The 57,671-nt window shown below is 63.3% G+C and carries 46 protein-coding genes, 1 tRNA gene and 2 pseudogenes (1 of these 49 running past the window's edge); 24 read left to right on the top strand and 25 right to left on the bottom strand.

From position 1 onward, the window contains the following. Together BFP99_RS06975 and BFP99_RS06970 are read right to left on the bottom strand one after the other, a co-directional pair. Nucleotides 1-874: the 5' portion of an aldehyde dehydrogenase family protein gene (locus BFP99_RS06975; protein ID WP_065946939.1), read on the bottom strand. 557 nt of this gene lie to the left of the window's left edge; only the first 874 of its 1,431 coding nucleotides appear in the window; it begins with the start codon at nucleotides 872-874; its stop codon lies off the left edge, out of view. A gap of 91 nt (nucleotides 875-965) precedes the next feature. Further along, nucleotides 966-2,414, bottom strand: a complete 1,449-nt coding sequence (locus BFP99_RS06970) for an APC family permease (protein WP_027606685.1) — start codon at nucleotides 2,412-2,414, stop codon at nucleotides 966-968. A gap of 328 nt (nucleotides 2,415-2,742) precedes the next feature. Here BFP99_RS06970 and BFP99_RS33965 point away from each other — a divergent pair. Together BFP99_RS33965 and BFP99_RS33960 are read left to right on the top strand one after the other, a co-directional pair. Next, nucleotides 2,743-3,936 (top strand): annotated as a pseudogene (locus BFP99_RS33965) (HAMP domain-containing protein); the annotation flags it as partial. A 102-nt stretch (nucleotides 3,937-4,038) separates the two neighbouring features. After that, entirely contained in the window at nucleotides 4,039-4,794 is a 756-nt protein-coding gene (locus BFP99_RS33960; protein WP_370671276.1) for a methyl-accepting chemotaxis protein, read from the top strand. Nucleotides 4,795-5,006: 212 nt separating this feature from the next. Here BFP99_RS33960 and BFP99_RS06960 read toward each other — a convergent pair whose 3' ends face one another. Then, entirely contained in the window at nucleotides 5,007-6,455 is a 1,449-nt protein-coding gene (locus BFP99_RS06960; protein ID WP_065946937.1) for an APC family permease, read from the bottom strand. A 223-nt stretch (nucleotides 6,456-6,678) separates the two neighbouring features. Next, nucleotides 6,679-7,647 (bottom strand): helix-turn-helix domain-containing protein, encoded by a 969-nt coding sequence (locus tag BFP99_RS06955; RefSeq protein WP_065946936.1) that lies wholly within the window; start codon nucleotides 7,645-7,647, stop codon nucleotides 6,679-6,681. A gap of 192 nt (nucleotides 7,648-7,839) precedes the next feature. Between BFP99_RS06955 and BFP99_RS06950 the strand changes: the two genes are divergently transcribed. The 3 genes from BFP99_RS06950 to BFP99_RS06940 all read left to right on the top strand — a co-directional run bounded on the left by BFP99_RS06950 (nucleotide 7,840) and on the right by BFP99_RS06940 (nucleotide 11,344). After that, nucleotides 7,840-9,216 (top strand): aspartate aminotransferase family protein, encoded by a 1,377-nt coding sequence (locus tag BFP99_RS06950; protein ID WP_065946935.1) that lies wholly within the window; start codon nucleotides 7,840-7,842, stop codon nucleotides 9,214-9,216. 27 nt (nucleotides 9,217-9,243) lie between these two features. Continuing rightward, entirely contained in the window at nucleotides 9,244-10,698 is a 1,455-nt protein-coding gene (locus BFP99_RS06945) for an aldehyde dehydrogenase family protein (protein WP_065946934.1), read from the top strand. A gap of 82 nt (nucleotides 10,699-10,780) precedes the next feature. Beyond that, nucleotides 10,781-11,344: a cytochrome b gene (locus BFP99_RS06940; protein WP_027606691.1), complete on the top strand. Its 564-nt coding sequence runs from the start codon at nucleotides 10,781-10,783 to the stop codon at nucleotides 11,342-11,344. A gap of 90 nt (nucleotides 11,345-11,434) precedes the next feature. On the opposite strand, the gene BFP99_RS06935 is transcribed toward BFP99_RS06940, so the two are convergent. From BFP99_RS06935 to BFP99_RS06910, 6 genes are all read right to left on the bottom strand, one after another. Next, entirely contained in the window at nucleotides 11,435-12,370 is a 936-nt protein-coding gene (locus tag BFP99_RS06935) for a FecR family protein (protein ID WP_065927405.1), read from the bottom strand. Further along, entirely contained in the window at nucleotides 12,367-12,876 is a 510-nt protein-coding gene (locus BFP99_RS06930; RefSeq protein WP_065927404.1) for a sigma-70 family RNA polymerase sigma factor, read from the bottom strand. Before BFP99_RS06930 ends, BFP99_RS06935 begins: the two co-directional genes overlap by 4 nt. A gap of 228 nt (nucleotides 12,877-13,104) precedes the next feature. Further along, a complete protein-coding gene (locus tag BFP99_RS06925) occupies nucleotides 13,105-14,652 on the bottom strand; it encodes an MFS transporter (protein WP_065946933.1) in 1,548 nt (515 codons plus the stop codon). A gap of 14 nt (nucleotides 14,653-14,666) precedes the next feature. Next, nucleotides 14,667-15,884, bottom strand: coding sequence for a cytochrome P450 (locus tag BFP99_RS06920; protein WP_137212270.1), 1,218 nt, complete (start codon nucleotides 15,882-15,884; stop codon nucleotides 14,667-14,669). Next, complete coding sequence (locus BFP99_RS06915) at nucleotides 15,884-16,561, bottom strand: HAD family hydrolase (RefSeq protein ID WP_065946932.1); 678 nt, start codon at nucleotides 16,559-16,561, stop codon at nucleotides 15,884-15,886. Before BFP99_RS06915 ends, BFP99_RS06920 begins: the two co-directional genes overlap by 1 nt. Then, complete coding sequence (locus BFP99_RS06910) at nucleotides 16,558-17,568, bottom strand: ScbA/BarX family gamma-butyrolactone biosynthesis protein (protein ID WP_027606696.1); 1,011 nt, start codon at nucleotides 17,566-17,568, stop codon at nucleotides 16,558-16,560. Before BFP99_RS06910 ends, BFP99_RS06915 begins: the two co-directional genes overlap by 4 nt. Before the next feature lie 400 nt (nucleotides 17,569-17,968). Here BFP99_RS06910 and BFP99_RS06905 point away from each other — a divergent pair, with 400 nt between their 5' ends. The 11 genes and pseudogenes from BFP99_RS06905 (at nucleotide 17,969) to BFP99_RS06860 (ending at nucleotide 32,851) form a co-directional block, all read left to right on the top strand. After that, complete coding sequence (locus BFP99_RS06905; protein WP_083221149.1) at nucleotides 17,969-20,653, top strand: TonB-dependent receptor; 2,685 nt, start codon at nucleotides 17,969-17,971, stop codon at nucleotides 20,651-20,653. Nucleotides 20,654-20,671: 18 nt separating this feature from the next. Next, nucleotides 20,672-21,331, top strand: a complete 660-nt coding sequence (locus tag BFP99_RS06900) for a class II aldolase/adducin family protein (protein ID WP_065927401.1) — start codon at nucleotides 20,672-20,674, stop codon at nucleotides 21,329-21,331. Then, the gene (locus BFP99_RS06895; protein ID WP_083221148.1) at nucleotides 21,328-22,227 is read left to right on the top strand and encodes a transporter substrate-binding domain-containing protein; all 900 of its coding nucleotides are present in this window, start codon (nucleotides 21,328-21,330) and stop codon (nucleotides 22,225-22,227) included. The genes BFP99_RS06900 and BFP99_RS06895 overlap by 4 nt, the downstream gene beginning before the upstream one ends. Continuing rightward, on the top strand, nucleotides 22,220-22,963 hold the full coding sequence (locus BFP99_RS06890; protein WP_065946930.1) for an amino acid ABC transporter permease: 744 nt from the start codon (nucleotides 22,220-22,222) through the stop codon (nucleotides 22,961-22,963). The genes BFP99_RS06895 and BFP99_RS06890 overlap by 8 nt, the downstream gene beginning before the upstream one ends. Beyond that, on the top strand, nucleotides 22,953-23,630 hold the full coding sequence (locus tag BFP99_RS06885) for an amino acid ABC transporter permease (RefSeq protein WP_065946929.1): 678 nt from the start codon (nucleotides 22,953-22,955) through the stop codon (nucleotides 23,628-23,630). Before BFP99_RS06890 ends, BFP99_RS06885 begins: the two co-directional genes overlap by 11 nt. Next, nucleotides 23,627-24,829, top strand: coding sequence for a cystathionine beta-lyase (gene metC / locus BFP99_RS06880; protein WP_218064733.1), 1,203 nt, complete (start codon nucleotides 23,627-23,629; stop codon nucleotides 24,827-24,829). Before BFP99_RS06885 ends, metC begins: the two co-directional genes overlap by 4 nt. Beyond that, nucleotides 24,826-25,860, top strand: a complete 1,035-nt coding sequence (locus tag BFP99_RS06875) for an ABC transporter substrate-binding protein (RefSeq protein WP_065927397.1) — start codon at nucleotides 24,826-24,828, stop codon at nucleotides 25,858-25,860. Before metC ends, BFP99_RS06875 begins: the two co-directional genes overlap by 4 nt. A 26-nt stretch (nucleotides 25,861-25,886) precedes the next feature. Further along, complete coding sequence (locus tag BFP99_RS06870) at nucleotides 25,887-28,175, top strand: TonB-dependent receptor (RefSeq protein WP_065927396.1); 2,289 nt, start codon at nucleotides 25,887-25,889, stop codon at nucleotides 28,173-28,175. A gap of 2 nt (nucleotides 28,176-28,177) precedes the next feature. Continuing rightward, nucleotides 28,178-28,933, top strand: a pseudogene (locus BFP99_RS33550) (dipeptidase); the annotation flags it as partial. A 208-nt stretch (nucleotides 28,934-29,141) separates the two neighbouring features. Next, nucleotides 29,142-29,369 (top strand): membrane dipeptidase, encoded by a 228-nt coding sequence (locus BFP99_RS33545; RefSeq protein WP_256098089.1) that lies wholly within the window; start codon nucleotides 29,142-29,144, stop codon nucleotides 29,367-29,369. 158 nt (nucleotides 29,370-29,527) lie between these two features. Then, nucleotides 29,528-32,851, top strand: a complete 3,324-nt coding sequence (locus BFP99_RS06860) for an SMEK domain-containing protein (protein ID WP_065946928.1) — start codon at nucleotides 29,528-29,530, stop codon at nucleotides 32,849-32,851. Nucleotides 32,852-32,872: 21 nt separating this feature from the next. Here BFP99_RS06860 and BFP99_RS06855 read toward each other — a convergent pair whose 3' ends face one another. Genes BFP99_RS06855 through BFP99_RS06845 form a run of 3 tightly spaced genes read right to left on the bottom strand, consistent with a single transcriptional unit; the run spans nucleotide 32,873 to nucleotide 38,540 of the window. Further along, nucleotides 32,873-34,258 carry an efflux transporter outer membrane subunit gene (locus BFP99_RS06855; RefSeq protein ID WP_065946927.1) on the bottom strand — a complete coding sequence of 462 codons (1,386 nt, stop codon included), beginning with the start codon at nucleotides 34,256-34,258 and terminating at the stop codon, nucleotides 32,873-32,875. Continuing rightward, a complete protein-coding gene (locus BFP99_RS06850; protein ID WP_065946926.1) occupies nucleotides 34,255-37,368 on the bottom strand; it encodes an efflux RND transporter permease subunit in 3,114 nt (1,037 codons plus the stop codon). Before BFP99_RS06850 ends, BFP99_RS06855 begins: the two co-directional genes overlap by 4 nt. 2 nt (nucleotides 37,369-37,370) lie before the next feature. Continuing rightward, nucleotides 37,371-38,540 (bottom strand): efflux RND transporter periplasmic adaptor subunit, encoded by a 1,170-nt coding sequence (locus tag BFP99_RS06845; protein ID WP_065927391.1) that lies wholly within the window; start codon nucleotides 38,538-38,540, stop codon nucleotides 37,371-37,373. A gap of 114 nt (nucleotides 38,541-38,654) precedes the next feature. On the opposite strand from BFP99_RS06845, the gene BFP99_RS06840 reads away from it, so the two are divergent. Together BFP99_RS06840 and BFP99_RS06835 are read left to right on the top strand one after the other, a co-directional pair. After that, the gene (locus BFP99_RS06840) at nucleotides 38,655-40,073 is read left to right on the top strand and encodes an ATP-binding protein (RefSeq protein WP_065927390.1); all 1,419 of its coding nucleotides are present in this window, start codon (nucleotides 38,655-38,657) and stop codon (nucleotides 40,071-40,073) included. Between the two features lie 3 nt (nucleotides 40,074-40,076). Further along, a complete protein-coding gene (locus BFP99_RS06835) occupies nucleotides 40,077-40,772 on the top strand; it encodes a response regulator (protein WP_065946925.1) in 696 nt (231 codons plus the stop codon). Between the two features lie 47 nt (nucleotides 40,773-40,819). Here BFP99_RS06835 and treS read toward each other — a convergent pair whose 3' ends face one another. Continuing rightward, the gene (treS, locus tag BFP99_RS06830; protein WP_065946924.1) at nucleotides 40,820-42,883 is read right to left on the bottom strand and encodes a maltose alpha-D-glucosyltransferase; all 2,064 of its coding nucleotides are present in this window, start codon (nucleotides 42,881-42,883) and stop codon (nucleotides 40,820-40,822) included. 105 nt (nucleotides 42,884-42,988) lie between these two features. Beyond that, nucleotides 42,989-43,750, bottom strand: a complete 762-nt coding sequence (locus tag BFP99_RS06825) for an AraC family transcriptional regulator (RefSeq protein ID WP_027606712.1) — start codon at nucleotides 43,748-43,750, stop codon at nucleotides 42,989-42,991. A gap of 211 nt (nucleotides 43,751-43,961) precedes the next feature. Between BFP99_RS06825 and BFP99_RS06820 the strand changes: the two genes are divergently transcribed. From BFP99_RS06820 to BFP99_RS06810, 3 genes are read left to right on the top strand one after another with little or no spacing between them, the layout of a single operon-like run. Continuing rightward, nucleotides 43,962-44,888, top strand: a complete 927-nt coding sequence (locus BFP99_RS06820; RefSeq protein WP_065927387.1) for a 4-hydroxyproline epimerase — start codon at nucleotides 43,962-43,964, stop codon at nucleotides 44,886-44,888. Nucleotides 44,889-44,928: 40 nt separating this feature from the next. Beyond that, nucleotides 44,929-45,867, top strand: coding sequence for a dihydrodipicolinate synthase family protein (locus BFP99_RS06815; RefSeq protein WP_065946923.1), 939 nt, complete (start codon nucleotides 44,929-44,931; stop codon nucleotides 45,865-45,867). A gap of 3 nt (nucleotides 45,868-45,870) precedes the next feature. Beyond that, entirely contained in the window at nucleotides 45,871-47,130 is a 1,260-nt protein-coding gene (locus BFP99_RS06810) for an FAD-dependent oxidoreductase (RefSeq protein ID WP_065946922.1), read from the top strand. Between the two features lie 236 nt (nucleotides 47,131-47,366). On the opposite strand, the gene BFP99_RS06805 is transcribed toward BFP99_RS06810, so the two are convergent. Beyond that, entirely contained in the window at nucleotides 47,367-48,287 is a 921-nt protein-coding gene (locus tag BFP99_RS06805; RefSeq protein ID WP_065946921.1) for an ADP-ribosylglycohydrolase family protein, read from the bottom strand. Between the two features lie 48 nt (nucleotides 48,288-48,335). Next, the gene (locus tag BFP99_RS06800; RefSeq protein WP_074846863.1) at nucleotides 48,336-49,343 is read right to left on the bottom strand and encodes a GlxA family transcriptional regulator; all 1,008 of its coding nucleotides are present in this window, start codon (nucleotides 49,341-49,343) and stop codon (nucleotides 48,336-48,338) included. A gap of 80 nt (nucleotides 49,344-49,423) precedes the next feature. Here BFP99_RS06800 and BFP99_RS32700 point away from each other — a divergent pair, with 80 nt between their 5' ends. Then, nucleotides 49,424-49,654, top strand: a complete 231-nt coding sequence (locus tag BFP99_RS32700; protein ID WP_141690759.1) for a hypothetical protein — start codon at nucleotides 49,424-49,426, stop codon at nucleotides 49,652-49,654. A gap of 3 nt (nucleotides 49,655-49,657) precedes the next feature. Here the strand turns inward: BFP99_RS32700 and BFP99_RS06795 are convergent, their stop codons facing one another. Both BFP99_RS06795 and BFP99_RS33225 read right to left on the bottom strand, forming a co-directional pair. After that, nucleotides 49,658-50,266, bottom strand: a complete 609-nt coding sequence (locus BFP99_RS06795) for a LysE family translocator (protein WP_065946920.1) — start codon at nucleotides 50,264-50,266, stop codon at nucleotides 49,658-49,660. A 281-nt stretch (nucleotides 50,267-50,547) separates the two neighbouring features. Then, a complete protein-coding gene (locus BFP99_RS33225) occupies nucleotides 50,548-50,706 on the bottom strand; it encodes a hypothetical protein (RefSeq protein WP_162844265.1) in 159 nt (52 codons plus the stop codon). A gap of 177 nt (nucleotides 50,707-50,883) precedes the next feature. Between BFP99_RS33225 and BFP99_RS06790 the strand changes: the two genes are divergently transcribed. Continuing rightward, a complete protein-coding gene (locus BFP99_RS06790) occupies nucleotides 50,884-51,168 on the top strand; it encodes a hypothetical protein (RefSeq protein ID WP_065927382.1) in 285 nt (94 codons plus the stop codon). A 588-nt stretch (nucleotides 51,169-51,756) separates the two neighbouring features. On the opposite strand, the gene BFP99_RS06785 is transcribed toward BFP99_RS06790, so the two are convergent. Beyond that, nucleotides 51,757-51,830: transfer RNA gene (locus BFP99_RS06785), tRNA-Cys, on the bottom strand. 212 nt (nucleotides 51,831-52,042) lie between these two features. Next, a complete protein-coding gene (locus BFP99_RS06780; RefSeq protein ID WP_065946919.1) occupies nucleotides 52,043-54,331 on the bottom strand; it encodes a bifunctional acylase PvdQ in 2,289 nt (762 codons plus the stop codon). Nucleotides 54,332-54,567: 236 nt separating this feature from the next. On the opposite strand from BFP99_RS06780, the gene BFP99_RS06775 reads away from it, so the two are divergent. Then, the gene (locus BFP99_RS06775; RefSeq protein WP_065927339.1) at nucleotides 54,568-54,948 is read left to right on the top strand and encodes a fe2+ zn2+ uptake regulation protein; all 381 of its coding nucleotides are present in this window, start codon (nucleotides 54,568-54,570) and stop codon (nucleotides 54,946-54,948) included. An 8-nt stretch (nucleotides 54,949-54,956) separates the two neighbouring features. On the opposite strand, the gene BFP99_RS06770 is transcribed toward BFP99_RS06775, so the two are convergent. The 4 genes from BFP99_RS06770 to BFP99_RS06755 all read right to left on the bottom strand — a co-directional run. Beyond that, nucleotides 54,957-55,145 carry a hypothetical protein gene (locus BFP99_RS06770; RefSeq protein WP_027606724.1) on the bottom strand — a complete coding sequence of 63 codons (189 nt, stop codon included), beginning with the start codon at nucleotides 55,143-55,145 and terminating at the stop codon, nucleotides 54,957-54,959. Between the two features lie 180 nt (nucleotides 55,146-55,325). Next, on the bottom strand, nucleotides 55,326-56,093 hold the full coding sequence (locus BFP99_RS06765) for an ABC transporter permease (RefSeq protein WP_065927338.1): 768 nt from the start codon (nucleotides 56,091-56,093) through the stop codon (nucleotides 55,326-55,328). Beyond that, nucleotides 56,090-57,289, bottom strand: a complete 1,200-nt coding sequence (locus BFP99_RS06760) for an ABC transporter substrate-binding protein (protein WP_065941680.1) — start codon at nucleotides 57,287-57,289, stop codon at nucleotides 56,090-56,092. The genes BFP99_RS06765 and BFP99_RS06760 overlap by 4 nt, the downstream gene beginning before the upstream one ends. After that, nucleotides 57,276-57,671: ATP-binding cassette domain-containing protein (locus BFP99_RS06755; protein WP_141690758.1), on the bottom strand; the 396-nt coding region annotated here is incomplete at its 5' end. The genes BFP99_RS06760 and BFP99_RS06755, both read right to left, overlap by 14 nt.

The following is a 57,671-nucleotide window of genomic DNA, read 5'->3' as shown; positions in this document are numbered from 1 at the left end:
AGGCCTGGTACTGCGACTCATGGATATACAGGCGCTTGAGCGCAGCACAGGTCTGGCCCATGTTGAGAAAGGCCGCCTGGAAGATCGCCTCGGCCACCGCCTCCACCGGCGTGCCGGGCAACACGATGGCGGCGTCGTTACCGCCCAGTTCCAGGGTCAGGCGCTTGAGGTTGCTGGCGGCACCGCGCATCACGCTTTGCCCGGTGGCGGTGGAACCGGTGAACACGATCTTCTGGATCCCCGGGTGCGAGGTGATCGCACTGCCGAAGCCCTGCTCGCCGGTCACGCAGTTGATCACGCCACGGGGCACATGCCGGGCAATGATGTCGGCCAGGCCCAGGGTGCTCAGCGGCGTCAGGCTCGACGGTTTGCTGATCACGCAGTTGCCGGCACGCAGCGCCGGCATGATGTGCCAGACGGCGATCATGAACGGCCAGTTCCAGGGGGTGATCGACGCCACCACGCCCAAGGGTTTGCGGTGCAGCTCAATGCGCTGGGTGGGCGTTTCTTCCACCCGTTCCACCGCAATTTCCTGCCCGGCCGCGTAGCGGGTCCAGGCGGCGGCGCCCATGACCTCGGAAAAGGCCAGCTCCAGCGGCTTGCCCTGTTCCAGCACAATCAGCCGGGCCAGTGATGGGGCCTCCTGCTCGATATCGGCGGCAATCGCCAACAAACGTTCACAGCGATCAGGGTGGCTGCTGTGGCGCCAGCTCTTGAAGGCCAACTGCGCGGCGTTCACCGCCTGGTCGAGTTGCCCCAGGGAACCGGCCGGGCACTGGGCGAACACGGCCCCGGTGGCCGGGTTGATCACATCGAACCGGCCTTCTTCACCGGCCACCTGGATCCCATCGATGAGCATTTTATAGTTGTGCATTTGAAACCTTCCTTTCACACGCTGGCGCGCCATGCCGAGCAACGGCAGGCTGCGATTGTCTGGTTAGTCGAGCGATAAAAACGCGAGGGCCTTAAAGCTTGTGGCTGCCCAAGGCCAGGAAGCGTTGCGGCGAGCTGTTGCGCAGTCGCGCGGCGAGCACGATGCCGATGATCAAGGCCGCCGGAATAATCGCGCAGAGGCTGTAGGACAGCAGTTGGCTGGCACCGGTCAGCACATCGAAATGCACCACCGCCAACACCAGCACCATCACCAGCGCCAGGCACGAAATACCGGGCAGGATCCGTCCACGCAACAGCCCGACCTTCAGCTCGGGATGCCGATGGAAGTAGACGCACACCGACACCGAGGTCAGCGCCATCAACAGGATCACGCACAACGTGGCCAGGTTGGACAGCCAGGCAAACAGTTGCAGGATCGGATCGGCATCCATCGCGGCAAATATCAGCACCACGACCGCAGCGATCAAACTCTGCAACGCCGAGCCCATATGCGGGCTCTGGTGCACGCGATGGGTGGTGCCCAGCAGGCTGTGCAACAGACCGTCGCGGCCGATGGCGTAGAAGTAACGCGCGGCGGCGTTGTGAAAGGCCAACAGCCCGGCATAAATACTGACCATGAACAGCACGCGGATGATCTGGGTCAGCTGCGGGCCGACAAAGTGGTCGGACATGCCATAGATAAAGGTGGTCGGGTCCTGCAGGGACTGCAGCAGCGGCACGATTTTGTCCGCCCCCACGCCCACCACCATCGACCACACCGACAACGCGTAGAAACCACCGATCAGCAACACCGAACAGTAGGTGGCAATCGGGATACTGCGCTTGGGGTTCCTGGCCTCTTCGCCGTAGATAGTGGTGGCCTCGAAGCCGATAAAGGCGGCGAAACAGAACAGCAAGCCGATTGACGGCGTACCACTGAACACATGACGACTGCTGAACGAGTCCAGGTTGATGCCGCTGTCGCCGCCGGACTTGAGGATGGCAAAGTCCAGGACCAGGATCGCCAGGTACTCGGCGATCACCACCACCGACAGCACCCGCGCCGACAGGTCAATCTTGCGATAGCCCAGGATCGCGATGCTCACCATCGCCATCAGCGAGTAGGCCCACCAGGGCAGCACCAGGCCGAAGGCGGTTTCCATGGTGCCACTGACCACACCACCGAACATCCCGTACAACCCGACCTGCAGGATGTTATAGGCAAACATCGCCAGCACCCCAGCGGCACCGCCCGCCAGGCCACCCAGGCCACGGGACGTGAACGCGTAAAAGCCACCGGCATTGGTCACGTGGCGCGACATGGTGGTGTAACCCACCGAGAACGCCAGCAGCACCAGCAAGGCCAGGATCAGCAAAGCCGGGGTACCGGCACCGTTGCCCAGCATGATGCCGATCGGGAAGCCGCCGGCGATCACACTCAGCGGGCTTGCCGCCGATATCACGAAGAAGATGATGAAGCCCACACCCAGGGCACCACGCTTGAGCTCCGTAGAGCTGTTGACCGGGATAGATACACTCATGTTGTTGACCTTATTGTATGAGGCAGTCGCTTTTGGGTTGGCCCGACCACACCGCATCGGCACCGGTTAGCGTTTTGTTTTAGTTGCGCGCTGAATTTGATCCTATGCCCGCCCTGGAACGGCTCGCTATCCCAAATCGGTAGCATCCAAAGCCCCGCCCCAAAACAGGTCGGGGCCGCCCGATCCCTCCTCGCGCTGTTGCCGATTTGGGATAGCCGCCCGGCCTGTCATGCCCGCACCCTAGCCTCACCCGTGCTATGCGCGGATGCCGGCAACAAGAATAAGAACGTGCCCATCACCGCCAACGCCCCCGTAGGAAGCCCCAGCCATGCGTCCAGCCCATCTCACCCTCCAATGGCGTATCACCCTGCTGAGCGGACTTTGCCTGCTGGCAGTCGTGGGCGCGCTGATTGGCGCCAGCGCCTACCAGAATCAAACCAGTGCAAAGCTGCTCAAGGAGCAGAGCAGCGCGTTGCTGACACAGGCCGCGCTGGAACGCTTGCAGGCCCAGGCCGTGGCTCATGGCCAACAGGTGGAGCGGTTTTTCAATGAAACCGCGCTGTATGGCGAAGGGTTCGCCCAGCAGGTTCTGCAACTGCGCGAGCAAACCCTCAATGGACGCCTGACGGTCGTGCAATTGCGTCAAGCCCTGGTCGGCATCGCCCGAGAAGCCCTCAGGCAGCGCGAAAAAGTCCTCGGCCTGTACGTGATCATGCTGCCCGATGCCCTGGCCGGCAGCGACGCCGACTGGCGCGACCAACGCGCCCTGGCCGGCAATGAAACCGGGCGCTTTGCGCTGTACTGGTCCCAGAGCCAGCCGGGGCAACTGGTGCAGGAGGTGTTGAGCGAGACACAAATCGCCGCCAACACTGCGCCCCCCGGCAGCGCACCGGCAAACGCCTGGTACGCCTGCCCTCAGGCGCAACGACAGGTGTGTGTGGTCGAGCCGTACACCATCGAAGTGGAAGGCCACAAAGCCCTGATGAGCAGCATTTCCATCCCCCTGATCGTCGACGGCAACGTGCTCGGCGTGGTGGGCATGGACATCAGCCTCGACACCTTGCAGAAACTGGCCGCCAACCTCAGCCAGGACCTGTACCAGGGCGACAGCCAGGTCACCCTGGTGTCGGCTTCGGGTCAAGTGGCGGGACGCAGCGGCGATGTCGCGGGGGAAACCCTGGACATCCGCCAATCCGTGCAAACGGCAGCGGGCACCCCAGCCTGGCAACTGCAGATCAAGGTCCCGCAGTCGCGGGTGCAGGCGTCCGCCCGGCAGATGCAGAGCGAACTGGACGACAAAAGCCGTGAGTCCAATTGGCTCAACCTTGGCCTGGGCATCCTGGCCAGCAGCCTTGGGATGCTGCTGATCTGGCTGGCGGCCTACGGCGTGACTCGCCCATTGCTGAAGATGGCCGAGCTGCTCGATGCCATTGTCGAAGGCGACGGGGACCTGACCCAGCGCCTGCCCGTCGGGCGACGCGACGAGCTGGGCCGCCTGGCCAATGGTTTCAACCGTTTCCTCGACACCTTGCAGCCGATTATTCGCGCCATCCAGACCGCGTCCCTGGACACCCGCGACAGCGCCGACACCTCGTCCGGCATTGCCCGCGAAGTCAGCGCCGGCATGCAGCGCCAATACCGCGAAGTGGAGCTGGCCGCCACCGCGCTGCACGAAATGAGCGCCAGTGCCCAGGAAGTCGCCCGTCACTCCCACAGCGCCGCCGACGCCGCCACCGCCGCCGAAAACGCGAGCCGCTCAGGCCAGGCGGTGTTCTCCACCGCCGAACGCAGCATCGAGGCCCTCGACCAACGCCTGGAAACCACCCTCCAGCAAGTCAACGCCCTGGCCGACAGCAGCAACCAGATCGGTCAGGTACTGGACGTGATCAGCGCCATCGCGCAACAGACCAACCTGCTGGCGTTGAATGCGGCCATCGAAGCGGCCCGTGCCGGCGAGCAGGGTCGCGGTTTTGCGGTGGTGGCCGATGAAGTCAGGCACCTGGCCAGCAACACCCAGAGTTCGGTCGAACAGGTGCGCACGGTGATCGAAACGTTGCAACAGTTGAGCCAGGCGGTGGTGCACAGTACCCAACTGAGCCGCGAGCAAGCCGGCGGCAGCGTGCTCCAGGTGCAACAGACCCGGGTGGCGCTGGGGCATATTTCCCAGGCCGTGGATGTGATCGAACAAATGAATCAGCAGATCGCCAGTGCGGCCCTGGAGCAGAGCAGCGTGGTGGACGATATCAGCCATCGCGTCAGCGACATCCGCGGTATCAGCGAAACACTCGCCGGGCGCATGCACGAGGCGTCGCAGGCCAGTGACGCATTGCATCAGATGGCCAATCACCAACAACAGCTGGTCGGGCATTTCCGCGTGTAATGGCGTGCCGCCTGACTGAGCTGCGGTGGCCGCCTTTCAACTCTCCAACATTGAGTTCCCCCATGATTTATCCACGCCGCTGGCTGATCCTCGGGATTATTTCCAGCGGGGCCTACTCGGCAGGCGTGGTCATTCCAGCCTGGTTGACCCTTCGACAGCCTTGACCACGCGCTGCTGGTCAGGCTGAGCAGGCAGGCACCACCGCCCACGCCTTAAAGCTTGTGGCTGCCCAAGGCCAGGAACCGCTGTGGCGACGCCTTGCGCAGCCGCGCCGCGAGGAATACACCGCCCAGCAACGCCAGGGGAATGATCGCGCAGAGGCCGTAGGACAGCAGTTGGCTGGCACCGGTCAGCACATCGAAATGCACCACCGCCAGCACCAGCACGGCCACGAGCGCCAGGCACGAGAAACCGGGGAGGATCTGCCCACGCCAGAGCCCGACCTTGAGCTGCGGATGGCGCCGGAAGAACACCAGCACCGCGGCCGAGGTCAGCGCCATCAGCAGTATCACGCACAGTGTGGCCAGGTTGGACAGCCAGGCAAACAGCTGCAGGATCGGATCGGCATCCAGCGCCGCGAAAATCAACACCACCACGGCCGAGATCAGGCTCTGCAAGGCCGAGCCCATATGCGGGCTCTGGTGCACGCGATGGGTGGTGCCCAACTGGCTGTGCAACAAGCCGTCACGGCCGATGGCGTAGAAGTAACGCGCGGCGGCGTTGTGAAAGGCCAGCAGGCCGGCATAGATGCTGACCATAAACAGCACCCGGATAACCTGGGTCAGTTGCGGGCCGACAAAGTGGTCGGACATGCCATAGATAAACGTAGTCGGGTCCTGCAAGGCCTGCAGCATCGGCACGATCTTGTCCGCGCCCACGCCCACCACCATCGACCACACCGACAACGCGTAGAAACCGCCGATCAGCAACACCGAGCAGTAGGTCGCAATCGGAATGGTGCGCTGCGGGTCCCGGGCTTCTTCACCGTAGATGGTGGTGGCCTCGAAGCCGATAAAGGCGGCGAAGCAAAACAGCAGGCCGATTGACGGCGTGCCGCTGAACACCTGGCGGCTGCTGAACGAATCCAGGTTGATGCCGCTGTCGCCACCGGACTTGAGAATGGCGAAATCCAGGACCAGGATCGCCAGGTACTCGGCGATCACCATCACCGACAATACCCGCGCGGACAGGTCGATCTTGCGATACCCCAGGATCGCGATACTTGCCATCGCCATCAGCGAATAGGACCACCACGGCAGCACCAGGCCGAAGGCGGCTTCCATGGTGCCGCTGACTACCCCGCCGAACATGCCGTACAAGCCGACCTGCAGGATGTTATAGGCAAACATCGCCAGCACCCCGGCCGCGCCACCGGCCAGGCCGCCCAGCCCACGGGCGGTGAACGCGTAGAAACCGCCGGCATTGGTCAGGTGGCGCGCCATGGTGGTGTAGCCCACCGAGAACGCCAGCAGCACCAGCAAGGCCAGGATCAGCAACGTCGGGGTGCCCGCGCCGTTACCCAGCATGATGCCGATGGGGAAGCCGCCGGCGATCACACTCAGCGGGCTTGCCGCCGATACCACGAAGAAGATGATAAAGCCCACACCCAGGGCGCCACGCTTGAGCTCCGTGGAGCTGTTGATCGAGTTGGATACACTCATGCTGTTGACCTTATTGTATGAGGCAGTCGCTGTAGGATCGGTGCAGCCGGCTGTCGACCGGTACCGAATAGCTTGTCGTTGTTGTTGCACGCTGGCATCGATCCTATGCCTGCCCGACAGCGTGCCGGTATCCCAAATCGGTAACGCAAGCGCCCACGGCGAAACACCTGCACATCCCGAGCGGACGACGCAGGCTGATTCCGATCTTGCTAAAGGCTTGGGTTCAGGCTCGCACTTTGCCGGTAATGGCGGCGCGGGTCGTGTGGGACGGCAACTGCGCGAACAGTTCCTGATACTCCGCGGCAAAATGGCTCAGGTGATAGAAGCCCCACTGGGCGGCGGCATCCCCAATCGACAGCTCGGATGCCCGGGTAGACATCAAGGTTCGGCGTACGCCGTTGAGCCTCACTGAGCGCAGGTAATTCAGCGGTGTGGTCTCGGCGACCGAGCGGAAGCTGTTCTGCACCGTGCGCCGACTCACCTGGAGACGCTGGCACAAATCGATCACGCTGGGCACGTTGATCATTTCGGTCGTGGCCAGGCGATGACATTTCTCGACGATAAAGCTGCGCGTGGAACTGGGGCTGCGCTGCTGCTTGTCACAGGCCGGGTCGGTCATCAGTTGCAGCAGCTCGCCGAGCATGGCTTGTTCCAGCGCCGACTCACGCTCGCGCGTGTAGTCGAGGTCATCGTTTACCAGGGCCTCGGAGAACAATGCCAGCAATCGACGCCGGGCCTGGGCGAAACGCTGGGGAGACACCTTTATCACCGGTTGGCGCAGCAACCGATTGAGTTCTTTCGCCGACGCCGTCTGTTCCAGCGCCTCTTCGAACAATTCACGCTCAAAGGTAATGGACAAAAGCTCCATGCCCATCGGCATATGGAACATGAACTCCTCGCCACCGTGGAGGAAGAACAGGCTGCTGTCATCCACCTCGCGGCCCTGCATGCGAACCGAGCCGGGCACATTGATCGGCACCGCAAAGCACATCTTGTCGCGAGGCGCCACGCCGTTCTGCACCACACGCTGGTTGATCTGCTCGAGGAACAGGTGGCAACCGGTCGTCGTCAGTTGCATCAGCGAACTCTCGGCCGAACCGGCGGTGAGCTGGCTGTAGTCCTGGCTCCACTGTTGGATAGTGGCTGCGTGGACGTGGATATCGCGGAAATGGCTGATCGTCTGGTTTTTCATTGGGGGGGTGTGCCTCTACCAACATTCTTGTTTTTAGATCGCCGATGCCTTTGATACTCGCACATCGGTCACATCCTGCAAATTGTTTATGCGCTGGATTGCCCGCGTCTCATGTGCCGATTCGGGCTACCGGCCGGGAACCCGCGGCGGAGATGATCGGCACACTTAAATCGACATTCCAGAGAGACCGTCATGAGTGAAGCCAACTTTCAAGCCCTGCACTTCGCGGATGCCCCGCACATTGTCTCCGGCACACTGCCCGGCCCCAAGACCCGCGATGCCCTGGCGCTGTCGGCGCGCACCGAGTCGATGGCACGCGGCGGCGGCCGCATGCCGGTGGCCATGGACCGCGCCTTCGGTGCAACCTTCAAAGACCCCGACGGCAACACCTACATCGACCTGTCCGCCGGCGTGGGCGTCAGCAGCGTCGGCCGCTGCCACCCCAAAGTGGTGCAGGCGATTCGCGAACAGTCCGAAGTGCTGATGCACGCCCTGGAAATCAACAGCACGCGGCGCACCGAATTGGCGGCCAAGCTCTCCGAGATCGCCCCCGATGGCTTGCGTGGCGACTGCGTGACCTTCTTCACCCAGAGCGGCAGCGATGCGCTGGAGGCCGCGATCAAGTTTGCCCGGCGCATTACCGGACGCCACCAGATCATCGCCTTCCATGGCGGCTACCACGGCGTGTGGCATGCCTCGGGCGCGCTGACCACCGGCACCGCCTACCGCAAGGGCTTCGGTGCCCAGATGGGGGGCGTGATCCACGCGCCCTACCCGTACGCCTACCGTTTCCCCTTCGACACCACCCACAAAAGCGCCGAGCAGATCGCCGGCGAGTACATCGACTACCTGTTGAACACCCCCTACACCGCCGCCGATGACGTGGCAGCCGTGATCGTGGAGCCGGTCCAGGGCGAAGGCGGCTACGTGCCACCCTCGCCGGAATTCCTGCAATTGCTGCGCCAGGCCTGCGACCGCAGCGGCACATTGCTGATTGTCGATGAAGTGCAATCCGGCGCAGGACGCACCGGCAAGATGTGGGCGGTCGAACATTCCGGCGTGAAGCCCGACATGCTCACCTTCGGCAAGGGCATCGGCAGCGACCTGCCCATGGCCGGGCTGATCATGCGTTCGGACCTGGCGGCCAAGATTCCCGACGGCTCGATGCCCAACACCTTTGCCGCCAACTCGTTGTCGGCGGCCGTGGCGTTGACCAACATCAGCATCCTGCAGGATCCACAACTCGACCTGCTCAACCGCGCCCACACGTTGGGGCTGGAAGCCCAGGCGCATATTCGCGGCTTCAACAGCCCGCTGGTCGGCGAAGTGCGCGGGCGCGGCCTGATGATCGGTATCGAACTGGTCGAGGATCCGCTCACCAAGGCGCCCCTGGCGGGCGAAAAGATCGGCCAGTTGATGGGCTACCTGCTCAACCACGGCGTGCTGATGATCCCCTGCGGCCGCTACAGCAACGTGATGCGCGTGATGCCCTCGCTGACCATCTCCCGCGAACTGTTCTTCAAGGCCCTGGACATCTTCGGCGACGCCCTGGCGTCCCTCAAGGCGTGAGCCTGCCCACTACTCGAGGACCGCAACATGACTGAGCACTTGAATCATTTCATCGAAGGTACGCCCTGCGAAGCCTTTGACCGTCGCCGTTTCGACCTGGTCAACCCCGTGACCGAGCAGGTGTATGGCAGCTCCGCCCGTGGCACCCGCGAAGACGTGGAACGTGCCGTGGCGGCGGCACGCCACCAACTGGAAAGGGGCGACTGGAGCCAACTCGGCGGCGCCCAGCGTGGCCGACTGTTGGCGAAACTGGCCGACTTGGTCGAGCGCGACAGCGAACTGCTGGCCGATCTGGACGCCAATGCCATCGGCCGCTCGCCCGTCGAACCGCGCCGGATGGACCTGCCCAACGCGATCGCCAACCTGCGCGCCGCCGCCGGCTGGGCCAACCAGCTCGAAGGTCGCACCATTCCCACCGGCGGTTACTTCGGCACCAAAACCCTGTCGTACACGGTGCGCGAGCCCGTCGGCGTAGTCGGTGCCATCGTGCCCTGGAACTCGCCGCTGATGATCACCGTGTGGAAGCTCGCCGCGTTGCTGGCGGCGGGCTGTACCGTGGTGGTCAAGCCTTCGGAGGAAACCCCGCAGTCGGCCCTGCACCTGGCGCTGCTGGCGCAGGAAGCCGGCTTCCCGGACGGTGTGATCAACGTGGTCACCGGCTACGGCAACGAAGTCGGTCGCGCCCTGTGCGAGCACCCGGATGTGGCCAAGATCAGCTTCACCGGCAGCCCCGAGGCCGGGCGTGAAATCCAGCGCACGGCCGGCGTGCTGTTCAAGCGCGTGGCCCTGGAACTGGGCGGCAAGAGCCCGCAGATTGTGTTCGACGATGCGTCCTTCGACGATGCCCTGCGCGGCTGTGCACTCGGCCTGTTCGCCAACCAGGGCCAGGTGTGTGCCGCCGGCTCGCGGATCCTGGTGCAGCGCAGCCTCGCCGAGCGTTTCGGCGCCGCGCTGGCCGAGGCCGCACACGCAGTGAACGTCGGCGACCCGCGCGAGCCCGGGGTACAGATGGGCCCGGTGGCCAAGAAAGCCCAGTTCGATCGCGTCAACCGTTACATCCAGCGGGGCATCGACCAGGGGGCAACCCTGCTGGCCGGCGGCGTCTCGACGCCCGAGCAAGGCTGGTTCGTGCGCCCGACGATCTTCGCCAACGCCCGCAACGACATGGACATCGCCCGGGACGAGATTTTCGGGCCGGTCGGCACGCTGATCACGTTCGACAGCGAAGACGAAGCGATCGCCCTCGCCAACGACAGCACCTACGGCCTGGCGGCCACGGTCTGGACCGGCGACCTGGCCAGGGCGCACCGTGTGGCGGCGGCGGTAAAGGCCGGCGCCGTCGGTATCAACTGCTGGAGCCCGCTGGACGCCAACCTGCCTTGGGGCGGCGTCAAGACCAGCGGTATCGGGCGTGAAGGCGGGTTCAGCGGCGCGCTGGCCTACACCGAGGAGAAAGTCATCACCGTGCTGCTGCCGGCCTGAGCACACGCGCTGTCCTGACCGAGCCACCCTCCAACGTCGAGGGTGGCCATTCCACCGTGCATCGCTCCCTGGAGAGCTTGATATGAACCCAATGGATCAACCGACAATCGATCGCTACCCGACGTCCCTGCGCCTGTTGCACTGGCTGCGGGCCGTACTGGTGCTGGGCCTGCTCTGGGCAGGCTGGCATATGACCGGCATGAATGATGAGGTGGCGAGCAAATTCGAGCTCTATTACCCGTGGCACAAGTCCTTCGGGGTGTTGACGTTCCTGGTGGTGCTGACTCAGCTCGCCGTGCGCTTTCGTACCCCCAGGCTGCCGCAGCCGCTGGAAACCCTGGCCGGGTATGAACGCTTCCTGTCACGCCTGACGCAGCGCGTCATGTATGTCCTGCTGGTGATCGTGCCGCTGATGGGTTACTCCATGTCGAGCACCTTTACGATGAGCGACGGGGTGTTCTTTTTCGGGGTCAACCTGCCGGAGCTGTTGCCGAAGAATGACGATTGGTTCGCGGTGTTCCAGTGGCTGCACAAAGTCCTCGCCTACACGCTGCTGGTGCTGATCGTGCTGCATGTCGCAGGCGCCCTCAAGCACCGCTTCTACGACCGCGATCCGCGCAACGACGTGCTGCGCCGCATGCTCTGAATGAATGAGGCGTGCAGGCAAGGGACATGAAATAACCCCGGCAGCCAGCGTGGCGGAGTCGTCTTCAGCCCCCATGCGCCTGACCGGCCCCTAGGCCCGCGCCCCGATCAACACCAGCACCCCACCCCACTGCGTCACCCTGATCGGCAAGCTTTGCTCCAAGGCCTCCAGGGTCTGGCGCGCATCATCCAGCGGGAACCGGCCACTCACGCGCAGCTGCGCCACCGCGGCATCCAGGCGCACGATGCCCTTGCGGTAGGGCCGGATCGCTTCCACCACGCTGGCCAGTGTCTGGTTGCGCACCACCAGCCAGCCGTCGAGCCAGGCGGTTTCGGTGGCGGCCATGGGCACTTGGGTGAGGATGCGCTGGTGGTCGAACAGCGTGCTCTGGTGCATGGCCACCCGTTGCTGGGCACCGCCGTCGAAGTGCAGCACCGCATCGGCATCCAGGGTGACCAGGCGCATCGCGCCGTCCTGTTCACTCAGCATCAGGCGGCCCGTGGTGGCACTGATATGGGCGGCGCGGGTCTTGACCTGCAGCGGACGCAGCAGGTTCACCAGCATTTCGCCGGTGCGCAGTTCAAGGCTGTGCGCGTCCCCGGCCAACGTCGAGACCACCTCGCTGCGGGCATTGAGCTTGAGGGTGCTGCCATCGGCCAGTTGCCAGGTGCGACGCTCGGCGGTGCCGGTGGCGTAGGTCTGCCCCGCGTCTTCAAAACGCCAGCCCCACCCCGCGCCGGCCGCCAGTCCCAGCGCACACAGACTGGTACGCAGAAATGCGCGACGGCTGTTGGGTTGCTCCAGGCTGCGCAGCAACTGCGCGCTGGAGCGCCCGCGCCAGGGTGAGGCCTTGAGCTGATCGAGACCGGCGAGCAGTTGCGCATATACCTGGCGATGATGGGCCGAGGTGCCCCGCCATTCATCCAGCGCCTGCTGCTGGGCGGGGCTGAAGTCGCCGGACTGGATCTGCACCAGCCAGCCGATGGCTTCCTCGGCCACCGGGTCGTTCAAAGGCTGTTTGCTCACTCGCTCAACCCCAGGTAACAGGCGCGCAGGGCCTGGGTCATCAATTGGTGGATGCGCCCCAGGGACAGGCCCAGGCGTTCACTGATCTGCGTGTAGGTCATGCCGTCCAACTGGCTGTGCACGAACACCGCCTTGGCTTGCCCCGACAGGCCGTCCAGCAGCCGGTCGATGGCCAACAGGCTCTCGATCAGAATCAGTTGTTCCTGGGGTGATGGGTGCACGTGTTCGGGCACGTCGGCGAGGATCTGCAAGTAGGCTTTTTCCAGGTCGCGTCGGCGCCAGCTCTCGTACATCAGGCGCTGGGCGATGGTGGTCAGCAGCGCGCGCGGTTCGCGAATGGCCGTGGGGTCGGGCAGCATCCACACCTTGAGGAAGGTCTCGGCGGCGATGTCCTCGGCGCTGTGACTGCAACCGGTACGATAGGACAGGCGGGCGCATAGCCAGCTGTAGTGCTGCTGGAAAATCTGGCCGATGAGGCGGGTCTTGAGCAAAGCATTCGGGTCCATAGGTCCATAATCTTCATGGACTGCACACGCCAGCGGACAAGTGGTGGTGGGCCTGTCGGTTTGAGGTAGACCTGCGTCCGGGCAGGTGAGTCCAGTTTGCCCCAGGGGGCATCACCAGATAAAAGAATAAAAAAAGCCATCGAACTGCATTTTTTGCATAACCTTCGGCGCCTTTACCGGCACGCCAAAGCACCGCCTGCGGGCATCGCAGGCGGTGCGGCGCCTGGCTCAGTGGGCGGCCAGTTGCGCCTCGCTGCGTTCCTGTTCGCGCAAGGGGCGCACCAGCCAGGTGACCACTACGGTCAGCACCAGCAGGATCACCGCCAGCGCCCAGAGCACGCCATGGAAGGCACTGTCATAGCCGCCGATAAACAGGCTGTGCACCGCCCCCGCCTGCTCCGCGCCCAGGGTTTGCAGGGACCCGGTGAGATTGCCGGCGGCGACGTCGTCGATCCAGCGTTGCAGGGTCGCCGGGTCGGGCGCCAGGCGGCTCAACGTGCCGCGCAACTGGCTGTCGAGCAAGGTCGCCAGCAGCGAGCCATACAAGGCCACCGCAATCGCTTCACTGCCCAGGCGGAAGGTGTTGAGCAGGCCCGCGGCCATCCCGGCCTTTTGCTCCGGCACGGTCTTGAGCGCCAGGCCATCCACCAGCCCGGCCGACAGGCCCATGCCGATGCCCACCAGCAACAGCGGCACTGCCAGTTGCCACAGCGCCACACCGACCTGGCTGACCAGCGCCAACGCCACCACACCGACCAACAACGCAATTAGGCTGGCCTTGAGAATGCCGATCGCCGACACCCCGCGTGCCGCCCACTTGCCCGCCAGGATCGGGCAAAACAGCATCGGCACCGTCAGCAGCAACATCGCCAGGCCCGCATGGGTCGCGCTCAATTGCAGCACGCCGAACAGGTAGCTCGGCAGGTACGTGAGCAAGGTCACAAAGCCGAACGACGCCGCCACGGTGACCAGCGCCAGGCCGACAAAGGGCCCGCGCGCCAGCAGCGACAGGTCGAGCATTGGCTGCAGGTGGCGACGCTCCTGCCAGGTAAACACCGCCAACAGCACCACGGCGACCGCCACCAGGCCGAGTACACCGCGGCTGCTCCAGCCCCATTGCGAGCCCTGCACAATCGCCACCATCAGCGCCAACAATGCCAGCACAAACAGCGTCGCACCCGGCACATCGAAGCGCGCGGTGTGTTCAGCCAGCACGCCATCGCGGGTAATCAACGGGCTGCCCAGCAGCACGATCACCAGGGTCACCCCATGGGCCCAGAAAATCGCGCGCCAGCCGACGCTGTCCAGCAGCAGGCCGGACAAGGTCGGGCCCAGGCTCACGCCCAGGCCGGCAACGGTGCCGAACAGGGCAAACGCGCGCAGCCGCGCCGGGCCGCTGAAGTGGGTGGACAAAATCGCGATGCCGCAGGAAAAGATCGCCGCCGCCCCGATGCCCGCCAGCCCCCGCGCCGCATCCAGCAGCCAGGCACTCTCGGCCACGGCGGACAGCACCGAGGCCACCACGTACAGCGAAGCGCCGGCGACAAAACAGCGTTTGCGCCCGAGCCGATCCGCCAGCGCGCCCCACGCCAGGGTGAAGCAGGCAAACGCCAGGTTGAACGCATTGACCACCCATTGCAGGCTGGTCAACGGCGCCTGGATGTCGGCGCCGATGGCCGGCAACGCGAGCGCCGTACCCGAGATGGAACTGGGCACGACGAAGATCGCCAGCAGGATGATGGTCAGTAGAGCCGTATCGGCAAAGGTCGTTTTCATGGGTCCTTCCAAGGTCAGGTTGAAGTGAAGCCGTGCACCGGCAAGCGGGCAGGACGGCGCAGGATGATGCCGTCGACCCAGGGCACCTGGTCCGCCGGCACCGCCAGGCGCAGGTTCGGGAAGCGCTGCACGAGGATCTGCAACACCGTGGTGATTTCCAGGCGCGCCAGGGCGGCACCCATGCAGTTGTGCATGCCGTAGCCGAACTGCAAATGCCGCGCACCCTTGCGGTCCAGGCGGATCGCCAGGGGCTCGGGGAACGCCGCCGGATCACGGTTGGCGGCAAACGCATCGGCGTAAATGATGCTGCCCGCGGGAATCAGCCCCCACGGCCCTTCCAGGTCGACGCTGGCCAGGCGCGGGAAGGTCGAGATGGTGCCCAGGGGAATCAGGCGCAGCAGTTCTTCGACCGCCTCCGGGATCAGCGCCGGATCGTCGACCAATTGTTGCCACAGCTCAGGGGCCGCCAACAGGGTGTACACCGATTTGGTCAGCACCGTGAGGATGTTCTGGTCGCCGCCGATCAATACCCCCAGGAGGATGCCCACCAGCTCCTTGTCGTTGAGCGGCGGCTCGCTGTCGGCACGGGTCGCGACGAAGCGCTGGATCAGCCCATCGGGATCGGTGGGCCGCGTACCGGTGACCAGGTCCGTCAGGTAGTTGTACACGCCCCAGAACTGGTTCAGCAGTTCCGGCACATCGGCGTCCGACGCCACCTGCACGGTATGGCTGAGGGGCCGGTAATACTCACGGTCACTCAAGGGGATGCCGAGCAACTGGCAATCCACGGTGGCGGGGATGTGGTCAAGCACCTGGGCAAACAGATCGGCACCGGGCGCCTGGCGCTGCAATACATCGAGGCGTTCATGGGTGGCGTGTTCCACCTTGTCGCGCAGCAACGCCACGCCACTGGGGCTGAAGTCCCGGGCCACCACCTTGCGCAGGCGACCATGGTCGGGGATGTCATTGTTGAGCAGCAGTTCAGGCGGCGTGATGGTCGGCAAAAAGCTCGCGCCGTCTTCTTCGTTGCACGGCGCGCGTATCGCGCGGTTATCCAGCAGCAACGCCTGCACGTGTTCGTAACGGGTCAGGTGAAAGGCCAGGTGGCCGCTGGGCAGCAGAATCCTCGGCAGGCCATTGGCGGGGCTGGCGGGTTGATAGGCCGGCGGTGCATCCAACTGCGGGATGCGTGCCACGGTGACCTCGGGTCTGGCGATCACGGCGATATTCATCAGGCAGGCTCCACGGCAGGTTGCAACAGGCTGACAGCGGTGAGGCGCTGCAGCTGGGCGAGCGCCTGGTGGTTGTCGATGAAGTGCAGCACTTGCCAGCCAAGCGCGGCGGCGGCGTCGATGTTTTCCGCGACGTCGTCGATCAACAGGCTGTGCTGCGGCGCGACGCCCGAGCGCGCGGTCGCCACCTGGAAGAACGCCGGCTCCGGCTTGCGGCTGCGCTCCTGGCTGGAATCGACGATCAGGTCCACCACCTCATCCAGGCCCACCATCGCCCGCCAATGCCGCTCCCACTCCACCACGTTGTTGGTGAGGATGCCGACGCGAAAACCGGCACGCTTGAGTGCGCGCACGGCGGCCACCAGCGGCGCATTGGCCGGCACCCCGGCGAACCATTGCGCGCCGAAGGTGTGCAGGTGAGCGCGGGATAAATCGACCTGCGGGTCACGGCGACGCAGGGCCTGCGCCAGGCGCTCGCCCCACTCGCGCTCGGTGAGCAAGGCACTCTCCACCGGCGCGAGCATGGGCACGCCCAACTCATCGGCCACATCGCCCATGGCCTGTTGCAGCACGTGTGGAGCCAGGCCGGTCTTGACCTGGTATTGCTCGAACAGCGCCGGAATCGGCGGCGACAGCACGCCACCGAAATCGAACCAGATAAATTGCAGGTCGCTCATCGCACACCTCCCGCCACCAGGGCCAAGGGTTGGCTGGCGACCAGCGGCAGCAACTCCAGCTCAGCGGTGGCAATCACCGCGCCGCCCTGCTCGACCTCCAGCGCCAGGGTGATGCGACCGTGTTCGTCGCGGGCCAGGGAGGTCAGGTCCGCACGGACCTGGGTTGGCAAACCAAACTCACCGAAGCGGGTGAACACCACATGGCAGCGGGATAACAGCAACTGCTCGGGGCCCACCTGCAACTGCCGGTCCGCCGCCACCAGCGCCACTTGGCGGAAGCCTTCGAGCAACAGCATGCCGGGGATATGGTCGAGGGGGTGGTCGAAGATCGCCGGATTGTTCAGATCGACGATCAGCGGCGCCACCAGCGTCGCGGCGCCCTGCTCCAGTTCACGGCCGAGCACCACATTGTTCAGCCAGTGACGCCCTACGGCGGATGGACTCAAGGGTGGCGGCAACTGTGCCAATGGGTCGGCGTTGGCGGGAATCGCCGCCAGGCCACGGGCACGCATCTTGTTCCAGGCCGCGCCGCTCATCCAGCGAATGCTCATGCGTTCGTGGCGTGCAGCCACTTCGCCATTGATGCTCAGGGACATGTTCAGGGTCACGCCACTGCGCTCGCCGTGGCGCAGGTATTCATCCACCACGTAGACATCGATCTCGGCGGATGCCGGACGATCCCCCACCACCAATAAACTCCGGTCGGTCACGCGGGTCACACTGTCCAGGTAGATAAACTTGTCCTGGGCGCTGACGTCGAGGAACGCATGGGAGATATAAATTGACGCCTGGCGGAATACTTCCAGCAATAACAGCATGTCGTAGTGTGCGGCGCGGTGGGTATGTTCACTGAAGTAACTGTGGGTACGCGGTAGTTGGGCGCTGCAGCGAAAGTGTCCTTCCTTTACCAGTTCCGCGCCGGTCAGGAACACTTCGCTGACGGCGGCACGGTGCACCATGCTGCGCGGCACGGTGTTTTCGCAACGAATAGCCAGGGCTTCAGACATAGCAATCTCCTCCTTTGATTACCGCGAGAAGGCTAAGCTGAAACGTTTTTTCTCCACAACTGACCGAACGGCTAGGTCGTTGGACATGAACCTGTAGAACTTGCACTTCAGACATGGGTATCTGTCTCCTGATGAGCTTCTCCGTAAGCGTGCAGACCGCCGTACACGTTCATCGCGGTGAACGTTGTATGCTTTGCGCGGACAACCCGTTCTGGCTGTCAGTACCCTTGTGCAGATAGTCCCTTATATTTTCACTGCGCACTTAGACCCATTTGATCGAAGCTTATAAGCGCAACTAAATCATCTAGACACCCAACTAATCGTTCTAACTTAGTAGTGAAAATCCACACGCGAAGTTGCTCAAGGTCGTAAAGAACATCACGACCCGGAGCAGATTCACATGTTGAAAACAGGATTCACCCTGGCGCCTTTGGCGTGTGCATTGGCCATGGGCGGGCTGACGCTGCCAAGCCTGGCGTTGGCGCAAAACGACGCGGCGTCGGTACAACGGGTGATTGACTTCAATATCCCCGCAGGCCCCCTGGATGAGGTGCTGCTGAGCATCTCCCAGCAAAGCGGCCACCCTATCGCCTTCGACCCGCCGCTGGTGGAAGGCCGTGGGAGCCGCGCGATCCAGGGCCGACTGAGCCAGGAACAGGCGCTGGGCATTGCCTTGGGCGGCTCCCCGTTGGGCTTCAGCCAGACGGCCAGCGGTGCGGTATTGATCCATCGACTGGCCGACCCTGCAGCGGCGGCCAACAGCCAACCGCTGGCGCCACGCCTGAAATCCGTGGAGGTGATCGGCACCCGGCGCAGCGACGTCACCGCACTGCAAAGCGCGGCCCCCGTGGATGTGATCAGCAGCGAGCAACTGCAGCGCGCCGGCACCGATAACCTGGCCAAGGCCCTGGAAACCCTGGTGCCGTCGGTGAACTACCCGCAGGTCAACGGCACCGATGGCGTGTCGTCGCAGCGGCCGGTGTCGTTACGTGGGTTGGCCGCCGACCAGGTGCTGGTGCTGGTCAATGGCAAGCGTCGGCATGCCTCGGCGTTCGTCAACACCAAGGCCACCCTGGGGCGTGGCTCACAGGCGGTGGACTTGTCGACGATTCCCGTCAGCGCCGTCGACCATATCGAAGTGCTGCGCGATGGCGCCTCGGCCCAATACGGCTCGGATGCGATTGCCGGGGTGGTCAATATCGTGCTCAAGGAGCAGGACCACGGCGGCGCCGTGCAAAGCACCTTCGGCCAGTACACCAAGGGCGATGGCTTTCGCCGGTCGGTGGGGGGCTGGAGCGGTTTCACCTTGCCCGGCGATGGCTTCCTCACCCTCAGTGGCGAAGGCCTGCGCAGCGAACGCACCTCCACCGGCGGCACCGATGGCCGGCAGTTCTACCCCAGCGGCGACGCCCGTGAAGCGGATGCCGACCGCCATTGGCGCTACGGCTCGCCGGGCCTTGAAGACTGGAACCTGGCGCTGAACAGCGGCCTGTCCCTGAGCGACACGGTCGACCTGTACGGCTTCGCCACCTACCAGGACCGTACCGGCGAATCCCAGGCAACCTTTCGCCGCCCCATCGACCCCAACAACCTGGTGGCCGTGTACCCCAACGGTTTCCTGCCACTGCTCGACGTGCGCTCGCGGGATGCCTCGGTCACCGGCGGCGTGAAGATTCGCGATGAGCAACTTGGCAGCTTTGACCTCAGTGCCAACTACGGGCGCAACCGCATCGACTATCACCTCAGCGATTCGCTCAACGCCAGCCTCGGCGCCGCGAGCCCGACGAGCTTCAATGCCGGGGCGCTGGTCAATGAGCAAACCAACGTCGGGCTGGACCACATCAAGGAACTCAAGGTCGGCTGGGGCGCAGGCCCGCTGGTGTTCTCCAGCGGCCTGGCGTGGCGCAACGAAGCCTATGAAGTGATCGCCGGCGACCTCGCCTCCTGGACCCACGGCAGCGCCCTGCCCGCCCGTGCCGGCGGCGCCCAGGGCTTCCCCGGCACCCAGGACAGCGACGAAGGCCGTTATGCCCGCCATGTGTTCGGCGGCTACCTGGGCCTGGAGCAGCAAGTCACCGACAAACTGCAACTGGGCCTGGCCGGGCGCAGCGAGCACTACGACGACTTCGGTACCACCAGCACCGGCAAGTTCTCCGCGCGCTACGACTTCACCCCGCAATGGGGCCTGCGCTCGACCCTGAGCAGCGGCTACCGCGCGCCCACCCTGGGGCAGATCGGCACCTCGGCGACCCAGACCGAGTTCAAGGCCGGCGACCCCACCGCCTACCAGGTCGGCACCGTCAGCGTGAACACCCCGGTCGCCCGCGCCTTGGGCGCCAGTGACCTGAAGCCGGAAAAATCCACCAGCCTGTCCCTCGGCGTGGTCTGGCAGCCGCTCGAGCGTGCAAGTGTCAGCCTCGATGCGTACCACATCCGCATCAAGGACCGCATTGCCCTGTCGGAAACCCTCAGCGGCCCCCAGGTCAGCCAGATCCTCGCCAACCAAGGCTATGGCAACTACTCCGGGGTGAGCTTTTTCACCAACGCACTCGACACCAAGACCAGCGGCGTGGACCTCGCCGCCCACTATCGCCTGGACCTGGCCGACGCCAGCCAGTTGACCCTCAACGGCGCCTTCAACTACAGCAAGACCCAGGTCACCGACATCAAGGACAACCCCGGCCCGCTGGCCGGCACCGGCATCACCCTGATCAATCGCGAAGCCCTGAGCTATGTGGAAAGCGCCTCGCCCAACAGCAAGCTGATCCTCGGTGCCGACTGGCACAAGGGCGCCTGGCAGGCGAGCGTCAACACGATTCGCTACGGCACCTACACCCTCGATTCCAACCTCGGCGAAGCCCGCGACCAGACCTTTTCGGCGCAATGGGTGAGCAACGCCAGCCTGTCCTACGACATCAGCCAGGCGCTCACCCTGACCCTGGGCGGCAACAATATTTTCGACAGCTACCCGGACAAGATCGACGTGGCCAACCGCTTTGTCGGCGGGCGCGTGGCCTACCAGAGCATCTCCCCGGCCGGTGCCGAAGGCGCCTTCTACTACGTGAAAGCCGACTACCGCTTCTGACTCAACCAAGGAGTTCCCATGAGCTTTGATCCTGTGCGTTTTACCCAAGTGTTCGAACACGACTTTGCCCTGGCCAAGCAACTGCTGATCAAGCACCAGGTGTTGTCGAGCAATGAGGCGGGCAATATCAGCCTGCGTATTCCCGGCGAAGCACGGCTGGTGATTGCCTCGCTCAGCGGCGCCGACAGTGGCGTGGCGGCGATTGTCGACTTCGACCTGCAACACAGCCAGGGCAGCCTCACCGACAACCTCAAGGAAGTGGCGGCGCTGCACGTGGCGATCTACCGCGAGCGGCCCTCGGTGAATGCGGTGATTCACACGCACTCGCCGTACCTCACCGCCTTCGCGATTGCCGGGCGAGCGTTGCGCCCCCATGCCACGCAGTTGCTGGGGATTCTGGATGAAGACCAGGAGGTGCCGCTGACGGCGTGGGGGCCGCGGTATGCGCCGGAGCCGGTGGTGGCGGCGTTACGCGAGCATCCGCGTGCGCCGGCGGCGTTGCTGGCCAATCACGGGCCGTTTGCGTGGTCGGAGCGGGACGTGCTGGCGGCGACGCGGTTGTTGGTGAACCTGGAAGAAGCGGCCTACCTGACCTTCCTGGCGCAGCAGCTCGGTACGCCGCAGCCCTTTCCCAGCGGCGCGGCGCAGCGGTCGCGCCTGGGCTGGAGTGCGACATGAGTGCGCTCGCTCATCGCCCTGATAAAAGTGGAAGGGGCGGTGCGACGATTCGACTTGCCTCCGGCCCTTACGACAGGTCACTTTGGCAGCGGGCGCTGTTGGTTATTTTTGCATTCGGCGCACTCCACGCCCACGCCGAACCCCTGCTGGAACGGGCCCAATCCCGTGGCACCCTCAACGTCTGCACCAGCGACGAATTCCCCCCCTTCAAGACCTTCGATGCCCAAGGCAAGCCCGGCGGGTTGATCCTGGACCTGATCGTCGACCTGCAACAGCAGCTGTCTGCCAAGGTCGGCCAGCCGCTCAAGCTGCAACTTGTGCCAGTCAATCCGCTCAACCGCTTGCTGTTTCTCGAACAGGGCCGTTGTGAAGTGCTGGTCACGTCCCTGCTCGACACCCCCGCACGGCGGCGCGAAGTGGATTTCGCCAGCCCCGGTTTCTACAGCTCGGCCGCCACGGTGTTTGCGCCGAAAAGCACCGCCGTGCCGGACTGGCAAAGCCTGCGCGGCAAGACCCTGTGTGCGCCCGCCACCAGTGTGTGGGTGCGCCCGTTTGAAACGCGCTACGGCGTGCAGTTCGCCTCGTTCAACGGCACGGCCGAAGTGCGCAAGGCGGTGGCCGACAGCCGTTGTCTGGGGGCGATGGGTGACGATGCGTTGTACAGCGCCCTGGCGCGCCAGCCGGAATGGGCCGATTACGAGGTCAAGCTGCCGGGCCAGGATCCGGCGCCGTGGGGCATTGCTTTGCGCAAGGGCCAGCCGGCGTTGTTGGCGGCGGTGTCGAGTATCGTCGAAGGCTGGCATGCCCAGGGCGTGATCATCGGCCTGGAACAGCGCTACGGCCTGGCGCCGAATGCCTGGGTAGCGCAGCAGCATGCGCGGGCCAGCCATGAGTGAGGCCAACCTGCGCCTGTGGCTGGAACAGCATGGCCTGTCGCTGAGCATCCTGTGGGACCCGATGGACCGCCAGCGCTTCCTGCTCGGCCTGGGCCTGACACTGTTGCTGTCGGTGGCGAGTATTGCCCTGTCCCTGGTGATCGGCGTGTGGGGCGCTGCCGGCCTGGGTTCGCGCCGCTTGCTGTGGCGCCGGTTGAGCGCGGGGTACGTCGCGTTGTTTCGCAACACGCCGCTGTTGGTGCAACTGTTCTTTTTCTACTTCGGCGTCGGCGCCTGGCTGCCGCTGGCGGACGACACCAGCGTGCGGCTGCTCAACGGCACGCAATGGGCAATCATCGTGATCGCCCTGCACAGCGGCGCGTTCCAGGCCGAGAACCTGCGCGCCGGTATCGATGCCGTGCCCCGCGCCACCCTCGACGCGGCCGCCGCCCTCGGCATGCAGGGCGCCACGGTACTGCGCCATATCGTGCTGCCGCTGGCGCTGCGCAACAGCCTGCCGGCCATGGGCAATACGGTGGTGCAAACCATCAAGTCGACCTCGATTGCCTACGCGATTGCGGTGCCGGAATTGCTCTATGCGAGCAATCGGATCTGGTCGGACAACTTCAACGTCGCCGAGATGATGCAGGTCTTGCTGCTGGTCTGGTTGCTGCTGATCGGCGCCAGCAGTTGGCTGCTGCGCCGCCTGGAAAACCATCTGCGCCTGCCAGGCCAGGAGTTGCCCGATGCTGCCTGAACCCTCCTGGCCCGTGCTGTTGTGGCAGTGGGCGCCGGCACTGTTGCAAGGCTTCGGCCTGAATATCCTCATGGGCGTCACCGCGATGCTGGTGGCCACGCTGGCCGGTGTCGTGCTCGGCAGCCTGCAGGTCAGCGCCCGGCCGCGCCTGCGTCGTGGTGCCGGGCATCTGAGCCGCCTGCTGCGCAACCTGCCGTGGCTGGTGGTGATGTTCTACGTGGCCTACCTGTTGCCCTATGAAGTGCATTGGGCCGGGCGCTGGTGGCAATTGCCGGATTGGCTCAAGGTCGCGCTGGGCCTGGCCCTGCCCGCTGTCGGCTATGTCTCGGAGATCGTGCGCGGCGCCGTACGCGCGGTGCCGATGGGGCAATGGGAAGCCGCCCAGGCCCTGGGCATGCATCACGGCCAGGCGCTGCGCCACGTGATCATCCCGCAGACCCTGCCCAGCCTGGTGGCGCCGTGGATGAACCTGTATTGCGCGGTGACCATGTCCACCTCCCTGGCCAACCTGCTGGGGGTGGAAGAGCTGATGACCACCGTGCAATCGCACCTGTCCACGCAACTGCGCAACGACCTGCTGCTGCCCGCCTACGGCTTGGTGTTCATCGCCTTCTTTGTCTACATCTACCCCCTCTCCTGCCTGGCCAAACGGCTGGAGCGCACATGAGCACTGACCCCATGCATGACGATACCCTGCTGACCCGGTTGGGACGCGACCCCGCCAGCCACGAAGGCAGCGTCAACACCCCGGTGTATCGCAGCTCGACCTTTATCTGGCCCGACACCGGCACCCTCGAAAACCACCTGCAACAGGCCGCCGACCCGCACTATCGCGGGCATATCTACGGCCGTAACGGCAACCCCACCACCGCCGCGTTCGAAGACGCCGTGGCGCAGCTGGAAGGCGGCTTTCGCGGGCTGATCATGCCCAGCGGCCTAGCGGCGATTGTCGGCGCGGTGCTGGCAGTGGCGCGGGCCGGCGACCATATCCTGGTGACCGACAATTGCTATTGGCATGCGCGCCAGGTGTTCGACCAGATCCTGCCGCGCTATGGCATTGAGGCCACGTACTTCGCGCCGATGCTCGGTGCCGACATCGCCGGCTTGCTGCGCCCGAATACGCGCCTGGTGTACGCCGAAGCACCCGGTTCCAGCACCTTCGAGGTCCAGGACATTCCCGCCCTGGCCAGTGCCGCTCATGCCCACGGCGCATTGCTGATGCTCGACAACACCTGGGCCACGCCGCTGTTCTTCAAGGCGTTCGCCCACGGCGTGGACATCTCGATTCATGCCGCCACCAAGTACCTGGTGGGTCATAGCGACGCGATGCTCGGCGTGATCGTCACCACCCAGACCCTGTATTCGACGGTGCGCGAGACCGTCCGCCAACTGGGCTATATCGCCAGCGCCGACGACGCTTACCTGGGCCTGCGTGGCCTGCGCACCCTGGGTGTACGCCTGCGCCAGCACCAGCGCTCGGCGCTCACCGTCGCGCAGTGGCTGCAACAGCGTCCCGAAGTGGCCCAGGTGCTGCACCCGGCGCTGCCGGGGGCCATCGGGCACGACTTGTTCAAGCGCGATTTCCTCGGCTCCACCGGGCTGTTCGGCGTGGTCCTCAAGCCGCATTTCGAGCCCCAAACCAACGCCTTCCTGGAAAGCCTGCAGTTGTTCGCCATGGGCGCCAGCTGGGGCGGTTTCGAGAGTCTGATTCGCCAACAGCAGCGCCACCCTTCAGCACTGATTGAACCAGGCGTGTTGCTGCGCCTGCACGTAGGCCTTGAAGCCGTCGAGGACCTGCTCGCCGACCTGCAACAAGGCCTCGAACGCCTGAGCACCACCCCCCATTCCCCAAGGAGTCTGCCATGAGCCAAGCACTGCCCACCCATTACAGCATTTGCCCGCTGCTGGTCGCGTCCAATATTGCCGTTGAACTCGGTTGGCTGGACGAGGAATACCAACGCGTCGGCGCCGACGCGATCTACCTGCGCTCACTGCCCGACAACCTCGGTTGGCTGCCGCACTTCACCCATGGCGAAGCGCGCTTGATTCGCGACGGCGGCGCAGTGCCGGCCTTGTGGGCGCGCGCCGACCAGGCCGATACGTTGCTGGTGGCCAGCACCGCCACCCAACGCGCCGGGCAGATCCTGGTGCGTGCCGAGGGGCGTATCCGCCAGGTCGCCGACCTGTTCGGCAAGCGCATCGGCGTACCGGTGAGCCGCAACAAGGCGCGGGTCGATGTGCTCAAGGCGCTGGCCGAACATGGCCTGTTCAATGCCCTGCAACTGGCCGGGCTGGAGCCGTCGCAAGTGCGCCTGATCGAGCTGGAGGATGAAGGTGATCCGCAGACCTTGCTGCCGGCGGTGCGGCCTTCGGCGTTCTGGTCGCAACTGCATGGGCTGCATGGCCAACCCGGGCATGAGGTGCAGGCCCTGGCCGAAGGCCGTGTGGACGCGCTGCATGTCGCCGCTGGGCATGTGCCGGCACTGCTCGCCAGCGGTGAATTCACGGTAATCGAAGACCTGGAACGCTACCCGGACTGGACCCTGAAAAACCACAACGGCCCCTACGCCACCACCGTCAACCGCGCCTTTGCCGAAGAGCATCCCCAGGTGTTGGTGGCGTTCCTGCGCGCCGCGATCCGCGCCGGGCGCTGGATCAACCAGCACCGCGATGCCGCCGCCGAGCTGTTCACCCGCGTGACCTTCCTGCCGGACGCCGGGTTTATCCGCCGCGCCATTGCCGAGCTGGATTTTGTGCCGAACCTGGCGCCGCAGAACCTGGCGGCCCTGGAACTGAAGAAGGACTTCCTGGTGCAACGCGGCTTCCTGCAGAACGACTTCAGCGTGCACGAGTGGGCCCAGCCCGAGTTTCTCGCCCAAGCCCACACCGGGCTTTAACGCCACACCCTTGCCAAGGACAGACAATGATTGCTCAGTACCGCAAGACCCTGCTGGCCAGCCTGTTGGTCGCCGATTCAAGTTGGGCGGCGCAGGCCGCCGATTCCACCGAACCCCGACTGAGCAAAGTCGAGGTGGTCGGTGCCCGCGTAACTGAAGCCAGCGCCGCCATTGGCGAAGACAAGATCAGCAATACCCTGAGCATCTCGCACCAGGCGTTGCTGTCGGCGCCGGCCGGCACTTCGGGGCTGAAAATGCTCGAGGCGCTGCCCGGTTTCAACGTGCAGGTCAACGATGCGCTGGGCCTGTATGAGTTCGGCAACTCGGTGTTCGTGCGTGCCTTCAACCTGCAGCAGATCGGCTTTTCCATCGACGGTGTGCCCCTGGGACGTACCGATCAGTTCGGCGGCAGCCCGATCTATCGCTACGTCGACAATGAAAACACCGAGCGGGTCACCGCCTCCACCGGCGCGGGCGACGTGTCGCAATCGGGCTATGCGTCCCTGGGCCCGTATGTGGATTACCAGACCAGCAATCCCACCCTCGAGCCGGGCGCCAGCCTGTCCTACACCCTCGGCAGCGACAGCCTGCGGCGCAGTTTCGTCAAGCTGCAAAGCGGCGAGTACCAGGGCCTGTCGGCGTATTTCAGCCGCTCGAAAATCGACGGCGACCTATGGCGCGGCCCCGGCACCATCGACCGTGAACACCTGGAAGCCAAGGTGCGCTATCGCTTCGGTGAACGTGACGAGGTGTGGCTGCGCGCCGTGCACAACGCGTTCTACGACTACGACTCGCCCTACGTGAGCAGCGCCCAGTACGACGGCAGCGCCAATGACCCGTTCGGTCGCTCGGGCCGTTACTTCGCCTACCTCGGCAGCCTGCCCGACTTACCCGAGAGCGTGCCCGGCGTGCGCTACAGCAACACCAACTACAACCAGTTCTACAAACAGGCGGTGAACCAGCGCCGCGACACCTTGTACAGCCTGGGCGGCCAGTTCGAGATCCGCCCGGACCTGCTCAACTACACCACCCTCTACTACGAGGCCAAGAAAGGCTTTGGCGTGTCCCCGGAGGCCTACGCCACCTCCCTGGCGCTGCACAATGCCGAAAACACGGTGGATGGCCTGTTTGCCCCACGGGGCGTGCAATACGGTTTGTCGTCCCTCAGCGGCCACCGCTTCGGCGGGCGCACCGGGCTGCAATGGGACATCGGCCAGCACCAGATCGACACCGGGGTGTGGGCCGAGACCGATGTGTTCAACCGCCAGCAGGCGCGCTACAACCTCACCGACGGCAGCCCGGCCGGCGAGCCGCTGTTCAATGAGCCGGTGCACCTGCAAGGGGATTTCAGCTCTACGCGCAATTCGTTGCAGTACCACCTCAAGGACACCTGGACCCTGCTCGACGACCGCCTGCGCCTGCAGTTCGGCTTCAAGAGCCTGCACCTCAAGTACCGCATCGAGGGCTATCGCAACGCCGGCGACTACATCAACGACCGCCAGCCGCGCCTGGCCACCCAGTGGAACGACGCCTTCCTGCCCCAGGCCGGGCTGGTCTACAACCTCACCGATGACACCCAGGTATTTGCTTCCTATTCGGAAAACATGGCCCTGCCCCGTGGCGCCGACGACATCTTCCGCGCGGCCAGCCCCAGCGCGCCGCCACCGGAGGCGGAGCGGGCGAAGAACTACGAGGTGGGCTATCGCATCAACCGCCCGACCTTCAACGCGGCCTGGGCGCTGTACCGCACCGACTTCGATAACCGCCTGCAAGCCTTCGCCTCAGCCGTGCCCGGCAGCAGCCAGGTGGAAACGTACTACCAGAACGTCGGCAAGGTGCAGGCCTACGGCACCGAGCTGAGCGGGCAATGGAAACCCCCGGTCCTGGCCGACAAGGTGGTGCTCAACGGCAACCTGACCTACAACACCTCCACGTTCCGGAACGACGCCGGCGGCCTTTCGATCAAAGGCAACGAGGTGCCCGACAGCCCGCGCTGGCTGGCCCAGGCCGGGGTTACCTATGAGCTGGCGCCATGGGCACTGCTGAACTTCTCGGCACGCTATATCGGCGAGCGCTACAGCAACTTCACCAACAGTGAATCCGTGCCCGGCTACACCCTGTACAACGCCTACCTGGATCTGGGGGGCGAGCGCCTGCACTACGGCCCACTGAAGAATGTGAAGGTGCGCTTCAATGTCGACAACCTGTTCGATAAGGACTACCTCGGCTACATCCTCACCAGCACCAGCGGCCCCGCCGTGTTCCGACCGGGTTCGCCGCGCACCTTCCAAAGCACCTTGAGCATGGAGTTCTGAACATGAACAAGCGCCTGCTGCTGCTCGCCTTGCTGCCACTGTTGGCCCACGCCGACACCGCCGTCAGCCCCGCCACCCTGGCCCTGCACCAACGCCTGCTGGTACTGGACAGCCACCTGGACACGCCGCTGACCCTGACCCGCCCCGGCTGGAACATCCTCGAGCGCCACGACTACCGCCAGGACGGCAGCCAGGTCGACCTGCCGCGCATGCGCGAAGGCGGCCTGGATGGGGGTTTCTTCGCCGTCTACACCCCCCAGGGCCCACGCACCGAGGAAGGCCGCGCCTACGCCAGCGCCTATGGCCTGGCCACCCTCACCCGCATCCGCGATGTGATCGACCGCAACCCCGACAGCTTCGCCCTGGCCCTGACCGCCGCCGACGCCCGGCGTATTGCGGCCCAAGGCAAGCGCGTGGTGTTTATCAGCATGGAAAACGCCGATCCACTCAGCTCCGATCCCGAGTTGCTCAACACCTACTACCGCCAAGGCCTGCGCATGCTCGGCCTGGTGCATTTCATGAACAACGACCTGGCCGACTCGGCCACCGCGCTGCCGGAATGGAAAGGCCTGAGCCCCAAGGGCCGCGACCTGGTGCAACGGGCCAACCGCCTGGGCATCCTGCTCGACGTGTCCCACGCCAGCGACGCGGTGTTCGACCAGATGCTGGCGTTGTCCAGCGCCCCGCTCATCGCCTCCCACTCCAGCAGCCGCGCGGTCAACCCGCACCCGCGCAACCTCGACGACAACCGCGTGCGCCAACTGGCTGCCAAGGGCGGGGTGATCCAGGTCAACGCCTACAGCGACTACCTGATCCCCCTCACGCCCAACCCGGATCGCAACAAAGCCATGGCCGCGCTCGGCCAACCTCGCCGCCCTCAGCCCGGAACAGGTCAAGGCGCTCTATCAGGAACGCGACACCCTCAACCAACGCTTCGCCCAACCCAAAGCCAGCCTCGACGTGTTCATGAAGCACCTGTTGCACCTGCTGGAAGTGGCCGGCCCAGATCACGTCGGCATCGGTGCCGACTGGGACGGCGGCGGTGGCGTAAGCGGGCTGGACGATGTGAGCCAGTTGCCGGTGATTACCCAGCGGTTGCTGGATGCCGGGTATAGCGAGCACCAGGTGGCGAATATCTGGAGTGGGAATTTGTTGCGGGTGTTGCAGGCGGCGCAGGATCAGAAGCGACCATAGTTCAACGCGCGGGTATCCAACCTCTTGGAAAAAGCCGCCTAGGGCGGCTTTTTCCAGCCCCCTTCGTCCTACGACTTGAGAGCAACGTGTGATAACGGTAGATTCGCCTCGCTTACAGAGTCGAAACACACCCTATTTTTCAAGGATGAAGGCGTTCTATGGATCACCAGAAGTTGCTGCTTGAGGTCAGAGAGGAATTTGTCTGGCTGGTGAGAAGTGTCGAGTCCAGCGCCGCAATGAGCCTGTTCGACATCCATCGGATCGCAGAGAAAATAGTGCTTCCGCTGTTCCAGACCATCATGGGCTGGCCTGACCTGCGTAATCTGAATGAAGAGGAAGAGGGCTTCCCGGCCATTGATCTGGGGGACGACGTCGAACACATCGGTATCCAGGTCACCGGTACCACCGACCTTGAAAAGGTAAAGGGCACGCTGGAGACGTTCCTGAAACACGATCTGGACGACACCTACAAACGGGTCATCGTCTATGTTTTGACCGACAAGCAGCGCAGCTACAAACAGGCCTCCATTGATAAAGTGACGGGCAGCCGATTGACCTTCAACGGCAAGAAGGATGTGCTCGACTACAAGGACCTGCTCAAGAAAGTCGCCAAGCTTGAGCCCGCCAAAGTCCGGGCCGTGTTGGAACTGCTCAAAAGCTATCGGCTGTCCGAAGACCCCGCACAGCGGCCGACATGGCTGATCAGAACGGAAACTTCACTGGCAGAAAGTGCCCCGTTTACACCTCGCTGGCTGTTTTTTGCGGAACGCAAGATTCCGCTGCTGGGGCGTAGTGCTGACTTAGATGCGCTGGGTGTCTTTATGGCGGACCCAGCGCCATTCAGGTGGTGGACGCTATGTGGTCCCGCCGGTATTGGCAAGACGCGCCTGGCCCATGAGTTGGAGCTCAAATATCGGGACGTCTGGTATTGCGGATTTACCGACGCAAAGAATCTCCCGAAGGTTGAGCAACTGCAACAGTTGCAACGCCCCACCCTGTTGATTTTCGACTATGCGGCGCGAGACGCTAAGGCTCTCAAGTCACTATTGAACAATTGCTGCGCTCTGAGCGAAAGCAGGACGACGAAACTGCGTGTTTTGCTGCTGGAGCGCGAGGCCAACGGTAGTGCTGACTGGTGGAACGAGCTGGTCGGTGGTGAAAGTCTCAACGCGACTTTAATCAGAAACCATTGTTATCGAGCGCCGCTTGAATTAAATGCGCTGAACACACATACCACTGCGCTGTTACGCACATGGTTGCAGGCAGGCGCACCGGAGGTAATGGAATCCCTGCCGCCACCCTCCTCGCCATTCTGGTCACAAGTCAAGCAGGTCAGCGAGGGCCGACCCTTGCTGATTGCACTGATTGCAGGGGCTTTCAGCCGAGCGCCCCATGAAACTCAAGTCCCCGCCCTGCGGGAGCTGCTGCTACCGGTACTGGACCGCGAGGCGCGTCATTGGGAAACCAAGTGCGCCGATCAACAACAATTTCCAGGACTGGTCCAACTAATCGCACTGGCAACACTGACTCGCGGACTGGACATTCTTCAAGAGAATCATCAAATAGTGGTTCAGCTCGATGGGGAAGAAAAAAAGTACCTCCTTATCAAGGACGACTCATCCCAGAAGTTTCGCTTGCCGACCGTTGGAGAACTGAGGTCCGACGAGCAGCTATTCGAACAGTTGAACAGCCAACAACTACAGCTGTGGAAAGATTTGGCTACCCTGATTTCCAGCGACCAATTGGCGCCTACGATCAAACGGGCCTTGGAAGAATGCCCTCCCAGAGGCGTCCTGCAACCGGACCTTATCGGTGAATTCTTTATCGATGAACTGTGGCGCACTCAAATGCCTTTCGCCCAGGCCTCCAGGCGACCCAGCGGGTTGCCGGTGCTGACCGATCCTTCACTTGAAGCCATCCTGACATCGGCGTGGTCCATCAACCCTCACAACCTGCTTCAAACCCTTGATGCGTTGAAAAAAACCACCACTAATATCCCTGGTTATTTGCGTTTGTTATCGATGCTTACCTCGGTCGCCTGCAAGTCTCCAGCCCCAAACAAATCGGCACCGTACATGCTGGCGCGCTTGCTTTACAACGCAATGATCAAGCTCGGCACTGAAAAATCTGCGCCTCAACATACCCAGCAGGCATACGCGTTGCTAGCGACGTTGGCACAACGTTTTCCGACGGATCAGGAGGTGGGTTACAGACTGCACAAAGCGCATACACATTTGATCACTGACCCGTCATCCAAAGAGATCAATGATGAGCTAGCGCGGTCAGTCAACGTTGAGGCCGCGCAGTTCCTCAACGAATTCAAACAGTACCCAAATGACAGATTTGAGCTGTTCTGGGTCGACACCATCGACATCGTCACACGAGGGGCAATGGAGGAGCGTGATCCGGATAGGTTGGCTGAGGTGCTGGAGTCTACCCGGCTTGTTCAGGAGCATTTTGGTATGTCTCCCGACGTCAATGCCTTATTGGCAATGCTCTACTTAAAAATCGCGAATGACCTGTCAACGGCTGATGAAGACAACCGTGCGATCAAGTGTGAAATCATACCGCTCGCCGTGCGTTTTCTGCCTGCCCTCACCGCGCAGATCAAGAAAGGCATTGATCTTCCTGGGTTGAATCAGGCCGATCACGTGCGCATGACGCGGGCGATGGTGGATATCATGTTTGCCTTCACCAAACTCGCCATGCCACTGCCGGTATTGGAGCTAAAGCCGGTTTTAGAGCGTTCCCTGGCTAAAGTCATTGCCCCTGGCCCTGCCCTCACCATGAGCAGGGAAATGACTTTCTATGTTCAAGCGGCGTATCTGTCGCAAAAAAAAGTACCTGCCGCCATAGCGCTTGCATCCGTACTCAGGGCCGACGTCAACGCACCGTATTCAATTGAAGCTCTGCAATCGAGCCTGGTGGTGTGGGGCCAAGCATTGGAACTGTGTGTGGAAAACGGGGACCCGACTAGTTTTCTCGTCATCTGTGACAAGCTGTTTTCGATCTACCCGCTGCTCAGCGATGCTGGAAATATCATCGAGTACTTTACGCGTGCCCTGCTGTCACTGCGTGAAGGCATGCATGGGCTGTCTGTCGCAGAAGCATGCCTGGCCCGGTTTTCCGAACATTTAACGGCACGGACCACGGGAGCAAGCCGGTGCGCTTGCCTTTTTAAGGCTACCTATCTTGCAGCCGTTGGCATAGGGCTCAAGGACTCACAACAGCTCCTGGACAACCTTGAACAACTGTTCCTACTCATCAGACACCGCCTTGAATTCCCGGAACTGAATGAATGTTTGAATACCGCCTTGGTCCGTTACTGGTTCTCCAAAGGCTGCCCAATTCAAATGGAGGTGTTTGATAACTGTGAGCTCATTGTGGGTGCCGACGACACCCTTCTGATACGCGTCACTGACACAGAACACGTTGTCGTGAATGAAACAACGCTCTCGCTAGTCGAACAGGCAGAGGAATAACTGGGCTCCCCGTTTTCACCGCTACTGCCACCCGCCCCCCATCACCTTATACAAACTCACCCGATTACTCTGCTCCGCCAGGCGCAGGGTGATCAGGTCCTGTTGGGCGCTGTACAGCGAGCGTTGGGAATCCAGGGCTTCGAGGTAGCTTTGCGAGCCGGCGCGGTAGAGCGCGTCGGACAGGTCGTAGCTCTTCTGGCTCGCCTCGGTCAGCGCTTGCTGGGCGGTGAGGCGCTGGTCCAGGGTGCTGCGCACGGCCAGGGCGTCGGCGACTTCCTTGAATGCGGTTTGCAGGGTTTGCTGGTAGGTCTGCACCTGGATCTCTTTCTCGACCTTGGCCGCATCCAGGGTCGCGCGGTTGCTGCCGGCATCGAAGATCGGCAGGCTGATGCTCGGGGCGAAGGTCCACGCGCCGCTGCCGGCCTTGAACAGGCTGGACAATGACGCACTGGCGGAGCCCGCGTTCGCGGTGAGGCTGATGCTGGGGAAAAACGCCGCGCGGGCCGCGCCAATGTCGATGTTCGCGGACTTGAGGCTGTGCTCCGCCGCCAGTACATCGGGGCGCCGCTGCAACAGGCTCGACGGCAGCTCGGCCGGCACCTGCACCAACGCCGCTGCCGATCGCAGGTGGGCGTCGGGCAGCAAGGCGTCGGGGATGTCGCTGCCGACCAGCAGGCGCAGGGCGTTGCGGTCCTGGAGGATCTGGCTCTGATACTCGGCCACATCGACCCGCGCCGATTCGACGGTGGTTTGCGCCTGGGCCACGGCCAACGCCGTGGAGCCACCCAGGGTGTGGCTGCGCTGGGTCAGTTCGTAGGTGGATTGCTGGCTGGCCAGGGTCTCTTCGGCCAGTTGCAGGTGCTCGTTGTCGGCGGCCAGGGTCAGCCAGGCGGTGGCCACTTCGGCCACCAGGCTGATTTGCGTGCTGCGCCGGGTTTCGGTCAGCGCCAGGTAGTCTTCCAGCGCTTCGTCCTGCAGGTTCTGCACGCGGCCGAACACGTCGACCTCATAGCTGCTCAGGCCCAATTGCGCGCTGTAGTCGTGGCTGGTCACGGCCGTGCCGCTGCTGGACAGCGAGCCCGGCGTGCGGCTGTGGGTACCGTTGACGCTGGCGTCGAGGGTCGGGAACGCCGCTGCGCGCTGGATGCGGTATTGCGCCTGGGCCTTCTCGATATTCAGGCTGGCCAGGCGCAGGTCGCGGTTATTGGCCAGGGCCAGGGTTTGCAGGTGTGCCAGGCGGCGGTCGGTAAAGAACTGCTGCCACTGGATGTCGGCCGGCACCTCACCCTGCACATCCGCTTGCCATTCGCCAGGCACCGGTGCCTCGGGTTGCTGGTAGTGTGGCGCCAGGTTGATGCAGCCACTCAAGACCACTGCGGCCACTAACGGGAAGAGAAAGCGGGTCATGCGTCACCTTTTTCGACAATGGGCGTCGTGCCGGCTCGGCCAAAGCGGCGGCGAATCAACACAAAAAACAGCGGTACAAAGAAGATCCCCAGCACCGTGGCGCTGAACATGCCGCCCAGCACACCGGTGCCGATGGCCCGGCGCCCGGCGGAACCTGCGCCACTGCTCACGGCCAGGGGCAGCACGCCGAACATGAAGGCCAGGGACGTCATCAGGATCGGCCGCAGACGCTGGCGCACGGCGATCAGCGTCGCCTCGCGCAGGCTGTTGCCTTGCTCCTGCAGGTGCTTGGCAAACTCGACGATCAGGATCGCGTTCTTCGCTGCCAGCCCTACGGTGGTCAGCAGGCCGACCTGGAAGTACACGTCATTGCTCAATCCCGTAAAGCGTGTGGCCCACACCGCGCCGACGATACCCAGGGGCACTACCAGGATCACCGAGAACGGCACCGACCAGCTCTCGTACAGCGCGGCCAGGCACAGGAACACAAACAGGATGGACACCGCATACAGCAACGGCGCCTGGGACCCGGAAAGACGCAACTGGTACGACTGGCCGGTCCACTCGTAGCCGATGCCATCGGGCAGTTGCCGGGCAATCGCCTCCACCGCGTCCATCGCCGTGCCGGAGCTCACACCGGGCGCCGGGTCGCCGACCACTTCCAGCGAGGATGTGCCGTTGTAGCGCTCCAGCAACGGCGAGCCATAGCTCCAGGCACTGCTGGCAAATGACGAAAACGGCACCATTTCATCGTTGCTGTTGCGCACGAACCAGTGGTCCAGATCGGCCGCTTGCATCCGCGTGCTGGCTTCACCCTGCACGTAGACCTTCTTCACGCGGCCCTGGTTGAGGAAGTCATTCACATAGGTGCCGCCCAGCGCCGTGGACAAGGTGCTGTTGATGTCGCTGGTGCTCAGGCTCAGGGCCCCGGCCTTGCGGTCATCGATGCTGATTTTGAGTTGCGGTGCATCGTCCAGGCCATTGCTGCGCACGCCCAGCAGGCGCGGGTCTTGCCTGGCCAGCGCGATGAACTGCTCGCGCGCCGCCACCAATGCGTCGTGGCCAAGACCGGCGAGGTCCTTGAGCTGCAAATCAAACCCCGAGCTCTGGCCGAGGCCACGCACGGCGGGCGGTTGCATCACGAATATATCGGCATCGCCAATGCTTGCCAGGGCCAAGGTGGCACGTTGGGCAATCGTGGCGGCATCGTCCGAGCGCTCACTCCAGTCCTTCAAGCGAATAAACGCCCGTGCGGTGTTCTGGCTGTTGCCGCCCATGCCCAGGCCACTGATGCTGATCATCGCCTCGACTTTCGGCTGCTTGAGCATGTACGCCTCGAACTGCTGCAACACCGCCTGGGTGCGGCTGTCGGTAGCGCCCACCGGCAGCTGGATTTGCGCCATGAGAATGCCCTGGTCCTCATCCGGCAAAAACGAAGTAGGCAAGCTGGCATAACCCGCCGCCATGGCTGCGGCGATCAGCACATACACCACCAGGCTGCGCCATGAGCGTTGCAGGACAGCGCCGACCAACGCTTCATAGGCGCTGGAACAGCGTTCGAAGGAACGGTTGAACCAACCGAAGAAGCCCCGTTGAACCGCGTGCCCCGGCTTGAGCAGCGTGGCGCACAGTGCCGGCGTGAGGGTCATCGCCACCACCACCGACAGCACCATGGCCGAGACGATGGTCACCGAAAACTGCCGATAGATGATCCCGGTGGAACCGCCAAAAAACGCCATGGGAATAAACACCGCGCTCAGCACCAGGGCGATGCCGACCAGTGCACTGGTGATTTCATTCATCGATTGACGCGTGGCCGCCAGGGCCGACAAGCCCTGCTCGGCCATCACCCGTTCGACGTTTTCCACCACCACAATCGCATCGTCGACCAGCAAGCCAATGGCCAAAACCATGGCAAACATGGTCAGGGTATTGATCGAGTAACCGAACAACGCCAACACGCCAAACGTGCCCAGCAACACCACCGGCACAGTGATCGCCGGGATCAGCGTGGCCCGCAGGTTTTGCAGGAACAGGAACATGATCAGCACCACCAGCACGATGGCCTCGCCCAGGGACTTGACCACTTCCTCGATGGACAGGCTCACAAAGGGCGTGGTGTCGTAGGCGATCACGTTCTTCAATTGCATTTCGGTGGGGTAAAACGGCGCCAGTTCCTTGAGCTTGGCCTTGACTGCCTCGCCCACCTCCAGCGCATTGGCGCCCGCCGCCAGTTGCACCCCCATGGCGGCAGCCGGCTTGCCGTTGAGGGCCGAGTTGATGTCATAGCTCTCGCTGCCCAACTCCACGGTCGCCACGTCGCCGAGCAGCACGACCGCGCCGTCGCTGCCGGACTTGACCACCACATTGCGGAACTCCTCGGCCGTCTGCAGTTTGCTGCGCGCGCTGATGGTGGCATTGAGTTGCTGGCCCTTAACCGCCGGCAATGCGCCGAGTTGGCCGGCTGAGACCTCGGTGTTCTGCGCCTCCAGCGCAGTGCTCACATCCGACGGCATCAGCGCGTATTTTTCCAGCAGCGCCGGGTCCAGCCAGATGCGCATGGCGTAGCCCGAACCGAGGGTCTGCACGTCGCCCACGCCGTCGATACGGCTGATGGAGTCGAGCAAGGTGCTGGAGATGTAGTCACCGATCTGGGTGCCGGTGACGCTGGGATTATCCGAGGCCAGGGCGGCAATCATCAGGAAGTCCGAGCCGCCCTTGGTCACGGTCAGGCCTTCGCTCTGCACCGACTGCGGCAAGCGCGACTCGGCCTGTTGCAGCTTGTTCTGCACCTGCATCTGCGCTACATCGGGGTCGGTGCCGGCGCCAAAGGTCAGGCTGATACTGGCGCTGCCCGCCGAACTGCTGGAGGCCGACATATAGGTCAGGTTGTCCAGGCCTTTCATCTGTTGCTCGATGACCTGGGTCACCGAGTCTTCGACGGTCTTGGCCGACGCGCCGGTGTAGGTGGCGGAAATACGCACGGTGGGCGGCGCGATGTCCGGGTACTGCTCCAGCGGCAACTGGCTGATGGATAACGCGCCGCCGAGCATGATCACGATGGCGATGACCCAGGCGAAAATCGGTCGATCGATAAAGAAACGCGCCATGTTCAACCCTCCTGCGCCAGGGCGCCGGCATCGGCGGCCTGGGTCTGGACCACGGCGCCGATGCGGACTTTCTGGCCACCTTCGACGATCACCTGGTCACCGGCCTGCAAACCCGCCGTCACCCACCACTGGTTGCCCACGGCGCGGTCAACGCTGAGCACGCGTTGCTCGACCTTGCCGTCAACCACCAGCAACACCGAGGTCACGCCGCTGGCGCTGCGACTTACGGCTTTTTGCGGGATCAGGATCGCCTGGTCATCCCGGGCCTGCTCCAACACGCCACGCACGTACATGCCGGGCAGCAGCACATGCTCCGGGTTGTCGAACACCGCACGCAAGGTCACGGTGCCGGTGCCCTGGTTGACGCTGACCCCGCTGAACTTGAGGCGGCCGTCGTGGTTGTAGGTGCTGCCGTCATCCAGTTTGAGGCTGATGCGGGCCTCGCCGTCGCCGTTGGCCTGCAACACGCCACGGGCCAGGTCGCGCTTGAGGGCGAGCAATTCAGTGGTGGACTGGGTCACATCCACATAGATCGGGTCGAGTTGCTGCACGGTAGTGAGTGCGGTGTCCTGGTTGGCCACCACCAGTGCGCCGGGGGTGACCGTGGACGTCTCGATACGCCCGGCCACCGGCGAGCTGATGCGGGTGTAGGCCAGGTTGATGCGGGCAGTGTCGAGGTCGGCCTGGGCCACCTGGACGTCAGCGGCGGCGGTCAGCAGGGTGGCCTGGGAATCTTCGTTGGTTTGCTGGCTGATGGCGTCGATCTTCACCAACCGGGCGTTACGCGCGGCGGTGGTCTGTGCCGACTTCAAGGTGGCGCGCGCCTTGGCCAGGCTCGCCTGGGCCTCAGCCAATGCCGCCTTGTAGGGTGCCGCATCCAGTTGGTACAGCGCCTGCCCGGCCTTGACCTCGGCGCCTTCGACAAACAGGCGCTGCTGCACGATACCGCCGACCTGCGGGCGAATCTCGGCGACCATAAACGCCTGGGTGCGCCCGGCCAGCTCAGTGGTCATGACCTGGCGCTTGGGCTGCACAGTGATCACCGAGACCACGGGGGTGGCGACTGCCGGCGCAGGGTCGCCGGCCGAGCAGCCGCCAAGCAGCACCAGAATGACGAACGACAGGAGAACCGCGGCGGTTACCAGGTATTTGGCGAAAAGTTTGGTCGACATAGTTGCCTCTGCAAGACGGGGTGGTGCAAGCCTTACCGTCATGCTGCTCGGCAAATGTGCAGGAAAATTGAAGATTGCCCGCCTGGGTTGAATCTTTCCTCCATGGAGCCCTAAATGGGCGGGTCCACTCTTTTACGGCCCTTGTTCATGAAGTTGAGTATCTCCACCAAACTGTTTGTCGCCGTATCGGCCGGTGTGCTGCTGGTCATCCTCAGCATGGGCCTGGCCACCGGCTGGAGTTTTGGCCGCGGGTTTCTTGGCTATATCAATGAACAGGCGCTGGAGCGCATGGCCACGGTGGTGCCGCGCCTGGCCAGTGCTTATGCGCGCGAAGGCAATTGGGCGTTCATGCGCAACCGCCCGGATCGCTGGTTCGACATCATGCGCCCAGACCCCGACGAAGAACGGGTCACCCATGACCTGCGTACACCGCTGGCCTCGGACTTGACGGGTGCGCTGTTTCGCATCGCCCTGCTCGACAAGGACCGCAAGCGCGTCACCGGCTACACCGCGATTGGTGAGGATGCGCTGGTGAGCCCCATTGTGGTCGCGGGCGAAACCGTGGGCTGGCTGGCCGTGACCCCGTTCCAGAGCGTGACCGAGGCCGGTGGCGAACGCTTCCAGCAATACCAGCTGCGCACCAGCCTGGTGATGGGCGTGTTCTCGTTGCTGCTGGCGATGCTGATTGCCTGGTGGATCGCCCGCACGCTGCTGGAGCCGGTCAAGCGCGTGGCCGCCGCCACCCACCGCCTGGCCAGCGGCGACTACAGCAGCCGCGTGGCCGTGGCCTCCCACGACGAAGTCGGCCAACTGGCCCGCGACTTCAACCAGTTGGCCTATACCCTGGAGCGCAACGAAAAAATGCGCCGGGAGTTCATGGCTGATGTCTCCCACGAACTGCGCACACCGCTGTCGGTGCTGCGGGGCGAGCTGGAGGCGATCGAGGACGGTGTGCGCAGCCTGGATCAAAGCTCAATGAAGTCGCTGCAAGGCGAAGTCAGCATGCTCAGCAAGCTGGTGGATGACCTGTATGAACTGTCGCTGGCGGACGTGGGCGCCCTGACCTACCGCAAGGCCCCATGCCTGCTGAACGACGTGCTCGAAAACAGCCTGGCGATCTACCGGGAGCGTTTCACCGCCCGCCAGTTGCAGCTCGACCTGAAGCTGCCGCGCGAGCCCGTGGAGCTGCTGGCGGATGCCAGTCGGCTGCAGCAATTGTTTTCCAACCTGCTGGAAAATTCGCTGCGCTACACCGACGTCAATGGCAGGTTGCGCATCAGTGTGGGGGGCGATCGCGACACGGTGCGTATCGACTTTCTCGACTCCGGGCCGGGCGTGTCCGCAAGCCAGTTGCCACGCTTGTTCGAGCGGTTCTACCGTGGCGAGTCATCGCGCAACCGCGAGCATGGCGGCGCCGGCCTGGGCCTGGCAATCTGCCGCAGCATCGCCAACGCCCACGATGGCAGCCTGGTTGCCGACCACTCGCCCTACGGCGGCCTGTGGCTGACCCTGCGCCTGCCCCGGAGCCTGTGAACCATGCACGATGAACCGCCGATCCTGATCGTCGAAGACGAACCCAAGCTCGCCGCCCTGATGCGCGACTACCTGGAGGCCGCCGGCTATACCACCCGGTGCCTGGACAATGGCCTGCACGTGGTGCCCGCCGTGCGCGCCCACGAGCCCAGGTTGATCCTGCTCGACCTGATGCTGCCCGGCCGTGACGGCATGCAGCTGTGCCAGGACCTGCGTGGTTTCAGCGCGGTGCCGATCATCATGATCACCGCCCGTGTCGAAGAAGTGGACCGCCTGCTCGGCCTGGAAGTGGGCGCCGACGACTACATCTGCAAACCCTTCAGCCCCCGTGAAGTGGTGGCCCGGGTCAAGGCCATCCTGCGCCGCAGCCCGCAGCTGCTCGGCACCGGCGCGCCGCGCCTGCTGATCGACGAAGCCCGCTACCAGGCCTCGCTGGACGGCATCGCGCTGGACCTCACGCCCCTGGAACTGCGCCTGCTCAACACCTTCGCCCGCGCCGCCGGCCGCGTGTTTTCCCGCGACCAGTTGCTGGATCACCTCTACTCCGACCACCGCGTGGTCACCGACCGCACGGTGGACAGCCATATCCGCAACCTGCGGCGCAAGCTGGAACAGGTATGCCCGGGGGAAACGCCGATTGAGTCGTTGTATGGGGTGGGGTATCGGTTTCAGTTGGCTGAAAAGCAGCCACAGGCCTGACAACACCCCTTCCCACATTGGGTTCTTCGGTGCTTGGAAGATTGAGGTTACATCGGCGTGCTGCCGATAACCCGCAGCGCCAACCCCTCGTACGCATCCAGGGTAATGGTGAACTCGCCCTCCGCCGTCAGGTCGCCCTCCACCCGTTCGTTGATGATGTCCACCACCATCCCCGCCGCGATATCCGGCAGGTTCAGGGTTTCGGTGATCGGCGTGGCGCCGAAGTTCAGCGCGGTGATTTGCGTGCCTCTGCCGGCCGGCAATTCGTGGACCATGATCAACAGGCCGGGGTTCTGCACGTCGGGCACCAGTATCTGGCGGCTGGCGGCGATGTCGTAGGCGCGGCGCACGGCGAGGATCTTTTGCAGTTGCGAGGCGAACGAGTCCGGGTCCTGCAACTGGCTGTTGAGGCTGCCGTAGAGGCTTTTCGAGCGCGGCATCTGGCCGGCCGACAATTCTGCGTCCGGGTTCAGGTCCACCAGGTCGTAGGCGCCGCGATGAATCCAGCGGGTATCGCCATCCTGCATCAAGTGCGCGACTTCCTCGGCGGCCAACGGCAGCGCGCCTACCAGGTCCCAGCCGGACAAGGCGAACACCCCGGGCTGCATGGCGTTGTACATCACCAGCAGTAAATGGATCTGGCGAATCTGTTGAATGTCGGCAGCACTGATCGCCTCCAGGTCGCGAATGCCCAGCGCGGCCGTGATGATGCTGGCGGTGGTGCAGGACACGCCATTGGTCACGAACTTGAGGTTATACGGCGCATGCTCGCCGGCCAGGCGTTCGTACATCTGCTCGCGGATGTGCTCGCGCAGGATATTGCCGGGGAATGTCTGCCCCTGGTAAAGGAAGGTGTCGTGGGCATGCAGGGTCCAGAAGTGCACCAGCTCCAGGGTCAGCTCATCGTGGTTCTGTAAGGCATGGATCAGCGAGCCGGGGTCGATGCCCTGGCGGTGCATTTCGCGCAGCATCAGGCGCAGGAATTCGGCATCGCCCATCAACAGCGCGTGCTGGTACGCCGGGCGGGTGATGAAGTCATAGGACAGGTCGGCGCCGCCATGGGACATCGACGCAATGTCATCCACCGTGAGGTTCAACTCCTGGAAGCTGAAACCACCGGCCTTGCGAATCGCCCCGCCCAGCAGTTGGTTGCCGGTGATCGACAGCGGATGGCTCTCGGACCAGGCCGTGCCATCGAGGGTGCGTTCCACGCCGAGGAAACCATTGGCGTCCAGGCGCAGGATCTTCGCGCCCATCACGTCGATGGCGTGCAAGGCGTCGCCGATGATCATCTGCTGCGCGGCGAAGGTCGGGTCGAGCCAGTTCAGCGACGGCTGGCCTTCCTTGAAGTAATGCAGGTACACCCAGCGACGCGGCTTGCCATCCACGCCGATGACCACCGGCGTGGTGCTCCAGTCGGTTTCCTTGACGCCGGGCTCGAAGAAGATCACCCGCTGTAACTGGCCGACGATATAGTGCTTGTCGCGCAGGGCGTCCACCTGGGCCGGGCTGAGGTTCTGCGCATCACGACCCTCGGTCACGTCGGGCAGCAGCGGCCAGTCTTCCTCGCGGATCTCCACCATATGGTAAAGGCCGGGGTAATCCTCGTAGGCCATCTCCGCCAGGCGAAAGTCCGCGCCCTTGCCGGTGTGGGACGGAATCACGTCGTCGATGATCACCGCATTGTGCGCCGCCGCCATGCGCGTCAACGCCTGCAACTGCGCCTCGGTGCCCAACTGCGGGTCGATCTCGAAGCTGATGCGGTCGAAATTGCCGTCGATGGTCGGCGTGTGCCGGGTGCCGGTCAGGCCACCGGATTTCTTCAGCGGGCCGTTATGGATGCCCTGGATGCCGATTTTCGACAGTGCATGCCACAGCGTCTCATCCCCCAACGCCTCCAGCACCGTACCGCCCTCGCGCGTCACAATCGACGCCGGGTAGGCGGTAAACCACACCGACGACAAGGCCGAGGCATCACGGGGCCGGGTCTGCGCATACGGCTGTTGCCACAACCGGCCCTGGCCCGAATAGAGCTTGGCGCGCTGGCGTGCCGCGTGCAGCATCGATTGTTCCACCAGCCAGTTCACATGGTTGTTTTCAGCCGCGGTCATAAGCTTGGTACCTGTCGTGGTTAAACATTACTCGTGAACATATGAGGGCTCGGTGGGCCATTCGTTGCATTGCAATGTGGCGTGCCTGAAGGGGGGCTCGGGCGCTCAGCAGGTTTCCCGATACTGCCTCGGCGTAAACCCCGTCGATGCCTTGAACTGCCGGGTGAACGCGCTGTGGTCGGTATAGCCGCACTGCAGCGCGACCTCGGTAATCGGCATGTCGCTGTGCAGCAACCGATGGGCGTGTTCCAAGCGTACTTTCTGGATCATCTGCCGGGGTGTCAGGTGGAACACGCGCTTGCAGTAGCGCTCCAGTTGCGCCACGGAAATCCCGGCGATGCGCGTCAGTTCGCCGAGGGTGACACGGCGGTTGAAGTGCGTGCGGATATGCTCGTCCACAGCGGCCAGGCGTTGGTAGGCCGGGTGGGTTTGGCTGGCCGATTGCAGGTCGACCGAGATCCCGGCCAGGCCGATGATGCGGCCTTCGTGGTTGTACAGCGGCCATTTGTGGGTGAGGCACCAGCCGGGTTCGCGGCTGCCGTAGAGGTGCAGTTCGAGTTGGTCTTCCAGCACAAAACCCTGCTGCAGCACGCGCCGGTCCTGCTCGGTGTAGCCCGGTCCCAATGGTGCTGGAAAGACGTCGGCGCTGGTCTTGCCCAGCAATGGTTGCAGCTGCTTGAGGCCGCAGCGCTGCACCAGGGTGCGGTTGGCGAGGACGTAACGGGCCTCCAGGTCCTTGATGAAGATGGCGGCATTGGGGATCACGTCAAGCATTGGCAGCAGCTGCGCCACACCGGCCAATAGCTGCTCGATGCTGTGGGGAGGGCTGGCCCCTTGGCAAAGGCTCGCAAACGCGCGTTGAAGCATGAGTGTCCCTCCCCGGCTGTCACCTTGATGACAAGCAGATTGCCCCATGCCTGGGGTGCTGTCGAGCAGGGCGAACTGTGCTGATTTCGTCATCGATGTCGGCAAAAAACATCAATCGCCGCCCAGCCTGCGCGTTCACGATAGGGCCACTGCATGCCTATCCCTACACTCACAAGAAGGCAGCCCACAGCTCTTATTGATGGAGCGCGTTATGAAGCGACTGCATGTGATCGACTCCCACACCGGCGGCGAACCCACGCGCCTGGTGATGACCGGCTTCCCCGCGCTCAAGGGCGCGAGCATCGCCGACCAGTTGGAAAACCTGCGCACGGAGCACGACCCATGGCGCCGCGCCTGCCTGCTGGAACCCCGTGGCAATGACGTACTGGTGGGGGCGCTGTACTGTGCGCCCGTCACCCCGGGCGCCACCTGCGGGGTGATCTTTTTCAACAACGCCGGTTACCTGGGCATGTGCGGCCACGGCACCATCGGCCTGGTGGCGTCCCTGCAGCACTTGGGGCTTATCCAGCCGGGCGTGCACACCCTCGACACCCCGGTGGGGACGGTGGCCGCGACCTTGCACGACGACGGTGCCGTGACCCTACGCAACGTGCCTGCCTATCGCTATCGCCAGCAGGTGACGGTGGATGTACCGGGCCATGGCGCAGTCCAGGGCGATATTGCCTGGGGCGGCAACTGGTTCTTCCTGGTCTGCGAGCATGGCATGGCACTGGAGATGAGCAACGTCGACGCTCTCACCGACTACACCTGGGCGATGCTCAAGGCCCTCGAGGCCCAGGGCATCCACGGTGCAGACGGCGCCCTGATCGACCATATCGAACTGTTCGCCGACGACGCCCACGCCGACAGCCGCAACTTCGTCATGTGCCCTGGCAAAGCCTACGATCGCTCCCCCTGCGGCACCGGCACCAGCGCCAAGCTGGCGTGCCTGGCCGCCGATGGGAAACTCGCCCCCGGTGATACCTGGGTACAAGCCAGCATCACCGGCAGCCGCTTCGAAGGCCGATATGAATGGGACGGCACACGTGTCATCCCCTTCGTCACCGGCCGCGCCTACATGACCGCCGACAGCACCTTGCTGATCGACGAGCAAGACCCGTTTGCCTGGGGCATCTGAGCCCAACCCCTTTGATTGAACGCTGCAAGGAGCCAGGACAATGAGCGACAACATCTTCACCGGTTGCGTCCCCGCGCTGATGACCCCATGCACCGCCGCGCGCAAGCCGGACTTCGACGCGCTGGTCGCCAAGGGTCGCGAGTTGATCGATATCGGCATGAGCGCCGTGGTGTATTGCGGGTCCATGGGCGACTGGCCGTTGCTCACCGAAGCCGAGCGCCAGGAAGGCGTGGCGCGCCTGGTGGCGGCCGGCGTGCCGACCATTGTCGGTACCGGCGCGGTGAACAGCCGCGAGGCGGTGGCCCACGCCGCCCACGCGGCCAAGGTCGGCGCCCAGGGCTTGATGGTGATTCCGCGCGTGCTGTCCCGAGGTGCGTCCGCCACGGCGCAAAAGGCGCATTTCTCGGCGATCCTCAAGGCCGCGCCCAACCTGCCGGCGGTGATCTACAACAGCCCCTACTACGGCTTCGCCACTCGCGCGGAGTTGTTCTTCGAACTGCGTCGCGAACACCCGAACCTGATCGGCTTCAAGGAGTTCGGTGGCGCTGCCGACCTGCGCTATGCCGCCGAGCACATCACCTCCCAGGACGACAGCGTGACCCTGATGGTCGGCGTCGATACCCAGGTGGTGCACGGTTTCGTCAACTGCAACGCCACAGGCGCAATCACCGGCGTCGGCAATGCCTTGCCCCGCGAAGTGCTGCACCTGGTGGCCCTGAGCAAGCAAGCCGCCAAGGGCGATGCCAAGGCCCGGCGCCTGGCGCGGGAACTGGAAGCGGCGTTGGCGGTGTTGTCGTCCTTCGACGAAGGCTGCGACCTGGTGCTGTATTACAAGCACCTGATGGTACTCAACGGCGACCAGGGCTACGCCCTGCACTTCAACGAGACCGACGTGCTCAGCGATGCCCAGCGGCGTTACGCCGAAACCCAGTACGCGCTGTTTCGCCAGTGGTATGCCAACTGGTCGAGAGAGGCGTAGCTGATGCACGACCCTGACCCTGCGGATATCGCCGTAATCGGAGCCGGCATCATTGGCGTTGCCTGCGCCCTGCAGCTGGCGCGCCAGGGGCGGAAAGTGCGGGTGATCGACCAGCAGGCGCCCGGCATGGGCGCCTCCTACGGCAACGCCGGGCACCTGGCGACCGAACAAGTGTTCCCGATCGCCGACCTGTCGATCCTCAAGCGCTTGCCCGCCATGCTCATGGACCCCATGGGCCCGCTGCGCCTAGACTGGAAATACCTGCCACGCGCCCTGCCCTGGTTCATCCGCCTGCTGCTGAACCTGCGCCCGGCGAGTTACCAGGGCACGGTGACGGGTCTGCGCGCGCTCAATGAAGCGAGCCTTGGCGCCTGGCAACGGTTGCTGGCCAGTATTCAGCGCCCGGAGCTGTTGCGCGAAGATGGCTCGCTGCTGGTGTTCGAACGTTCAGACTCCCGCGCGGCCATCGATGGCTTGCAACGGCGCGTGCAGGCGCAAAACGTGCCGGTGGATTTCTGGTCGGCGGATGCCATTCGAGGGATTGCCCCGCAATTGGGCGCCCAGATCCAGGGCGGCCTGTTTTTCCCGCGAACAGGGCACTTCCTCGACCCTTACCGATTGGTCTGCGAATTGGTGGAGGCGGCCAAGGCCAGTGGCGTGCAGTTCCTCCAACACCAGGTGCTGGATGCGCGGGTTGAAGGCGATGGCGTCACCGTGAGCACCGATCAAGGCACCTTTGCCGCCCGCCAGGTGCTGATCGCCTGTGGCGCCCACTCGGCCAGACTCACCGCCGCCCTGACCGGCAAAAAAGTCCCGCTGGATACCGAACGCGGCTATCACCTGATGCTGCCCCATGAACATCAGCGCCTGCCGTTTGCCGTCACGTCCCTGGAGCGCAAGTTCATCATGACGCCCATGACAGGCGGCCTGCGCCTGGCCGGCACCGTGGAATTCGCCGGCCTCGACCGCCCGCCGAACATGGCGCGGGCGTGGCAGTTGCATCGGTTGAGCCAGGGGTTGTTTCGTGAGGATCTGAGTGCAGAGGACGCGACCCCGTGGATGGGCTTCAGACCGTCGCTGCCGGATTCGCTGCCGATTATTGATCGGGTGTGTGACGGGAAGGTGCTGCTTGCGTTCGGGCATCAGCATCTGGGGCTGACCCAGGCGGCGGTGACGGCGGAGATGGTGGGGCAATTGGCGTCGGGGGCGCCTGCGTTTTCGGGGTTGCCGGCGCCAGGGCCGTATCGACTGGGGCGGTTTTGAGAAGAACCGCCACGTCCAAGCACAGCAACTTGCACAAGCTATTTCATGTGGTGAGCGGGCTTGCCCCGCGTGGGGGGCGAAGCGCCCCTGATCAAGACGAATGCCGAGTCTCAGGCACTCCTCTGCGCCTGGTTTTGGGGCTGCTGCGCAGCCCAACGCGGGACAAGCCCGCTCACCACAATTGAGCTCGACAACTCCCACATTTGATCTTCATGGTTTTGCAGACGGTGCTCGCTTCACTGCACGAGATTACCGGTCGAAGCAGCCAACAGGGCATCCGCCGTGCCTTGGATTTCTTCGCGCATCCACAGCTTTTCCAACCAGCCGCCAGGAATTGCTTGGGCGCCATAATACGCACCGGCCAGCTGACCAACGATGGCTGCGGTAGTGTCTGCGTCATCGCCCAGATTGGCCGCCATCAGCACTGCCGCCGCAAAGCTGTCGGTATGGTGGAAGCACCAGAGTGCGGCCTCAAGGGACGCCACGGCGTAGCCGGTGCCGGCGATGTCATCACGCGACTTCTCCAGGTAATTGCCCTGCGCAAGTGCGGCGACTTTGGCGGTCGCGAGGTCCATCTGCGCCAACTGCAATACCTGATCCTTTGAAACACCCTCAAGCGCATTGCTGATTGCCTGGGCCAGCACCAGGCAGCACTCGATTGCTTCCAGAGCAGCGTGGGTGGTGCGCGAGCTTTCGGCGGCGTAATGGCGGATACGTTGAAGGTCCGGAAAGTAAAACAACACCACCGGTGCAAGGCGCATCATCGAACCATTTCCGGCGGAATACGGATCCGTAGAACCTGAAAAGGGGTTTGCGCTGTCTTGATAGGCCGTTAGCGCTTTACTCACGGTCAGGCCAATATCGAAACAGTCGCCGGTGGAGCTCAAATAGCCCCATTTCCACCAATTCAGATAGCGACCCATCTGATCCGCCGCGTCAAACCCCTCTTTGCGCAACAGACTTTCGGCGAGGCACAGCGCCATTGAAGTATCGTCAGTCCACTGGCCGGGCTTGAGGTTGAACGGCCCTCCTCCCACCATATCGGTGAGCGGAGTAAATGTGCCACGGGGCATGAACTCGACCGTGGTACCGACTGCATCGCCACAGGCCAAGCCCAGCAAACTGCCGCGATAACGATCCAAACGTGTAAGAGACATGGGTCCTCCTTGAAAAATCATGTCGGAGTGCACGGAGCGGCAGTCACTTTACTTGACCAACCGCTTCTCCTTGGAGGGGCGATATCCGAAATACGAGCTGTAGCATTTGCTGAAATGGCTCGGCGAGACAAACCCGCACGCCACCAGCACTTCCACCTGTGACAGTTCGGTGTGCTGCAACAGCCGGCGTGCTTCGGTGACGCGCAGTTCCATGTAGTAGCGCTGCGGCGTGGTGCCCAGTTGTTCCTTGAACAGGCGCTCCAGTTGGCGGCGCGAGCGGCCGGCGTAGACGGCGAGTTGGTCGAGTTCCAGCGGTTCTTCGAGGTTGGCATCCATCAGCTTGACCACTTCGCGCAGGGGCGCGCTGACGCTGACGTTTTCAGTGGGTTTGATCCGCCGATAACGCGATTCCTCGAAGGCCAGGATGTCTTCGATACCTTCGACCAGGGCTTTGTCGTGCAAGCTTTTGATCCAGTCCAGGGCCATGTGGAAAGCGCCGGAGGGGCTCGACGCGGTAAGGCGGTCGCGGTCGATCACGTAGGGCTCGCTGGTAACGTGGGTGGCCTTGGACACTTCCGCCAGGGCCGGGCGGTGTTCGGGGTGGATGGCGCAGCGGTAGCCCTGCAACAGGCCGGCACGGCCGAGGAACCATGCGCCGTTCCACAACCCCGCGAGGCTCACGCCCTGCTCGGCGGCACTACGCAGCAGTTGGATCAGTTGGTCGTCAGCCTTGAGTTCGGTGCGAAAGCCGCCGCAGATCACCAGCAGATCCAGACCTTGCAGCGCGGGCGCATCGAGACGCGCATCCGGCCGGATCACCAGGCCCAGGTCACTGATGACTTCCCCGTCGTCACAACCGAAGGTGCGCGTGGCGAACAGATCAGGTCGCAGCAGGTTGGCGGTGACCACGGTGTCGAGGGTCTGGGTGAATGCCGGCAGGGAAAAATGTTCGAGCAGCAGGAAGCCGACGCGAGTGACCGATGCCGGCTGGGAGGTTTCGTTGAGGTAGCGCAGGTTCTTGCCTTTCATGCCACCGCTGAACTGGCGTCTTTCCATCGAGGATTGGCCCACTTTTATTGTTGATGCAATGGGCGCCATCTTAGGGGGAAAAACGCTGGCTGTCTCAGGCACTGATCTTGAAAAAACCACGGGCGCCAAAAGCCCGTGGCAGAACCCTCGCCGACGCATCTGATACGGTTTTTTCTTTGCTATCTGCGCCTGTATTGAAACGCCGCCTGGGCGGACAATGGCCCCCATCCCCACCCCCTTCCTTCGGAGGCCTTATGACCAAGATGGCGATTTTCCTGTTCGGTTTTTTGGTGCTGACCATCGGCATCGGCCTGCTGGCGACCATCTCGCCGGTTTAGCACCTAGCCGGCAAACAACATCGGGTACAGCGACAGCACCAGCAACCCGGCCATTGACCAATTGAACAGCCTCAACCAGCGCGGCTCGCGCAGCACATTACGCAAGCCGCTGCCACACCCGACCCACACGCACACGCTGGGTAGGTTGACCACGGCAAAGAACAGCGCGATCACCAGCACGTTGGTGACATAGCCCTCAGCCGGCGTATAGGTGGTGATGGCCCCCAGCGCCATGATCCACGCCTTGGGGTTCACCCACTGAAACGCCGCCGCGCCCAAGAACGTCATGGGTTTGCCGTGTTCATCATTGCTATCGGACATGCCGCCCGCCGTGGCGATCTTCCAGGCCAGGTACAGCAAGTACACCGCGCCCACATAGCGCAACACCGTGTAGGCCCACGGGAATACCTTGAACACTTCGCCCAGGCCCAGGCCGACCGAAATCACCAGCAGCATGAAGCCGATACTGATCCCCAGCGCATGGGGCATCGAGCGACGAAACCCGAAGTTCACCCCCGAGGCAAGCAACATGGTGTTATTCGGCCCTGGGGTGATCGAGGACACGAAGGCGAACAGCACAAAGGCTGACAGCAGGCTGGTAGACATGGACATGGTGCGGCATCCGAGCAGTGTGGTAGGCCTGCGACAGTAGTGGGTTATGCCGCCCGGCGCCCCGTACAGCCAGGCACGGATCGAGGCATACACTTCAGGTTCAGATGGCTCCGGCGTTTTCACAAAGCTTTCACAGACGCGGCCTTATGGTGAACCCAGCTCCTAATGAACATCCCTTTTAGCCCGTGCTCCCCATCGCGGGCTTTTCTTTGCCTGGGATTTATCCCAGGCAAAAAAAGAGGTGAGCCATAATTCATGGCCCACCTCTGGTTGACTAACGGTTAACGCGGACCACCGCCTGGGCCACCGCCTTGACCATGACCACCACCGCCGTGATCACCACCCCCGCCACCGCCCGGCGGCATGAATATCCAGCAGCCCGACAAGGTCGACAACAGCGCGACAACAACAGCCGCCTTGGTTAGGTAATTCAACTTCATGACAACGCTCTCTGCTTTACAAGGTTGGGTGTACGTCAAGTAAGACCTCGGTAAATGAAGTCCGTCATGAGTTTCGTGTAACGTCTTGGTAGGGTTTGTGTTGGGGTGGATACACGTCATTCGTTGATGCGAGTAAGGCCAACTTCGCTACCTGATCAGCACCAAAGGGAGAAGTAGATGAAAGAGTTGATACAGGGCCTCGATGGACCCAGAACTGCCCAGCAGGAATTGTTTTATGACCTGGAAGATGCAACTGCAGTCATTGGCTGGTCCGTGGTTGAACTGACAGCCCTGGCAAACAGCAGCAGGACGCCGAGTGAGGCGTTGGCGCTAATGAAGATCGGCACGTTGCTGGCAACTCAGCGGGATAAAATCGCCAGGTACGCGGGTGAAGTGAAGGCGCAGCGCATCAGCAGGTCAGAGACTGGCGCTGAAGATAGAGTTCAGTACGCTCAAGAATGAGGGCCTCGACTCGGAAATCGTAGCCAGCCCTCGATCTTTACGTCAGCGAATAGTGCGAGCCAGCGGGAGCCGACTCGATCAGGTCATTCGACAGCAGCGTCAGGTTGAGCGTTTCTCGTCGAGATCATGTAGTTTTTTAACACCCTTCCCCGTCTTCCGCTCGTATTGATGATGAAAAAACCAAACGACCAAAAGTAGCATCGCCAGACCAAAAATGAATAGCAGCAGCTCTATTGCGGGACCTTCGTGTGAAAACATTTTCGTTCCTCATCCTGAAGTAGCGTGACTTGAAAACAGCCACAACCGAAATTATTCGTAACAATACGAACATTTTCAGGGTAGTCGCCAACACGGGCCATGACAACCTTAAAAGCCTCCTGACCCTTGATCTAGACACGTCACTCGTCGAAAAAACCTTCGAGCGTGGGAGGGACACGGCACAACGCTATACACAACGGGAAGGGAATGGCGCCTGCACAGGCGGATGCGGAGGAAGGTAGATCGGCCTGCTCGAGAGGTTGGCACCCGGGCCTTTTCTTCCGCCCAATAAAAAACCCCGTAGACGTTAATCTACGGGGTTTTCAAGAGTGGAGGCCGAGGTCGGAATCGAACCGGCGTAGGCGGATTTGCAATCCGCTGCATAACCATTTTGCTACTCGGCCTCAAACGATCAATGCCCTTGCCGCTGACATTCACCGTATAAAAACTTGAGTGGGCCATAGAGCCCTGCCTCTACTCTAACTCATTGAATACATTGAAGTTTTTAATGCTTCGTTGCGTTCGATGGGCGCTATTATGTACTCATTTGCTTTTGCCTGCAACCCCTTGATTTCAAAAATATTTCGTATTGGCATCAAGGGGTTGCGCGTCTGCCCTACTCCTTGATGAGCTGCTGCTGGTACTGCGGGTCGGCCTTGATCTGGGCGTCGGTGAACGGCAGTGGGCGGAGTTTTTTCTGCGCGAAGGCTTGGGTCTGGTCCTTGGCGTAGGGGGATGCCGGGTTGCTGGACAGGGAAAACGCGAGCACGCCCTGGGCGTGAGGCCCCTGGTCGTCGAAGGTGACGATCTGCAGGTAGCTGCTGCCGCTGACCACTTCGCGCTTGCCGTCGGCCCGGGGCACGGTTTGCATGGCGTTGTAGATCCCCAGCGCTTGCGGGCCGCCGTGGATCGGGGTTTGGCCGCTGACCTGGATATCGCCCCATTTGCTGTCGGCGTTGAGGCCGAGTTTGGCCACGGCTGCGCTGGAGGCCAGCATGGCTTCGCGCAGGGCCTTGGCCACGGGGGCGCGCTCGATGGCCAGGCCCCGTGGGGTGGTCAGGGGTTGGGCCGGGTCGAACGCGACGCGCCAGGCATCGGGGAGTTGCTGCAGGTCTTCAACCAAATTGATGAAGTGCACCAGGCCCAGGCCGCTGTCGAGGTTGGCGCGTCGGTCCCAGTCGTTGAGGCTGGTGCACAGCGACTTCAGCGCAGTCGCGTCGGTGCCAAGGTGTTTGGCGCAGAATTCCAGCAGGTCGGGCATGACCTGGCCGGCCAGGTACACCTCGTTGTCCATGACCATGTTTTGCAGGTCGGCGACGCTGATCGGTTGCGCCTCCAGGGATTGCAGGCGTTGCAGGGCGAAGCGTGCGCGCGGGCCGAGGCCGATGTGGTCCTGGCTGATCACCGGGGAGAAGCCGGTCAAGGGCGCCTTGGGGTTGGCCAGCCACGCCGAATCGTTAGAGTGCTGCACGTAGTCGCTACGCTCCAGCTGCGGCAACTGGTCGGCGGGGAAGATGCCAGCCTGGGCGGCACGCGGGTCGACGTCCCAGGCACAGGCACTGCGGGCACCGTCGAGCATGATCATCTGCAGGCCGGCACGCGGGTCGCTGCATTGCGCCAGTTTGGCCGCGCTGACGTTGGGCACCACCGACAGGTTCATGTACAGGCTCTGGCCCTGGTCATCGGCGGCCAGGGTATTGACCCACGGGATGCCTTGCAGGGTGTGCACCGAGGTTTGCAGGTCCTTGAGGCTCGTGGCACGGTTCATGGCGTACCACTGTTGCAGGACGCGGTCGTTGCCCAGGTTGGCATCGCGCAGGCTGAAGGCGTGGTGAGTGTCCCAATCCAGCTTGCCGGGCCATTGCACCACGGGGCCGAACTGCGAGCTGTAGACCGAGTGGGTTACCGGCGTCACGCTGCCGTCCGCTTGCCTGACCTGCACCGTCACCGAGGTTTTCTCCAGGGGGATGGATTTTCCATCCAGCATATAGCGCTTGGAGTCCTTGGGATCCAACGTCAGGCGATACAGGGTGAAGTGCTTGGACGTGTCCACCGTATGGGTCCACGCCACATGCTGGTTGAAGCCGATATTGATCACCGGCAGGCCGGGCAGCGCGGCGCCCATCACATCCAGCTGGCCGGGGATGGTCAGGTGCATTTCATAAAAGCGCATGCCGCCCACCCACGGGAAATGCGGGTTGGCCAGCAACATGCCACGGCCATTGAACGAGCGGTCGCGGCCCACCGCCACGGCATTGCTGCCGCGATCCAGGCTGAAGCGCTGTTGATTGGCGGCGGCCAATTCGAATGCCTTGGCGCTGGGTTGCACACTCGCGGAGGCCTGAGGCGGCGCGGCGCCGACCAGGGCTTCGGCGAACTGGCCGACACCGCCCTCCACCAACAATCTGCGGGTCAATTTCACCAGGTCTTCAACCACCAGCGGCCGCACCCAGGCCGCCTGGCACTGGGCGGGTGCGCCCTGCTCTTTCAGGTAACGGTTGTAGCCGGCCACGTAGCCTTGCATGCGCTGTTGGATCTGCGGGCTTTGCGTCTTCCAGAAAGCCGCCACCGCGCCCGGTGTATTCAGCCAGGTGAAAAACACATCGCTGGCCAGGTTGTTGCGCTCTTCCAGGGTCGACTGCTCGGGGCCGAAGTACCGGGCCCGCTCGCCGTTTACGGTAACCAATTCATTGGCCAGCAGGCACAGGTTGTCCTGGGCATAGGCATAACCGATCCCCAAGCCCAGGCCACGCTCGTCATTGGCGCGAATATGCGGCACGCCGAAACTGGTGCGGCGGATATCCGCCGACGCCTGTGTTGTCGATTCCCGTGCTGTTGCAGCCAGGCTCGCCCCCAGCAACAGCCCCGTCACGCACACCTTGGCCAACCCGTTGGAAATAATCACACAGACTCCGCAGTCAAATTGAACACCCTCACAGGGGTAACCACCCCACCGTAAAGACGCAAAAAACCGGGAGAAATTTAACCCTGGAGCGGGTTTATCCGAGGCGCTGCAGATGTGACAAAGCCGATACCGACAAATTTTCTACATCACACCCTTCATGATTTTGCACGCTCGTTCGTCTTATTGACTAAGAGCGCCATCATTTTCCTGATCAGGCTCTGATAAGGAGTTTTTGCATGTACAACCCGCAAGTGCCCACGGACGGACATTCACCCGCAGCCGACAGCCAATTTGGCAACGGCGCCCAAGCGTTCGGCAAAACCCCCGAACAGCAAGGCAACCAGCGTATTCGCCACCTGCTCAAGTGTTTCGGCCTGCGCACCAGCCTGATCCGGCTGAAGGTCATCGACGCCCTGCTCACCGCCGCCGACAACCAGCGCACCCTGGGGGTACGTGGCGTGCACAGCCATTTGCTGGAGCTGGGGATCCCGTTGTCGTTCCTGAGTGTGCGCGAGGTGCTCAAGCGCCTGTGCAGCGAAGGCGTGATCACCCTTAACGCGGATAAAAGCTACAGCCTCCATGAAGAGGCTGCCAAGGTACTCGACGCTCGAAGCTGAGGCTGACCTTAAAGCTTGACCTTGCGGCGCATGATGCCGTTGATCACCACCACGACGACCGCGACGGCGATGGCGATGGTCTGGAATGTCTTCTCACTGATAAACCCGATGTTCTGCAGGTAGGACAGGCCAAACATCGTCGCCAGTACCGCCAGGGCGATCAGGATCGAGTATTTCAAGCGTTGCTTTTGGGTCATGACGGGTTCCTGAACCGGAAGAATGTATTCACTGTGTATCGCCGAACACGCCAGGCACATACCCGGCGACGGGATGCACGGGGTCGACAGGGTCTTATGTTACAGGTGATGAAAAGCTTTGGCTCCTCCGGTGTGCCGCTCACCCCGACGGCGGTGGGCCGCCGGGCTCAGGCCATGCCTTCACTGGCTCCCCCCATGCACCCACCGCTGATGCAACCCGCGTGCAAGCGCATCCAGGGCAAACCCCAGCAGCCCGATCAGCAATACCATCGCCATCAGTTCCGAATAGGCCAGGCGATCACGGGTATCCAGGATGTAGTAGCCAAGCCCCGCGCTGACCCCGAGCATTTCGCACGGCACCAGCACGATCCACAGGATCCCAATGGCCAGCCGCACGCCAGTCAGCACGTGCCCCACCACGCCGGGGATGATCACCCGGCGCAAGGTTTCCCAGCGCGTGGCGCTCAGGCTGCTGCTCAACTGCAGCCAGCGCGGGTCGAGCTGGCGCACGCCGGCGGCGGTGTTGAGCATGATCGGCCACACCGCAGCAAACGCCAGCAGGAAGTAGATCGGTTGGTCCCCTACCCCCATCAGCATCACCACGATGGGCATCCAGGACAGCGGCGAGATCATCCGCAGAAACTGGAAGGCCGGCGTGGTCGCCGCTTCCAGGTTGCGCGAACTGCCCACCAGCAGCCCCAGCGGCACCCCCACCAGCAAGGCCAGGAACAGCCCGACGAAGATGCGCTTGAGGCTCACGACAATATGCAGATACAGCTCACCGCGCCCCAGCAATTCCCACAGGCTGCTGAAGGTGGCGGCCAGCGAAAAGCGCGCCGCCAGGCCGCCCCCATCGCCCCACACCTTCACCCCCAGCCACCACAGCAACAACAGGCCGGCCAGGCCACTCAACCCGAGCAACCAGCCCGGGACTCTGCGGTTGTTCAAACGCCAATCTCCTCGGTCCGCTCAAAGCCCTCGGGCAAGCCGAAGGTGCCCATGCCGCCCACCGCTTCGATGGCGTTGCGCACAAAGCGGTCATCCACCAGATCCTTGGCGACAAAGGCCGGGTCCAGATCGGCGAGGAATTTCTTGTCCCCCTCGATCAGCGTGTCCTTCAAACGTCGCACCAATTCCTCGGTGTAGCTGGGGAATGGATAGGGCTGGAAGTCGATGCGGTGCTCGTCCCAGTCGGCATGCCGGATCGCGCCATCGGCCAGGTAGGCCGCGCGGTCGGCAGCGGCTGGCGCCAGGACTTTGCTCAACACCGGCTCGGCATGTGGCGTGTAGCGGTTCGGACCGTCCTTGGACAGCAGTTTCACCGCCTCTGCGCGGTTATCACGGGTCCACACCTGGGCCTTGACGATCGCATTCACGACTTTCTGCGACCACTCCGGGCGATTGTTCAGGTCGTGTTCGTGCATGAACACCACGCAGCACGCGTGATTGCGCCACACGTCACCGGTAAACCGCTGCACACGCCCGACCTTGAGGTTCTCCGCCAGGGCGTTGAACGGCTCGGCGACGATATAACCGTCGATGCGCTGGCTGGCCAGGGCCGGCGGCATGTCCGAAGGCGGCAGCACGATCAGGTTGACCTCATTGGCGCCGATCGCACTGCCGGCGGCACGCGCCACCGGGGTCAGGCCGTTGTCGCGGAACAGTTGCTGCACCACCACGTTATGGATCGAATACCAGAACGGGATCGCCACCGACTTGCCGCCCAGTTGCTTCACCTCGGTAATGCCTGGTGCCACGGTGAGCCCCGAACCGCCCACATGGTTCCACGCCACCACCTTGGCCGGCACCTGGCTGCCATAGCGTGCCCACACGGTCATCGGCGACAGCAGGTGAATCACGTTGACTTGCCCGGAGATAAACGCCTCGATCACCTGCGCCCAACTGCGCAGCAATACCGGGCGCTCGGCCTTGATGCCTTCGGCTTCGAACAGGCCGTTGTTATGCGCCACCAGCAAGGGCGTCGCGTCGGTGATCGGCAGGTAGCCGATGCGCACCGGCGCATCCGGCTCGCTGGCGGCGCGGGCCTGCAGGCTGCTCAGCAGCGGCAAGGCGCCGGCGGCACTGAGTACCGCGGAAAGTTTGAGAAAGTCACGGCGCGAGTGGGTCAGGTCATCCAGGCACATGGCTGGGCTCCGGCAGGTCAAGGGTTTGGGGTTGAGGGCGGCTCGCCTGCCGTAGGGTTTTAAGAATCTCGATGCGCAGCGCGCCGATCGCTTCCACCTGTTCTTCCCGCGGTTGCGGCAGGTCGATGCGCCATTCGCCCAGCGTCCGCGCCGGGCGGTTGCCCAGCAGCAGGATGCGGTCGGACAACAGCAGCGCTTCGTCGATGTCATGGGTGATCAACACCGCCGCCGAACCCTGCTCACGGTTGACCTTGAGCAACAGGTGCTGCATATCGGCACGGGTCACTTCATCCAGCGCACCGAAGGGCTCATCCAGCAACAGCACCTGGGGCTGGCGTGCCAGGCAACGGGCCAACGCGGTGCGCTGGGCCATGCCGCCGGA

It is taken from the genome of Pseudomonas sp. 1 R 17, assembly GCF_900067035.1.
Classification (GTDB): domain Bacteria; phylum Pseudomonadota; class Gammaproteobacteria; order Pseudomonadales; family Pseudomonadaceae; genus Aquipseudomonas; species Aquipseudomonas marginalis.
This window is presented reverse-complemented; position numbering and strand designations above follow the sequence as displayed.

Coding starts and splice junctions, on each gene's coding strand:
- BFP99_RS06970 (WP_027606685.1), bottom strand. CDS start 2,414: ATGAGTGTATCTATCCCGGTCAACAGCTCTACGGAGCTCAAGCGTGGT.
- BFP99_RS33960 (WP_370671276.1), top strand. CDS start 4,039: ATGCAGCGCCAATACCGCGAAGTGGAGCTGGCCGCCACCGCGCTGCAC.
- BFP99_RS06960 (WP_065946937.1), bottom strand. CDS start 6,455: ATGAGTGTATCCAACTCGATCAACAGCTCCACGGAGCTCAAGCGTGGC.
- BFP99_RS06955 (WP_065946936.1), bottom strand. CDS start 7,647: ATGAAAAACCAGACGATCAGCCATTTCCGCGATATCCACGTCCACGCA.
- BFP99_RS06950 (WP_065946935.1), top strand. CDS start 7,840: ATGAGTGAAGCCAACTTTCAAGCCCTGCACTTCGCGGATGCCCCGCAC.
- BFP99_RS06945 (WP_065946934.1), top strand. CDS start 9,244: ATGACTGAGCACTTGAATCATTTCATCGAAGGTACGCCCTGCGAAGCC.
- BFP99_RS06940 (WP_027606691.1), top strand. CDS start 10,781: ATGAACCCAATGGATCAACCGACAATCGATCGCTACCCGACGTCCCTG.
- BFP99_RS06930 (WP_065927404.1), bottom strand. CDS start 12,876: ATGGACCCGAATGCTTTGCTCAAGACCCGCCTCATCGGCCAGATTTTC.
- BFP99_RS06925 (WP_065946933.1), bottom strand. CDS start 14,652: ATGAAAACGACCTTTGCCGATACGGCTCTACTGACCATCATCCTGCTG.
- BFP99_RS06920 (WP_137212270.1), bottom strand. CDS start 15,884: ATGAATATCGCCGTGATCGCCAGACCCGAGGTCACCGTGGCACGCATC.
- BFP99_RS06915 (WP_065946932.1), bottom strand. CDS start 16,561: ATGAGCGACCTGCAATTTATCTGGTTCGATTTCGGTGGCGTGCTGTCG.
- BFP99_RS06910 (WP_027606696.1), bottom strand. CDS start 17,568: ATGTCTGAAGCCCTGGCTATTCGTTGCGAAAACACCGTGCCGCGCAGC.
- BFP99_RS06905 (WP_083221149.1), top strand. CDS start 17,969: ATGTTGAAAACAGGATTCACCCTGGCGCCTTTGGCGTGTGCATTGGCC.
- BFP99_RS06900 (WP_065927401.1), top strand. CDS start 20,672: ATGAGCTTTGATCCTGTGCGTTTTACCCAAGTGTTCGAACACGACTTT.
- BFP99_RS06895 (WP_083221148.1), top strand. CDS start 21,328: ATGAGTGCGCTCGCTCATCGCCCTGATAAAAGTGGAAGGGGCGGTGCG.
- BFP99_RS06890 (WP_065946930.1), top strand. CDS start 22,220: ATGAGTGAGGCCAACCTGCGCCTGTGGCTGGAACAGCATGGCCTGTCG.
- BFP99_RS06885 (WP_065946929.1), top strand. CDS start 22,953: ATGCTGCCTGAACCCTCCTGGCCCGTGCTGTTGTGGCAGTGGGCGCCG.
- metC (WP_218064733.1), top strand. CDS start 23,627: ATGAGCACTGACCCCATGCATGACGATACCCTGCTGACCCGGTTGGGA.
- BFP99_RS06875 (WP_065927397.1), top strand. CDS start 24,826: ATGAGCCAAGCACTGCCCACCCATTACAGCATTTGCCCGCTGCTGGTC.
- BFP99_RS06870 (WP_065927396.1), top strand. CDS start 25,887: ATGATTGCTCAGTACCGCAAGACCCTGCTGGCCAGCCTGTTGGTCGCC.
- BFP99_RS33545 (WP_256098089.1), top strand. CDS start 29,142: ATGAAGCACCTGTTGCACCTGCTGGAAGTGGCCGGCCCAGATCACGTC.
- BFP99_RS06860 (WP_065946928.1), top strand. CDS start 29,528: ATGGATCACCAGAAGTTGCTGCTTGAGGTCAGAGAGGAATTTGTCTGG.
- BFP99_RS06855 (WP_065946927.1), bottom strand. CDS start 34,258: ATGACCCGCTTTCTCTTCCCGTTAGTGGCCGCAGTGGTCTTGAGTGGC.
- BFP99_RS06850 (WP_065946926.1), bottom strand. CDS start 37,368: ATGGCGCGTTTCTTTATCGATCGACCGATTTTCGCCTGGGTCATCGCC.
- BFP99_RS06845 (WP_065927391.1), bottom strand. CDS start 38,540: ATGTCGACCAAACTTTTCGCCAAATACCTGGTAACCGCCGCGGTTCTC.
- BFP99_RS06840 (WP_065927390.1), top strand. CDS start 38,655: ATGGGCGGGTCCACTCTTTTACGGCCCTTGTTCATGAAGTTGAGTATC.
- BFP99_RS06835 (WP_065946925.1), top strand. CDS start 40,077: ATGCACGATGAACCGCCGATCCTGATCGTCGAAGACGAACCCAAGCTC.
- treS (WP_065946924.1), bottom strand. CDS start 42,883: ATGACCGCGGCTGAAAACAACCATGTGAACTGGCTGGTGGAACAATCG.
- BFP99_RS06825 (WP_027606712.1), bottom strand. CDS start 43,750: ATGCTTCAACGCGCGTTTGCGAGCCTTTGCCAAGGGGCCAGCCCTCCC.
- BFP99_RS06820 (WP_065927387.1), top strand. CDS start 43,962: ATGAAGCGACTGCATGTGATCGACTCCCACACCGGCGGCGAACCCACG.
- BFP99_RS06815 (WP_065946923.1), top strand. CDS start 44,929: ATGAGCGACAACATCTTCACCGGTTGCGTCCCCGCGCTGATGACCCCA.
- BFP99_RS06810 (WP_065946922.1), top strand. CDS start 45,871: ATGCACGACCCTGACCCTGCGGATATCGCCGTAATCGGAGCCGGCATC.
- BFP99_RS06805 (WP_065946921.1), bottom strand. CDS start 48,287: ATGTCTCTTACACGTTTGGATCGTTATCGCGGCAGTTTGCTGGGCTTG.
- BFP99_RS06800 (WP_074846863.1), bottom strand. CDS start 49,343: ATGGAAAGACGCCAGTTCAGCGGTGGCATGAAAGGCAAGAACCTGCGC.
- BFP99_RS06795 (WP_065946920.1), bottom strand. CDS start 50,266: ATGTCCATGTCTACCAGCCTGCTGTCAGCCTTTGTGCTGTTCGCCTTC.
- BFP99_RS33225 (WP_162844265.1), bottom strand. CDS start 50,706: ATGAAGTTGAATTACCTAACCAAGGCGGCTGTTGTTGTCGCGCTGTTG.
- BFP99_RS06790 (WP_065927382.1), top strand. CDS start 50,884: ATGAAAGAGTTGATACAGGGCCTCGATGGACCCAGAACTGCCCAGCAG.
- BFP99_RS06775 (WP_065927339.1), top strand. CDS start 54,568: ATGTACAACCCGCAAGTGCCCACGGACGGACATTCACCCGCAGCCGAC.
- BFP99_RS06770 (WP_027606724.1), bottom strand. CDS start 55,145: ATGACCCAAAAGCAACGCTTGAAATACTCGATCCTGATCGCCCTGGCG.
- BFP99_RS06760 (WP_065941680.1), bottom strand. CDS start 57,289: ATGTGCCTGGATGACCTGACCCACTCGCGCCGTGACTTTCTCAAACTT.